The sequence below is a fragment of the Mesorhizobium sp. LjNodule214 genome (assembly GCF_964252735.1).
Classification (GTDB): Bacteria; Pseudomonadota; Alphaproteobacteria; order Rhizobiales; family Rhizobiaceae; genus Mesorhizobium.
Map to the genome: position 1 here is coordinate 1 of NZ_CAXUPE020000005.1, position 57,671 is coordinate 57,671.

The 57,671-nt window shown below is 61.0% G+C and carries 45 protein-coding genes and 4 pseudogenes; 32 read left to right on the plus strand and 17 right to left on the minus strand.

Annotated features, from left to right (window positions below; all coding sequences use genetic code 11):
• The first annotated feature begins 204 nt into the window (after positions 1–204).
• The 5 genes and pseudogenes from ACSQ3Z_RS33690 to ACSQ3Z_RS33710 all read left to right on the plus strand — a co-directional run bounded on the left by ACSQ3Z_RS33690 (position 205) and on the right by ACSQ3Z_RS33710 (position 12,422).
• Positions 205–1,464, plus strand: a complete 1,260-nt coding sequence (locus ACSQ3Z_RS33690; protein ID WP_436175459.1) for a metallophosphoesterase family protein — start codon at positions 205–207, stop codon at positions 1,462–1,464.
• A complete protein-coding gene (locus ACSQ3Z_RS33695) occupies positions 1,461–4,931 on the plus strand; it encodes an AAA family ATPase (RefSeq protein ID WP_436175460.1) in 3,471 nt (1,156 codons plus the stop codon). The genes ACSQ3Z_RS33690 and ACSQ3Z_RS33695 overlap by 4 nt, the downstream gene beginning before the upstream one ends.
• Before the next feature lie 225 nt (positions 4,932–5,156).
• Positions 5,157–6,062, plus strand: coding sequence for a tyrosine-type recombinase/integrase (locus tag ACSQ3Z_RS33700; RefSeq protein ID WP_436175461.1), 906 nt, complete (start codon positions 5,157–5,159; stop codon positions 6,060–6,062).
• Positions 6,063–6,065: 3 nt separating this feature from the next.
• A pseudogene (locus tag ACSQ3Z_RS33705) lies at positions 6,066–7,261 on the plus strand (IS91 family transposase).
• A 538-nt stretch (positions 7,262–7,799) separates the two neighbouring features.
• The gene (locus ACSQ3Z_RS33710) at positions 7,800–12,422 is read left to right on the plus strand and encodes an nSTAND1 domain-containing NTPase (RefSeq protein ID WP_436175462.1); all 4,623 of its coding nucleotides are present in this window, start codon (positions 7,800–7,802) and stop codon (positions 12,420–12,422) included.
• A 535-nt stretch (positions 12,423–12,957) separates the two neighbouring features.
• On the opposite strand, the gene ACSQ3Z_RS33715 is transcribed toward ACSQ3Z_RS33710, so the two are convergent.
• Positions 12,958–14,112 (minus strand): sulfite oxidase, encoded by a 1,155-nt coding sequence (locus tag ACSQ3Z_RS33715; RefSeq protein ID WP_436175668.1) that lies wholly within the window; start codon positions 14,110–14,112, stop codon positions 12,958–12,960.
• A 394-nt stretch (positions 14,113–14,506) separates the two neighbouring features.
• On the opposite strand from ACSQ3Z_RS33715, the gene ACSQ3Z_RS33720 reads away from it, so the two are divergent.
• Positions 14,507–15,067, plus strand: a complete 561-nt coding sequence (locus tag ACSQ3Z_RS33720; protein WP_436175463.1) for an EF-hand domain-containing protein — start codon at positions 14,507–14,509, stop codon at positions 15,065–15,067.
• A 203-nt stretch (positions 15,068–15,270) separates the two neighbouring features.
• On the opposite strand, the gene ACSQ3Z_RS33725 is transcribed toward ACSQ3Z_RS33720, so the two are convergent.
• The 3 genes and pseudogenes from ACSQ3Z_RS33725 to add form a co-directional block, all read right to left on the minus strand.
• Entirely contained in the window at positions 15,271–15,420 is a 150-nt protein-coding gene (locus ACSQ3Z_RS33725; protein WP_436175464.1) for a hypothetical protein, read from the minus strand.
• A gap of 834 nt (positions 15,421–16,254) precedes the next feature.
• Positions 16,255–16,499 (minus strand): annotated as a pseudogene (locus ACSQ3Z_RS33730) (IS5/IS1182 family transposase); the annotation flags it as partial.
• 52 nt (positions 16,500–16,551) lie between these two features.
• Positions 16,552–17,574, minus strand: coding sequence for an adenosine deaminase (gene add / locus ACSQ3Z_RS33735; protein ID WP_436175465.1), 1,023 nt, complete (start codon positions 17,572–17,574; stop codon positions 16,552–16,554).
• 191 nt (positions 17,575–17,765) lie between these two features.
• On the opposite strand from add, the gene ACSQ3Z_RS33740 reads away from it, so the two are divergent.
• Positions 17,766–18,686, plus strand: coding sequence for a LysR family transcriptional regulator (locus ACSQ3Z_RS33740; RefSeq protein WP_436175466.1), 921 nt, complete (start codon positions 17,766–17,768; stop codon positions 18,684–18,686).
• Positions 18,687–18,846: 160 nt separating this feature from the next.
• Here the strand turns inward: ACSQ3Z_RS33740 and ACSQ3Z_RS33745 are convergent, their stop codons facing one another.
• A complete protein-coding gene (locus ACSQ3Z_RS33745; protein WP_436175467.1) occupies positions 18,847–20,730 on the minus strand; it encodes an adenylate/guanylate cyclase domain-containing protein in 1,884 nt (627 codons plus the stop codon).
• A 163-nt stretch (positions 20,731–20,893) separates the two neighbouring features.
• Between ACSQ3Z_RS33745 and ACSQ3Z_RS33750 the strand changes: the two genes are divergently transcribed.
• Positions 20,894–22,690, plus strand: a complete 1,797-nt coding sequence (locus ACSQ3Z_RS33750) for a ParB/RepB/Spo0J family partition protein (RefSeq protein ID WP_436175468.1) — start codon at positions 20,894–20,896, stop codon at positions 22,688–22,690.
• A 1,429-nt stretch (positions 22,691–24,119) separates the two neighbouring features.
• Complete coding sequence (gene repC / locus ACSQ3Z_RS33755; protein WP_436175469.1) at positions 24,120–25,391, plus strand: plasmid replication protein RepC; 1,272 nt, start codon at positions 24,120–24,122, stop codon at positions 25,389–25,391.
• 114 nt (positions 25,392–25,505) lie between these two features.
• Here the strand turns inward: repC (ACSQ3Z_RS33755) and ACSQ3Z_RS33760 are convergent, their stop codons facing one another.
• Both ACSQ3Z_RS33760 and ACSQ3Z_RS33765 read right to left on the minus strand, forming a co-directional pair.
• On the minus strand, positions 25,506–26,012 hold the full coding sequence (locus ACSQ3Z_RS33760) for a hypothetical protein (protein ID WP_436175470.1): 507 nt from the start codon (positions 26,010–26,012) through the stop codon (positions 25,506–25,508).
• Positions 26,013–26,064: 52 nt separating this feature from the next.
• Complete coding sequence (locus tag ACSQ3Z_RS33765; protein WP_436175471.1) at positions 26,065–26,781, minus strand: pentapeptide repeat-containing protein; 717 nt, start codon at positions 26,779–26,781, stop codon at positions 26,065–26,067.
• 593 nt (positions 26,782–27,374) lie between these two features.
• On the opposite strand from ACSQ3Z_RS33765, the gene ACSQ3Z_RS33770 reads away from it, so the two are divergent.
• The 5 genes from ACSQ3Z_RS33770 to ACSQ3Z_RS33790 all read left to right on the plus strand — a co-directional run bounded on the left by ACSQ3Z_RS33770 (position 27,375) and on the right by ACSQ3Z_RS33790 (position 30,254).
• Entirely contained in the window at positions 27,375–27,707 is a 333-nt protein-coding gene (locus ACSQ3Z_RS33770) for a DUF736 family protein (RefSeq protein WP_436175472.1), read from the plus strand.
• Positions 27,708–27,826: 119 nt separating this feature from the next.
• Positions 27,827–28,033 (plus strand): antitoxin VbhA family protein, encoded by a 207-nt coding sequence (locus tag ACSQ3Z_RS33775; protein ID WP_107652809.1) that lies wholly within the window; start codon positions 27,827–27,829, stop codon positions 28,031–28,033.
• 67 nt (positions 28,034–28,100) lie between these two features.
• The gene (locus ACSQ3Z_RS33780) at positions 28,101–28,301 is read left to right on the plus strand and encodes a hypothetical protein (RefSeq protein ID WP_436175473.1); all 201 of its coding nucleotides are present in this window, start codon (positions 28,101–28,103) and stop codon (positions 28,299–28,301) included.
• Entirely contained in the window at positions 28,298–29,155 is an 858-nt protein-coding gene (locus ACSQ3Z_RS33785) for a Fic/DOC family protein (protein WP_436175474.1), read from the plus strand. The genes ACSQ3Z_RS33780 and ACSQ3Z_RS33785 overlap by 4 nt, the downstream gene beginning before the upstream one ends.
• 229 nt (positions 29,156–29,384) lie before the next feature.
• Complete coding sequence (locus ACSQ3Z_RS33790) at positions 29,385–30,254, plus strand: ArdC family protein (RefSeq protein ID WP_436175475.1); 870 nt, start codon at positions 29,385–29,387, stop codon at positions 30,252–30,254.
• Between the two features lie 16 nt (positions 30,255–30,270).
• Here the strand turns inward: ACSQ3Z_RS33790 and ACSQ3Z_RS33795 are convergent, their stop codons facing one another.
• Positions 30,271–31,113 carry a sulfite exporter TauE/SafE family protein gene (locus ACSQ3Z_RS33795; protein ID WP_436175476.1) on the minus strand — a complete coding sequence of 281 codons (843 nt, stop codon included), beginning with the start codon at positions 31,111–31,113 and terminating at the stop codon, positions 30,271–30,273.
• A gap of 54 nt (positions 31,114–31,167) precedes the next feature.
• Between ACSQ3Z_RS33795 and ACSQ3Z_RS33800 the strand changes: the two genes are divergently transcribed.
• The 7 genes and pseudogenes from ACSQ3Z_RS33800 (at position 31,168) to ACSQ3Z_RS33830 (ending at position 37,446) form a co-directional block, all read left to right on the plus strand.
• A complete protein-coding gene (locus tag ACSQ3Z_RS33800; protein ID WP_436175669.1) occupies positions 31,168–31,764 on the plus strand; it encodes a cation transporter in 597 nt (198 codons plus the stop codon).
• A gap of 127 nt (positions 31,765–31,891) precedes the next feature.
• A pseudogene (locus ACSQ3Z_RS33805) lies at positions 31,892–32,023 on the plus strand (zincin-like metallopeptidase domain-containing protein); the annotation flags it as partial.
• Positions 32,024–32,814: 791 nt separating this feature from the next.
• Positions 32,815–34,023 carry a plasmid partitioning protein RepA gene (repA, locus tag ACSQ3Z_RS33810; RefSeq protein WP_436175477.1) on the plus strand — a complete coding sequence of 403 codons (1,209 nt, stop codon included), beginning with the start codon at positions 32,815–32,817 and terminating at the stop codon, positions 34,021–34,023.
• A gap of 75 nt (positions 34,024–34,098) precedes the next feature.
• Entirely contained in the window at positions 34,099–35,085 is a 987-nt protein-coding gene (gene repB / locus ACSQ3Z_RS33815; protein WP_436175478.1) for a plasmid partitioning protein RepB, read from the plus strand.
• A gap of 156 nt (positions 35,086–35,241) precedes the next feature.
• Positions 35,242–36,447: a plasmid replication protein RepC gene (gene repC, locus ACSQ3Z_RS33820; protein WP_436175479.1), complete on the plus strand. Its 1,206-nt coding sequence runs from the start codon at positions 35,242–35,244 to the stop codon at positions 36,445–36,447.
• Between the two features lie 88 nt (positions 36,448–36,535).
• Entirely contained in the window at positions 36,536–36,967 is a 432-nt protein-coding gene (locus tag ACSQ3Z_RS33825; RefSeq protein WP_436175480.1) for an antitoxin Xre-like helix-turn-helix domain-containing protein, read from the plus strand.
• On the plus strand, positions 36,964–37,446 hold the full coding sequence (locus ACSQ3Z_RS33830; RefSeq protein WP_436175481.1) for an RES family NAD+ phosphorylase: 483 nt from the start codon (positions 36,964–36,966) through the stop codon (positions 37,444–37,446). The genes ACSQ3Z_RS33825 and ACSQ3Z_RS33830 overlap by 4 nt, the downstream gene beginning before the upstream one ends.
• A gap of 464 nt (positions 37,447–37,910) precedes the next feature.
• Here the strand turns inward: ACSQ3Z_RS33830 and ACSQ3Z_RS33835 are convergent, their stop codons facing one another.
• On the minus strand, positions 37,911–38,033 hold the full coding sequence (locus tag ACSQ3Z_RS33835; RefSeq protein WP_436175482.1) for a hypothetical protein: 123 nt from the start codon (positions 38,031–38,033) through the stop codon (positions 37,911–37,913).
• Positions 38,034–38,237: 204 nt separating this feature from the next.
• Positions 38,238–39,890 carry a putative bifunctional diguanylate cyclase/phosphodiesterase gene (locus ACSQ3Z_RS33840; protein ID WP_436175483.1) on the minus strand — a complete coding sequence of 551 codons (1,653 nt, stop codon included), beginning with the start codon at positions 39,888–39,890 and terminating at the stop codon, positions 38,238–38,240.
• Between the two features lie 682 nt (positions 39,891–40,572).
• Between ACSQ3Z_RS33840 and ACSQ3Z_RS33845 the strand changes: the two genes are divergently transcribed.
• Together ACSQ3Z_RS33845 and ACSQ3Z_RS33850 are read left to right on the plus strand one after the other, a co-directional pair.
• Positions 40,573–40,806: an AbrB/MazE/SpoVT family DNA-binding domain-containing protein gene (locus ACSQ3Z_RS33845; RefSeq protein ID WP_436175484.1), complete on the plus strand. Its 234-nt coding sequence runs from the start codon at positions 40,573–40,575 to the stop codon at positions 40,804–40,806.
• Positions 40,803–41,207: a type II toxin-antitoxin system VapC family toxin gene (locus ACSQ3Z_RS33850; RefSeq protein WP_436175485.1), complete on the plus strand. Its 405-nt coding sequence runs from the start codon at positions 40,803–40,805 to the stop codon at positions 41,205–41,207. Before ACSQ3Z_RS33845 ends, ACSQ3Z_RS33850 begins: the two co-directional genes overlap by 4 nt.
• Positions 41,208–41,294: 87 nt before the next feature.
• On the opposite strand, the gene ACSQ3Z_RS33855 is transcribed toward ACSQ3Z_RS33850, so the two are convergent.
• Complete coding sequence (locus ACSQ3Z_RS33855; protein ID WP_436175486.1) at positions 41,295–42,464, minus strand: site-specific integrase; 1,170 nt, start codon at positions 42,462–42,464, stop codon at positions 41,295–41,297.
• On the opposite strand from ACSQ3Z_RS33855, the gene ACSQ3Z_RS33860 reads away from it, so the two are divergent.
• The 4 genes from ACSQ3Z_RS33860 to ACSQ3Z_RS33875 all read left to right on the plus strand — a co-directional run bounded on the left by ACSQ3Z_RS33860 (position 42,463) and on the right by ACSQ3Z_RS33875 (position 45,600).
• The gene (locus tag ACSQ3Z_RS33860; RefSeq protein WP_436175487.1) at positions 42,463–42,930 is read left to right on the plus strand and encodes a type II toxin-antitoxin system prevent-host-death family antitoxin; all 468 of its coding nucleotides are present in this window, start codon (positions 42,463–42,465) and stop codon (positions 42,928–42,930) included. The genes ACSQ3Z_RS33855 and ACSQ3Z_RS33860 overlap by 2 nt on opposite strands.
• Entirely contained in the window at positions 42,927–43,361 is a 435-nt protein-coding gene (locus ACSQ3Z_RS33865; RefSeq protein ID WP_436175488.1) for a hypothetical protein, read from the plus strand. The genes ACSQ3Z_RS33860 and ACSQ3Z_RS33865 overlap by 4 nt, the downstream gene beginning before the upstream one ends.
• A 289-nt stretch (positions 43,362–43,650) precedes the next feature.
• Positions 43,651–44,796, plus strand: a complete 1,146-nt coding sequence (locus tag ACSQ3Z_RS33870) for an RHE_PE00001 family protein (RefSeq protein ID WP_436175489.1) — start codon at positions 43,651–43,653, stop codon at positions 44,794–44,796.
• Between the two features lie 117 nt (positions 44,797–44,913).
• The gene (locus tag ACSQ3Z_RS33875) at positions 44,914–45,600 is read left to right on the plus strand and encodes an XRE family transcriptional regulator (RefSeq protein ID WP_436175490.1); all 687 of its coding nucleotides are present in this window, start codon (positions 44,914–44,916) and stop codon (positions 45,598–45,600) included.
• A 250-nt stretch (positions 45,601–45,850) separates the two neighbouring features.
• Here the strand turns inward: ACSQ3Z_RS33875 and ACSQ3Z_RS33880 are convergent.
• Positions 45,851–46,003: pseudogene (locus ACSQ3Z_RS33880) on the minus strand (transposase); the annotation flags it as partial.
• A 225-nt stretch (positions 46,004–46,228) separates the two neighbouring features.
• On the opposite strand from ACSQ3Z_RS33880, the gene ACSQ3Z_RS33885 reads away from it, so the two are divergent.
• Entirely contained in the window at positions 46,229–47,041 is an 813-nt protein-coding gene (locus ACSQ3Z_RS33885) for a class I SAM-dependent methyltransferase (RefSeq protein ID WP_436175491.1), read from the plus strand.
• A 757-nt stretch (positions 47,042–47,798) separates the two neighbouring features.
• Here the strand turns inward: ACSQ3Z_RS33885 and ACSQ3Z_RS33890 are convergent.
• The gene (locus tag ACSQ3Z_RS33890) at positions 47,799–49,505 is read right to left on the minus strand and encodes a hypothetical protein (RefSeq protein WP_436175492.1); all 1,707 of its coding nucleotides are present in this window, start codon (positions 49,503–49,505) and stop codon (positions 47,799–47,801) included.
• Positions 49,506–49,660: 155 nt separating this feature from the next.
• Between ACSQ3Z_RS33890 and ACSQ3Z_RS33895 the strand changes: the two genes are divergently transcribed.
• Both ACSQ3Z_RS33895 and ACSQ3Z_RS33900 read left to right on the plus strand, forming a co-directional pair.
• Positions 49,661–49,939, plus strand: coding sequence for a DUF4242 domain-containing protein (locus ACSQ3Z_RS33895; RefSeq protein ID WP_436175493.1), 279 nt, complete (start codon positions 49,661–49,663; stop codon positions 49,937–49,939).
• Between the two features lie 41 nt (positions 49,940–49,980).
• Positions 49,981–50,505, plus strand: a complete 525-nt coding sequence (locus ACSQ3Z_RS33900; protein WP_436175494.1) for a hypothetical protein — start codon at positions 49,981–49,983, stop codon at positions 50,503–50,505.
• 617 nt (positions 50,506–51,122) lie between these two features.
• Here ACSQ3Z_RS33900 and ACSQ3Z_RS33905 read toward each other — a convergent pair.
• Both ACSQ3Z_RS33905 and ACSQ3Z_RS33910 read right to left on the minus strand, forming a co-directional pair.
• The gene (locus ACSQ3Z_RS33905) at positions 51,123–51,509 is read right to left on the minus strand and encodes a GYD domain-containing protein (protein ID WP_436175495.1); all 387 of its coding nucleotides are present in this window, start codon (positions 51,507–51,509) and stop codon (positions 51,123–51,125) included.
• A 96-nt stretch (positions 51,510–51,605) separates the two neighbouring features.
• The gene (locus ACSQ3Z_RS33910) at positions 51,606–51,956 is read right to left on the minus strand and encodes a cupin domain-containing protein (RefSeq protein ID WP_436175496.1); all 351 of its coding nucleotides are present in this window, start codon (positions 51,954–51,956) and stop codon (positions 51,606–51,608) included.
• A gap of 227 nt (positions 51,957–52,183) precedes the next feature.
• Between ACSQ3Z_RS33910 and ACSQ3Z_RS33915 the strand changes: the two genes are divergently transcribed.
• Positions 52,184–52,465 carry a hypothetical protein gene (locus ACSQ3Z_RS33915; protein ID WP_436175497.1) on the plus strand — a complete coding sequence of 94 codons (282 nt, stop codon included), beginning with the start codon at positions 52,184–52,186 and terminating at the stop codon, positions 52,463–52,465.
• A gap of 568 nt (positions 52,466–53,033) precedes the next feature.
• Here ACSQ3Z_RS33915 and ACSQ3Z_RS33920 read toward each other — a convergent pair.
• Positions 53,034–53,849: a class I SAM-dependent methyltransferase gene (locus tag ACSQ3Z_RS33920; protein WP_436175498.1), complete on the minus strand. Its 816-nt coding sequence runs from the start codon at positions 53,847–53,849 to the stop codon at positions 53,034–53,036.
• A 223-nt stretch (positions 53,850–54,072) separates the two neighbouring features.
• On the opposite strand from ACSQ3Z_RS33920, the gene ACSQ3Z_RS33925 reads away from it, so the two are divergent.
• Positions 54,073–54,327 carry a transposase gene (locus tag ACSQ3Z_RS33925; RefSeq protein ID WP_436175499.1) on the plus strand — a complete coding sequence of 85 codons (255 nt, stop codon included), beginning with the start codon at positions 54,073–54,075 and terminating at the stop codon, positions 54,325–54,327.
• A gap of 402 nt (positions 54,328–54,729) precedes the next feature.
• Here the strand turns inward: ACSQ3Z_RS33925 and ACSQ3Z_RS33930 are convergent, their stop codons facing one another.
• Complete coding sequence (locus tag ACSQ3Z_RS33930; protein ID WP_436175500.1) at positions 54,730–57,642, minus strand: Ig-like domain-containing protein; 2,913 nt, start codon at positions 57,640–57,642, stop codon at positions 54,730–54,732.
• Positions 57,643–57,671: the final 29 nt, after the last annotated feature.

The following is a 57,671-nucleotide window of genomic DNA, read 5'->3' on the forward strand; positions in this document are numbered from 1 at the left end:
GCCCATTTCGGCCATTCAGTCATATGCGTAACAGAGGCGGGTCTAGAAAGGTGTTGGGTTTCTCAACGCGATATGGAACGCCCCGACACATCGCACTCAGTTTGCTCAATTGCAACCACCTCGGGCGTCAGCATCGGCTATCATGATATTGTTCCTACCGAGCCGCAGTCAAACCCCGGTATGTTTGTGGCCGGAGACCGCTCAATGGCATTTCGATTCGTCCACACCGCTGACATCCACCTCGACTCGCCATTGCGTTCGCTGGCGATGCGAAACCCCGACCTTGCTGAACTCGTAGGAGACGCCAGCCGTCAGGCGTTTGTCTCGATCGTGGATCTCTGCCTTGCGGAAGGCGTCGATGCGCTGGTCATTGCCGGCGATCTCTACGATGGCGATCAGACGTCGATGAAAACGGCGAGATTCCTGGCATCGCAAATGACACGACTTCACCAGGCCGGCATCAGGGTCTTCAAGATCCGTGGCAATCATGACGCCCTATCGCGGATATCGAAACAGCTCGTGTTCCCGGACACGGTCACGATCTTCGGCGGCCGTCCCCAGTCAGTGCTGCAGACAGCCGGCGGGCTCGACGTCATGTTCCATGGCTTGAGCTTCGCGAGCCCTAAGGCGCCAGACAGTCTGCTTCCCAAGTATTCAGCTCCGCGTGAAGGCGCAGTCAATGTCGGCATCATGCATACGAGCCTGGCCGGATCACCCGGCCACGACGTCTATGCTCCCTGCAGCGTCGCTGACCTGCACCTCCACGGTTTTGACTATTGGGCGCTCGGTCACATCCATGTCCGCCAAGTCCATCCCGGGGCGAGTACCGTGGTGATGCCAGGAATTCCGCAGGGCAGGGACATCAACGAGGCCGGAGAGAAATCCGTCACCCTGGTGACGATACGAGACGACCGCACCGTCGAGATCGAGGAAAGGCTGACCAGTATCGCGCAATTCGAGCGGGTGAACGTCGACCTGACCGAAACGGTGGAGTGGTCCGAAGTCGTCGGGCGAGTCCGCTCCGCACTCGAAGCTGTGCGTGCCTCCGTCAGATCCCGTCATGTTGTGGTCCGTCTCGGCCTGACCGGGGCCTCACCTTTAACCTGGGCGCTGATCCGTGACCGCGACCTGCTGCTCGCAGAAGCCGAGCAAGTCGCGGAACAAACGGGAGACACCTGGGTGGAGAAGCTCGAGCTCAACGTCTCTCCATCCGCGGCCGAAACATTCGAGGGCGTCGCTGATCCGGTTTTCGAACTCGCTCAATCCATGCGCGCCGATGCCAGCTCGGAAGCTTTCCGTGCCGAGGCGAGGGCGTTGGTCCAGAAGATGGTCGCGGATCTTCCGCCTGACGGGCGCGATTTCGCCGGCAAGGATGAGGCTGAGCTGGAGTTGTTCCTCGACAGAGTGCTTACCAACGGCACTGACTTGGTCACCGCCCGCCTCAAGGCCGGTGGGTCACAATGAGGCTCCGGCGACTTGATCTCATCCGTTATGGCAAGTTCACCGACAGGACGATCGACTTCGGGCCAAAACCGGAATCCGGACCGGACCTGCATATTGTTTTCGGCTTGAACGAAGCCGGCAAGTCGACGGCGCTTTCCGGCTATCTCGACCTGCTGTTCGGTATCGAGGAACGCAGCCGCTACAATTTCCTGCACGAGTACAGCGCGATGCGCATCGGCGGTGTGCTGGAACTCGGCGGCGCGGAGCACACGTTCACGCGCACGAAGCAGCGCACCAACTCATTGCTGAATGCGACTGGCCAACCGGTCAGCGAGATGGCGATATCAGCGCATCTCGCCGGGCTGTCTCGCGACGCATACGAGACCATGTTCTCGTTAGACGACGAAACGCTGGAAGCAGGTGGAAAATCAATCCTGGAATCGCGCGGCGACCTGGGCAAGCTGCTGTTCACGGCCAGCGCCGGACTCGGGCACGCAAGTGACACATTGAGCGTGCTGGAGGCCGAAGCGGACAGGCTCTATCGCAAGCAGGCACACGGAACCGAGATCGCGCTGCTCAAGAAGCGGCTTGCGGAACTGAAGTCCGGGAGGGAGGCGATCGACACCTTGGCGTCGACGTTCGAAACTCTCGAGACAGAGCGCCTGGACGCGACAGAAAAATACGACCGCAGCATCGCCGAACGGTCGGTGCTTTCGGCTCGGCTCGATACCATCGCGAAGTATCTTCGCGCTATCCCAATCCTTGCCGATATCCGACGCAAGGATGCCCAACTAGCCGTGTTGCCTGAGATCGCTTCACCGTCACGGACCTGGACCGGCAGCGTCGCCGACATGATTGAGACCGACGCCAGTCTGAGAACGCGGCTATCCGCGAGTGTGGACGAGCTCGAGCGGGTGACGACGAAATTCGCCTCGGTCGATGTGGACGCAGTGATCCTTGCGATCTCCGAACGGGTTCGCGGCCTGGCCGACCGCAAGGTGCGCCACGTCTCGGCCGGCCTCGACCTGCCAAGTCGCAGGACGGAGCTGCAAATCCTCGACAATGCCGTGGCGACCTGCCTTGCCGCTCTTGGAAGGTCGTCCGAACCACACCCTGCCAATCTGCTCTTGCCCGCTGCGACCATTGGCGCTGTGCGCACCATGGTCGAGCAGCGATCCGGGATCGTTACCAGCGTGCGCGTTGCGCGCGAGGAGGCCGCGGCGGCGGCTGATGCGCTTCAGGCGGCACGCGAGCGGGTCGGCGAAGAACGGGCCGTACCCGAGCCTGCCAGGGCAAGGCTGCTTTCGGCTTTGTCGACGGCAAGGGCCGGCGGACACATAGGGGAAATCAAGGCGGCACGCGAGGTCACGGATGCTGGTGCAATCCGGTGGGAGGCCGCGATCGCGCGTTTGCATCCCTGGTCGGGAGATGCTCAGGCCCTGGCCAGGGTCGCCATTCCGAATGCTGGACAGCTTGGCGCATGGAAGGCGCTGGCCGCAGTGCTAGGGAAGAGCAGGGGCGTCCTTTCCGAACGTCTTGCCGAGCACCAGGGCAATCACGATTTGCTTTCAGCGCGGCTGGATGCCCTTCGTGCCTCGGTGGATGTCACCGACGACGATGCGGCGCACGCCATTCGGCGCGCCCGGGACGAGGCCTGGGCAAGGCATCGCGATGACCTGACTGGCGAAACGGCGGATGATTTCGCGGCAGCACTGGGTCGAGACGACAGTGTCGGAGCAGGCCGACTGGCTAACGCCCGGGAGCTCGTTGAGATTCGCAGCACGAACCGCAACCTCGCAGAAACCGTGGCCACCATCGCGTATGCGCGCGATCAACTTGAACGCAACAGCTCAGATCGGGAGGCTATGCTCTCGGAAATTCTTGCAGTCGCCAGAGACCTGCTTGGAAAAGTCCCGGAAACATCCCCCCAACAGCTGATCGAACTGATCGAGGATCGCATTGCTGCCCGAATCGATGCGCTCGCGGCCTGGGAGGAGATCGAGCTTTCCCGCAAGAAGGCCGAGCAGGCGGTTGATGAGGAAGGCCGAATACGCCTGAAGCTAAGCGATGCGCTGGCGAGCGTCGGCGTCGGTTCGGATCCTGGTGACAGCCTGGAGACGGTCATGGCCGTGGCAGAGCTGTTCCTTGACAGGCAATTCAAGGTGGACGCTGAGCGCACCGAGGCGCTCAAGACCGTTAGCACAAGGCAAGAGGATCTGGCCGCCAGGCGCCGAGCCATCGAAGTCGCAGAGCAGCGTGAGGATGAATGGCTGGCCGGCGTTGCCGAAGCGCTCAAGGGCACCTGGCTCGAGAGCGGCATCTCGGCGCCCGGCGTCGGCGGTGTCCTCGATCAATTGGCTGAACTGTCCAAATGTCTTCAAGACCGGGACGCCATGCGACTCCGTATCGAGAAGATGGAGGCCGACAGGGACAATTTCCTGGTCGAGGTTACCGCTGTTGCAGCCGAAGCGGGCGAGGCGGCCGATGACGACGAACCGGAACAGCTTGCGATTCGGCTTGCCGAGCGCCTGGAGCGCGCCGAGCGTACGCGCGAGGCCAAGGCAAGCCTCTTCAATGACCTGCAGCGACTGCAGAATGGGCGTGAGATCCTCGATGCTGAGATTTCGGCACATGAGCGCCGCAAGAACGAGGTCCTGAGCGTCTTTGGTGTGGCCACGCTGTCCGAAGTCGTGCAACGCGACGAACTGCTGCGCGACAGGGATCGCCTGCGCACAGCCGTGGCCGAACTTGAGGAGCAGGTGTCGTCCGAGCTCGCGGTAGAAGGGTTCGAGCAGGCGCGTTCGATATTGGATGCCGTCGATCTCGACAGTCTCGCAATTGAGAAGGCCGAAGCCGAGCAAAGGCTTCGCGCTTCTGACGAGGCGATACAGCATCAGCTCATTCGGCAGACGCGCGCGACCGATAAGCTGGACGCCATTGGCGGCGACAGCGCTGTTGCCCGCATAGATGCCGAACGGCGCACCGTACTTCTCGAAATCGAAGAAAAGGCCGTCCGTTATATCGAGCTGAAATTGGGAATAATGTCGGCTGGAAATGCTCTTCGCGTCTACCGCGAGCGTCATCGCTCCGGAATGATGGAGCGGGCATCAGACGCATTCGCACTCATGACGCGTGGCCAGTACTCCGGCCTGACAACTCAGCCGGTGAAGGGTGGGGAAGTGCTCATCGCGTTGCAACGCGACGGGCAATCCAAGGTCGCCGACGCGCTGTCAAAGGGGGCGCGTTTTCAGCTCTACCTGGCGCTCAGGCTTGCGGGATACTACGAGTTCGCCCAGCTTCGACCCTCGGTGCCCTTCATCGCCGATGATATCATGGAAACCTTCGACCATGTCCGGTCAGAGGAGGTTTTCCGGTTGTTTGGAGAGATGGCGAGTGCCGGTCAGGTCATCTACCTCACGCATCATCAGCACCTGTGCGAGATCGCCAAGACTGTTGTGCCGGGCGTAGCGATCCATGAGCTCGGATGAGATTGGACTTTACTTGATGCGTTGCTGACATACCGTGCTGTTCGATGTTTGCCCCTTAGTCTAATCGACATTCCAAGCGCCGGCTTTGGCGTCCGCTTTGCGCCGCATGCACGAACCCGCTTCGCGGGAGGGTCGCCTCGACCTGAGATGGCGCGACAGGCATTTGACTTGAGCGGGTAGAGGCGTCGATCTGACCATGGAGTTCCCTTCAACGAGGAACTCGCCATGGCTACCCTGTCGACCGATGCACCAATCTCTCCGCTTCGCCAGCGCATGCAGCACGACATGCTCATGCGCGGCCTGGGCTCCCATACCCAGCAGGACTACGTTCGTCACGTCCGGCGCTTCGCTGTGTTCCTTGGCCGCTCGCCCGACACTGCGACGGCTGAGGACATCCGCAGATTCCAGCTGCATCAGCATGAGAGCGGCGTCGGCCCTGCGACGATCAATGGCGCGGTCTCGGCATTGCGGTTCCTGTTCCTCGTGACGCTGAAGCGTCGGGATCTGGCGCGCGCGCTGGTGATCATGAGGTATCAGCGGAAGCTGCCCGACGTGCTGAGCGTGGAGGAAGCGGCGCGGCTGCTCGAAGCCGCACCAGGCATCAAGTACAAGGCCGCACTCGGCGTCGCCTGTGGCGCTGGCCTGCGCGTGTCCGAGGTCGCGCACCTCAAGGTCGACGACATCGACTCCACACGCATGCTGATCCGCGTCGAACAGGGCAAGGGACGCAGGGACCGCAACGCCATGCTCTCGCCGCAACTGCTGGAACTGCTGCGGCTGTGGTGGCGCGAAGGCAGGCGGCGCGGGGTGATGCTCCCGCATGGCTGGCTGTTCCCGGGGCGCAGCTGCACGGCGCCGATCTCGTCGCGGCAATTGCACCGCGCGGTCCAGGAGGCAGCCGAAGTCGCCGGCATCCGCAAACGCGTCAGCCCGCACACGCTGCGCCACAGCTTCGCCACCCACCTGCTCGAACAGGATGTCGACATCCGCGTCATCCAGGTGCTGCTCGGGCACAGCAAGCTCGATACCACCGCGCTCTACACCAAGGTCTCGACCCGGACGATCCACGCGGTCGCAGGGCCGCTCGACCGGCTGATGGCGCTGATGGAAGGCAAGACGCCGCCCGGCTGAGCCGTGCGCACCTCTGTCGAGGTCGCCGACATCTTCCGTGCTTCCGGCCCCGCCTATCGGGCCGCCCATGCACGTCACCTTAGCCTCATCCAGCTCAAGGTGATGTCGGCGATCGAGCATTGCCGCACCGCGGCGCTCGGCGGTCACGTCGAGGCCTGCGAGGACTGCGGCCAATGGCGGATCGCCTATAACTCCTGCCGCAACCGGCACTGTCCCAGGTGCCAGGGCGCGGCCGCGCGCACCTGGCTCGCCGAGCGCGTAGCCGACCTGCTGCCAGTCGGCTACTTCCACGTCGTGTTCACGCTGCCCGCCGAGGTCGCCGACACCGCGTTCCAGAACAAGGCGGCGGTCTATGACCTGCTGTTCAAGGCGGCATCGGAGACGATGCTGACAATCGCGGCGGATCCCAAGCACCTCGGCGCGCGCATCGGCATCACCGCCGTGCTCCACACATGGGGCTCGGCAATGACGCACCATCCCCATGTCCACATGATCGTGCCGGGCGGCGGCATCGCGCCGGACGCGTCACGCTGGATATCGTCGCGGCCGGCCTTCCTTCTCCCAGTCAGAGTACTGGGCAAGCTGTTCCGCCGCCTGTTCCTGACCCGACTGGTCGCGCTGCACGACGCCGGCCGGCTCGCCTTCTTCGGATCGGCGGCGCACCTCGCCGACCGTCGGGCCTTCCTACGCCACCTGGCTCCCGTCAAGAAGAAGCGCTGGGTGGTCTACGCCAAGCCGCCCTTCCTGGTCCCGAGGCGGTGCTCGCCTATCTGTCGCGCTACACGCACCGGGTTGCGATCTCGAACCGCCGCCTGATCGCCTTCGAAGAGGCTGGGGTCACCTTCCGCTACAAGGATTATCGCCGCGACGGCACCGACCGGCTGCAGGTCATGACGCTCGCCACAGATGAGTTCATCCGCCGCTTCCTGCTCCACGTCCTGCCGCGCGGCTTCCATCGCATCCGACATTATGGCCTGCTCGCCGGCTCCGCCCACAAGGCCAGCCTCGCACGCGCCCGCGAACTGCTGGGCGTCGCTGCCCCGTCCGATGACCACACACCAGACGAACCAGAGGACTTCCGGCCGCCATGCTCCTGCTGTGGCGGACGCATGATCGTCATCGAGGTGTTCGAACGGTGGAGGAGGCAGCCGCGCGGACCTCCGAACGCATCGGCACCGATCCGGGAGACCGCTCCATGACCCGGCATGGTCTGATTCAGCCTCCAGCCACAGGCGCTCAACCTGCGGCGACGGACCCACGCGCGCCCATGGTGCTCAGCGAGGCCCGCAGGGCCCCGTCCGCCTGCGCGCAGAGGCTACAAGGCTGTGCGGGGGCTTCACTGAGCGGTCCGTCCGTGTCCACCGCGTCGCCTAACGGGGGCGGCCACGCCGTCGCCGACATCAGCCGCAAACTAAAATCCCCATAGCCATCAACTGTGGCCCGCGGGTTCCTGCATGAGAGGCTTTCGTACGCCTCACGGCACCCGAAACCCTTCAGCATAGCGGTCGCGAAGACCTGCGTTGCCATTTCCTGCAAGCGGACGTCCGGCTTGGGCGGCATGACAGGGGTCGTCCACGAGCTTTCAGCGCGCTCGCCATTCAGGCTCTTGCACCGGCGAGCGCTGCGGGTCCCAAATACGACGGTAAATTTGATGTGTTCAAACGGCATGCTTCAGATAGATCCGGCATCTCCTCCCCCTCTGGCGTTATTTCCTCTAAGATGTGCCTGGAGCTGGCAATGGCCCTGGATCGTGTTCAACGCAAGATGGCCGCCATCCTTGCTGCAGATGTAGCCGGTTATAGTCGGCTGATCAGCGAGGACGAGGAAGCAACGCTCACTGTCCTGAGGGCGTATAGACAAATCATCGACCGGCTGATCACGAAGCATGACGGGCGGGTGTTCGGGAGCGCAGGCGACAGCATCGTCGCGGAGTTCTCCAGTCCTGTCGAGGCGGTGCGGTGCGCAACCGGAATCCAGTTCGAGCTAGGCAGACAGAACGCCGAGCTCTCCGAGCCAAGCCGCTTGCGCTTTCGCATCGGGATCAATCTCGGGGATGTGGTCGTAGAAGGTGAGAATCTCATGGGAGACGGCGTGAATGTCGCAGCTCGCCTGGAAGCGCTCTCACGGCCGGGCGGGATATGTATCTCGGAAGCGGTCTACGCCCAGGCCCGTGACCGACTCTCGCTCGAGTTTATCGATCTTGGCGAGCTCAAGCTTAAAAACATCGCCAGACCCATCCGCGCCTACCGTGTGCCGCTCTCTTCGGAGGAACAGGTCAGATCGCCCTTCCGCGGTCTCGATGTCTTCGAATATGAGAACGCTGACCTATTCTTCGGCAGGGCACGCGCGATTGCCGCCTGCATCGAAAGGCTGCAGCAGCTTGCGGCCGGCGGCAAAGCTTTCCTTCTCATCTATGGCATGAGCGGATCCGGAAAGTCTTCGCTTCTTCGCGCAGGGTTGCTCCCTTCGATCACTCGAGCGGGCGCGGTGGCGGGCATTGGAGTGTGGCGCCACTGTCTGATCCGTCCATCGGAGGGACCTGATGCTATCGCTGCGCTGACTACTGCACTGTTTCGCGACGGTGCTCTGCCAGAGCTGGCTCTCGAAGTGAATGTGGTGGACTTCACTCGACTCTGTCGGAGCGCCCCTGATCGCGCGCTGGCGCTCATCCGCCACGCCCTTGGGAAGGCTGCCAACGCCGCCGGGGCGGTCCGCTCGCAAGTCAGGCTGTTAGTTGCAGTCGATCAGATGGAGGACCTGTTCACCACGGAAAAGCAGGCATCGGCCCGCGACGCGCTTGTGCGGCTCATGGCGACGTTGGCAGCCAGCGGATTGGTCTGGTTGATTGCGACGATCCGCTCGGATTTCTTTCACCGCTGCGGCGACGTACCGGGATTCTCGGCGCTCAAGGACGGTTTGGCCAGCTATGAACTGCTGCCACCGACCGGCCCCGAGCTTGCGCAGATCATCCGCGAGCCAGCCCGTGCAGCCGGCCTCCGTTTCGAGGAGAGTGCCGACCAGGGCAGGCTCGATGATGTTCTACAGGAGGCAGCGGCTGCCGATCCCGGATCGCTACCGCTTCTTGAGTTCGTGCTCGATGCTTTGTACGAGGCGGGGCGCGATCACAGCGTTCTCACCTTTGCTCAATATCGTGCGCTTGGTGGCCTGGAAGGTGCGATCGCGCGTCGCGCTGACGAAGTTATCGAGGCGCTCCCGCCTGAGATCCAGGAGGCGTTGCCAGCGGTGTTGCGTGCCCTCTCGACGGTTCGTCCGGGCGATGAGAAGGTTACTGCAGGTCCCGTGTTGCTCGACGAGGTCGCGGCAACATCGGCAGGACTCGTGCTCGTCGAGGCGCTGATCGCGTCGCGGCTGCTCGTCAGCGACGAGGATGTCACCGGCCGCGTCTTCGTGCGGCTCGCCCATGAAGCGCTCTTGTCACGTTGGCCCCGCGCCGCAGAAATTGTCAACGCAAACAGGATTTTCCTCGGGACGCGGGCTCGCCTCAGGGCCGATGCCCAACGATGGCATGCTGACAACAGGAGCCGCGAGCTTCTATTGCCGCCCGGCAAACGTCTGGCCGAAGGCGAAGAGCTGATGCTGTCGAGACGGGAGGAGGTCGACGATCAGATCGTCGAATACGTCGAGGCGTCCTTCCGGGCCCAAAAAGAGAGGGAGGAGAAAGACCGGCAGGCTGAGCGGTTATTGATCGAGGCTGCCGAAGCAGCAAAGCGCGAGCGCCTGGAGCGCGAGGCCGATCGGCTCGCCGGCGAAGCCGAGCGTCGGGATCTCGCGGCAGCCGCTGCGATAAAGCTGGCGCGCCGCACGCGTTACGCGGCCGTCGTCGCCGCAGTCCTGGCGTTGGTAGCCGGCGCAGGTGCGTTCGCCGGCTTCCGAGGACAGCAGGAAGCGAAGCGGCATGCGCAACTGGCGCAAGTTAGCGCTGACAAGGCCAGATCGGCCGAACGGGAAGCGCTCGAGGCACGCGACGAGGCACTCCGCACCCAGTCCCTTTCGCTTTCGTTCCTTTCGCAGCAGGCCGCGGCGAGAGGCGATACGGAGGCGGCAATCTTGCTGGCGCTCGAGGCACTGCCGGCGAATACATCTTCGGTCGCGCGACCGTATGTTCCTGAAGCGGAGGGCGCCCTCTACCAGGCCTTGCTGGCACATCATCAAGTGAGGATCTTCAAACATGAGGCCGCGGTGACAGATGCAGCTTTCAATCGGACCGGCGATCGCATCGTCACTTCTTCCTATGACAAGACCGCACGCATTTGGGACGCCTCCAATGCTACCCAGATAGCGGTGTTGAAAGGTCACGAGGGTGTCGTTGAGAGGGCCGAATTCAGCCCTGACGGAAGCCGTGTCCTTACGGCGGCGAGGGACGACACTGCCCGCATCTGGGACGCCAATTCCGGAAAGCAGCTCTTTGTTTTCCAGCCGGTCGGCAATTTTCCAACAGCTATTTTTAGCCCGAGCGGCAACCAGGTGCTGACGGCCGGCGATAATAGTGTTGCCTCGCTCTGGGACGCTCGCACGGGAGTGAAAGTGCTCAGCGTGGGCAACCGCGGAAGCTCCGCGACGTTCAGTCCGGGCGGCGGGAGCTTCGCAACCGTCACAGGCATTCAAAACGGAGACAGTGATCTTGTCGCTTCGATTTGGAATACCGCAGATGGCAGGCTGAAGCAGACCCTATCGATTGGCACCTGGCCATACAGCGTTGAGTTCAGCCCGGACGGAAGGCGGATGCTGGTAAGTGCGTGGGGGCCGATTTCATTCGGGAGTCTGTCGCGCCTTTTTGACGTCGCGAGAGGCACCCAAATTGCCACTCTGGCAGGTCAAAAGAGCGACACACAATTGCAAGGTGTCATGTTCAGTCACGACGGCAGCCGAATTGCGACGGTATCGGTCGACGGCAGCGCAAGACTCTGGGACGGGATCTCGGGAAGGTTACTCGATGCCTTCGGCCAAGAGTCCGCAGGGCTGAAACTGGATGACATTGCCGCCGATGAGCAGGATCGGGAAATTAACAGCGTCTTCAGTCACGACGATCGCTATTTGGCGACTACTTCCCTCGACGGCACGATCCGTATCTGGGACGTCGATCGCAGGTCCCTTCTGACAGTCATCCGGGGTCATACAGCCCTAGTCGAGCATATCGAGTACAACCCGGTCGACAACAAGGTCCTTCTCACCGCGTCGCACGACGGCACCGCTCGGCTCTGGGACATCGACGGGGCCCTGGCGACCGAGCTGGCCCACGACAATCTGCCAAGCTTCGCGATCTTCAGCCCGGACAATGTACATCTTCTGACAGGCGGCGGAGACGAGGCAGCGCACGTGTGGGATATCGTAGCCGATCGCGAGATAGCCAGGCTCGAAACGCAGCAAGCCGTCCATCACGCGACGTTCAGTCCCGACGGACGTCGCGTTGCAACTGCATCGAAGTTTGGCAACGTTGTTGTTTGGGACGTCGCAAGCAGACGCGAGATCACGCACTTCAAGTCCAACGTCGGGCTGCGTCAAATCCAGTTCAGTTCCGAGGGCGATTTGCTGAGTTTGGGAGCGATCGATGGTACCGCTGAATTGTGGGACGCAGCAAGCGGCGCCAAGCTGGCCGTCCTCAAGACGAGCTCTACACTGGCGCAGTCCGTCTTCAGCCCGGACGGGCAACTCATCCTCACCGTGACGAGCGACAACGTCGCACACTTGCTGAAGCCGGACAGGACTGAGTTCAAAACCCTTCCCGCTCATCAGAGCCGGATCACCGCAGCGGATTTCAGCCCGGATGGCCAGCTAGTCGCCACAGCTTCACTCGACCGCACCGTACGGATTTGGTCGGTCAAGGATGGAACGAATGTCGCCACTGTACGAGGTTCTGGTGGCGAGGTAACGATCGTCTCGTTCAGTCATGACGGCCAGTCCCTGCTCACTGCCTCGCGTGACGGAACCGTGAGGATCTGGGGCGTGTCTGACCGGAAGCAAGGGACCGTTTTCAGGGCGCACAGGGGAGAAGTCAGCAGCGCCAAGTTCAGTGGCAACGGTTCGTATGTTGTTACGGCATCATCCAGGGATCGTACGGTTCGGCTCTGGGCAACGCAGTCGGGGCGCGAGATTGCGTTGCTTTCCAGCCCCAATGAGGAGTTGGTTCGACCCGTGCTGACACGCGCGGCTTTCAGCTCGGACGGAACGAAGATCGTCATCGTCTCCGGCGAGGAAGGCGTGCGCGTCATTCGCGTCTTCCCGACACCGCAGGATCTCATCGACTATGCGCGGAGTGTCGTTCCTCGCGAACTTACACCGTGCGAGAGACAACGCTATTTCCTTCCAGTTCAAGCCAACATTAGCGATTGTCCAAGCTGATGCCGAAGGCCACTGCCGGTGACATTGTTTCAAATGGCATGCCGCTTGGCATCAGAAGTGTGTTTTGCTCGGCGTTCTGCGCGACCGTCTGGGTATCGCGCGGCGTTGATGGCGGCCAACTGACGTGCTCATCTCGCAGGTGGTAGGTCAGTAGCTCAGGTTGGCTATAACGGAGTATCGGCGCCCTTCGAAGACGCGTTTGGACCCTATGCAGTCATAGCGCAGAGCTATCCCAGTGGCTGCATTTGGCGAAAGCGGTCCGCGTTGCGCTGGACGCAATGGTCAGCTTACTAGCCACTTGTCCCGAAAGCTGCCAGTCCGCTTCCGGCCGATGTCGGTCATCTCTGAAGCCGGCAACATGACCGCCACTGCCGCATTGCTGTCCAAAACTCACCACCAACGTAAGCGCTGCCTTTGTGGGCAACGCTCAGCTGTCCGGCTACTTGCCGGATACGGGAGCGCCGAAGAGCAAGCCGTCAATCCCTGCCCCCGAGGCGCCAAGCAGGCGTCCCGACTCGCTTGCTTCCGTGTTTTCTCAAACGATATTGACGCGCCGCGTCACCTGGCCATTGCTCTCCCAGTAGGTGTGCTTCTTGGCGATCAAGGGGTCGTCCATTGCTGGTTGAATCTGTCCCGTGGTGCTGACCGCGCGCGAGGTCACTGTGTGTTCTCCCGGCGAGGGGTTTGCCCATGGCAGGGACCAGATTTTCCAGGCGTGTTCGGCCTCCTCGCTGTGGTCGATGGTCGCTGACGCCCAAGGCGCTTGATCGATTTGCACTTCGACGCGGTCGATCGGTGCCCCCCAGGCTGCCCCGACGATGGCGTAGTCTGAGTCTTTCCGGGTGACCTTCGCAGGTGCCGACTTTAGCAGCGCCCGGCCGACCGACGTCTCGGCCCATACGGTCTCGCCATTGTGGTCTTCCTCCCGGATGGTGACGTAGTCACGGGCCATCAGAAGGCTCATGAACCGGGTGTCGCGAACCTCTATGCGCTTCAGCCACTTGACGTTGGCTATCCCGTACCAGCCCGGAGCAATGAGCCGCAGCGGGAAACCATTGGGCGCCGGCAAGGCAGCGCCGTTCATTTCATAGCAGAGTAGGTTGTCGGGATTCATCGCGTCGGCGAGCGACATGCTGCGAGCGAAGTTCTGCTTCATCTTGACGTCACGTATCGGGATCTCGCTTTCGTCAGTCCCGAAAAAGACGACCTCGATGCCCTTCTCCAGCACGCCGGCTTCCTCGAGGATCGGCGCGAGCGGCGTCCCTGCCCAACGGGCATTGCCGATGCCGCCGGTGAAAAAGGGAAAACCGTGGTTGCCCGAGCATTCCACCGTGAAAACGACTTCCTGGCGCGACCGCGCCCTGATGTCGGCGAGCGTCAGCTTTAGGGGCTTCTTGACCAGGCCCCCGATCTCCATGGACCATGTCTTCTCATCGATCGTCGGTCGATTGAAATGCGAGATGCTGAAGAACTTGTCGTTTGGCGTTATCCAGCTATCCAGATCCTCCCAGACAAGCTGACTCTGGATGCCTACCGGATCGGGATTTTCGGTCGGTTGATCCAGCCACGGAATGACTTCCTCGCCCGCCTGTGTTGGAAAAGCGTAAGCCCGACGCGAGGTATAAAGAGCAGCTGCGGCAAGAGCCGCGCTTCCTTGAACAAGAAGTTCTCTGCGTTGAAGACTATGCATGTTGTTTACCTCCCAGTTGATCCGGAACAGGCTGCAACGTGCGATAGGCCGTAGCCTGATCACGGATAGGCGACACAAATGAGAGTTCTGCCCAGCCGGAAGTATCCGGATAGGTCAGACAATCACCGACGCACCTCAAGCATGTGAAGTGTTGGGCGAAACTCTAGCTGCGTTTCGCAATCTAAGAGTGCGCCTCCGAAAAGGAAGTGTCCACAACCTGGACGGGACATGATAACTTTGTGGCATTCCAGACCGATTTCCAGTCCTGCCGTTTGCTGCTCGGGGCGCTGTCGAAGTCCGCGTCTGGCGCTAATTGCTCATTCCCGTCAGCGAGGATCATCAGCGAAACCGGCAGGAACCAGGAGGTAAGCTGCGGGTTTGCTTGGATGCCGACATGATCGGCGTAGCCATTCACCCACAGGAGAACACCATGACCCTTCCGAGCAAAACCGCGGCAGTTGCCGCTGTGTTGATCATGTTGGGCTCGCCCGCGCTGGCCGAGTCGAGCGGAACACCTGTGCCCGCAGTAAAGGCACAGGATCATGGTCCCGAACAGTCGCCCGAAGGGACCGGACAAACCCAAGAGTCTATGCGTGAAATGATGCGCCAGATGATGGGAGAGATGATGATGGAAAGAATGCAGGAGGATCGGGGTCCCCGTGCAGAGCGGCACGGTCGCGACAGGTGGCATCGGGACTACAGAATGGGCCCGCCTGAAGGGCGGCGGATGACTGGAGGCCAGGGCGGTATGGGAGCCAAGATGATGCATGGCGCAAAGATGCGAATAATGTTTGCCATAGTCGACGCCGACGGCGATGGCGCGCTTTCGCAGACCGAGGTTCAGGATTTCATCGGGCGCATCTTCAACGCCGTCGACGAGAACGGAGATGGCAGCGTCGACATGGAGGAAATCCAATCCTTCTTCCATGGAGCCGGCAACGAGGATGCGGAGTAGACTCGGGAGGGCTCACGCCAGCCGGCACGATCGTCATTCAACACTGTTCCTCGTATCCTTGGTCGGGCATCGTCATCGTTGCGGCGCAGAAGCCCGTCCCTCCTTTATAGCCCGCGGCATCGACGCGCGGCTGTCCCACTGTCCCACTGTCTAGCGAGCGGGACAGTGGGACACCTGCAATTCAAGGCTTGCTGGTCGACGGCTCAATTACTTTCAACCGTGTTTGAATGCGGTTGACCTTCGATTTGCTCAGTCCGATTGCCGTCGCGATGTTCGCGTACGCTTACACCATCGCGCGTCATCGTCATGACGAGATCGGCTTCGGCATCCTGAAGATCCTTCACCGACCACAATGCCTCTCCGTTGCTTTGCCTTGAAGGGCTTTGCGGCCTCACCGAACACGCCGCGCGCCTTGCCCAAGTGAACCTCGAAGCGGCAGCCATCCTCGATCGTATAGTCGTCCGGGTGTTTAATCTGATGAGCGTGTCCAGGACGTCTTCCCGCTTGCTTTGTGCCACGCGGATTTCCACCGGCCTTCGTGCTCGATCAAAAGAACGCTGATGCCTCGGCGACGGAGCCTTAGTTGCCAGGATTGCATCGTGTCCCAGCTTTCGGCCTCATTCTCGCGGCCGCCGCTCGTCAGTGTGGAGCGGTTGTCTAGGATGAGTAGCTCTGTAGGGCCGAGAATGGCTTCCAGCCGCTCCTGCGCTCCGTCTGCGAGAGATTGAGGCTGACGCAGATCTCCTGCTCGTCCGTTGGCAAGATAGCAGGCGCCCAGCTAACCTGGCTGAACATGCGAAGCCGTTCCTGCCGATCCGCACCCGGCATTTGGCCATCGATGAATTGGAGTGCGCTGATCACGAAGATCGAAACGGGCGTTATTCTTCCCATGTTGGAGCCGGCTGAGCGCGCGATTCTGAACGAGGCTCGGATCATGGGTATCCAGCTAGTTCGCGCGTCACCAATCGTGGCGAACGATCAACGTGCCTAAGCCTGCTTCCGCCTGCATTTCACGAAGCTGGCAAGAGCCAGTGGCAAATGCACTATAGCTCAGTAGCGATCGTAGCGCGTCAAGCCGGGCGAGTTGAGCCGATGAGCTCCATACGATCAGCGCGGCAAAGTTCATGTCTCCTGTGGAGAGCGCGGAGTTCGGCCCAGCTCGGGTGTCAGTCGCGGCGAAGCGTCACGGCATCATCCAAGGTGGCGAGGTATTCGGCCACGGCCCGCTTGGCCTCGGGCTTGAGCTCCTCAGCTGTTTCAATCCCGCGCTGACGCTGCGCGTCGGCGACTGATCATGCTGGCATCGACCGCAAAGCCTTCGCCGCCTCATGAAACGGTCGATCGCTCGGAGAAGGTGGTCCGCCGGCACATGCCGCTGCAGGCTGAAGCCATAGAACAGCTCCTCCTGCATCACACTTTGCTCGCCCATCATCGACTCAATCTCCTATTACAACGAAGATCGAATCAGTGCTCCGAAAACAACTTCAATCCGACGACCACAGCGAAAGCTGAGACTTCAGTTGTGACCGTATGTCGTCATTGGCGAAGCTCGCCTCGATTGACGTTCGGGCCACGTCGCGCACAATGGCGTCTGTCCAGCCAAAGGTGGAGCGGGCCAATTCATACTCCGACGGCAGGTCGGTTGCGAGAAGGCCCGGATCGTCGGTGTTCACCGAGACGCGCACGCCGGCGCTGCGCAGCCTCTCGATCGGATGGGTATCCATCGACGGGTAGACCTTGACCGTCAGATTGGAGGTCGGGCAGATACCCAGCGGTATGCCGCGCTCTGCAAGCAGTGCCACCACTCTCTCATCTTCGATCGCCCGCACACCGTGATCGATGCGGTCTGCGCCAAGAAGTTCTATGGCATCGCGTACGCCTTCTGGTCCGCTTGATTCGCCTGCGTGAACGGTTCGCCGCAACCCGGCGGCACCGGCCCTTCGGAAGGCATCGGCAAAGCGGGGGCCAGTGCGGCCGGCAGCTGCCTCGTTTCCGTCGATCGAAAGCGCCACCACGCGTGGGTGGCGCCATTCCACGAGTTGGTCAACGAGTTCGGCCGCTTCGTCCGCTGTCTGGTTGCGCAGCAGGCTGATGCACAGGCTCGCAGGCGGCAAGCCATCCTGTTCCGCCGCGGTGAAACCCGCATCGAGGGCATCGATCATCGCCTTGGTCCGCCCCTGCCAGGCACTCCAGTGGGTCGGATTGACAATGACATCGGCATAGCCGGTGCCATCGGCGGCGAGGCGCTGGCAGAATGCGTAGGCCATCTCAAACACATGGTCTGCGGTGTTTGCTAGCCCGCAAGCCCAGTCGAGAAAATGTAGGAAGTCGGCAAGTCCCTTGAATTCCAGCAAACGTTCACGCGGCCTCGGCATCGCGACGCCCGCGTCCGCTGCCCATTGCTCCAGCTTAGCGGGCTCGAAAGTGCCTTCGAGATGAACATGGACCTCGGCCTTGGGCAGGGCGCACAGCGAGGTACGTTGCTTTACATTTACGGGGCTGTTCATTTGGGTGCATCGCGCGCCTATCAAACGCGCCTCCACATTCGTCGGAAGGTCAGGTGGAGGCATGGGTCTCACAGTGAACCTTGCCTCAATCGGGTGGCGTCAAAGCTACATGCGTGACGGGTGACGACAAGCGCATAGACTCGTGCATAATGTTCGCAAAAATAGGACACTCAACGGATAGATGGTGGCCGATGCCCCTGATCACGCAAGCAGCCAGAGTGATGGAGATGGTGGCGCGCTACGGTTCAATCCGCCGCGCCGCGGAGCGCGTCAACTCGGCACCATCGGCTATCAACCGTCAGATCCTCAATCTCGAAGCCGAGCTTGGCACGCAGCTCTTCGAGCGATTACCCCGCGGAATGCGTTTGACCGAGGCGGGAAAGATCATCGTCGAGCGGGTCAGGGAATGGCAGCGCGACAACCAAAGGACCTTGGCATCCGTCGACCATTTGAAGGGGAGTGGCGGGCGCCAGGTGAGGATCGGCCTGATGGAGTGCCTGGCCGCGGAGTTTCTGCCGCGAGCCTTTAGGGAATTGCAGGTGCGTCATTCCGGTGCATCGCTTCATGCGATCGTCGGCGGCACGGCCGAGATCACCGGTCGGCTCATGGCCAACGAGATTGACCTCGCCGTCACCTTTAATGCGCCGCACGACATCGGCCTTAAGATCATGCATGAGGTGCGCACGGAACGGGGTGCAGTCATGCGGCCGGACCATCCACTGGCGAGCCGCCGAGAGGTGCATCTCGAAGATGTGTTTGAGTATCCCCTGATCCTTTTCGACAACACGCTGACCTCGGGACCGATCGTGGAGGACATGCTGCAGCGCTCGCCCAGGCCGCCAATCAGGGCGGTAGTTACCAACTCCGTGACTATTCTGAAGGCGATGGTCACCGAAGGTGCTGGCATCAGTATTCTCGCCCCCATCGACGTCTTCAGTGAGGTTCGCGCGAGAAGCCTCTGTTTCAGGCCGCTCAGGGGCGCGCGCATGTTCGATTTGCTGTCAGTGGCGGCGCGTGACGCCAAGGCGCTCAACCCGACGACTCGGGACTTCGCAAGTATCATTGCGTCGACACTGGATGGTCTCAGACCCCAGACAGCTGATCCATCCTGATGACAGCTTTCAGGCGCATTCAGAACATCCGAGTTCGTCACCAGCAATGACCGTCTTGGGTCAGATCTTCCCATTTCCCGGATGACATAGTCGTGCCAGCAGTTGACATTTTGGGTACCGCGGGGGCGCGTCGATCCAAATGGCGATTGAAGAAAAGATCCTACGCGAGCTCTGCGGCCCGCGCCGCCGCCAGCTTTGCTTCCCCCCATGCAACCAGAGCTTGGAAGCGCGGATGTTGGTGCAGCAGCGTCAGGTCGCCGTCTTGTTTGGCCCAGAGGACGAATTCGACGGACATTTTGCCGAGACAAGTCTCCAGTTGTTCGATAGCTTGATCGAATTCGTTCATCTGCACGAAAGCACAAGCCAGATTATATTGGTCAATCGGGTCGTCGTTCGGTTCGATGGTGAGGGCGCGCGACGCCCATTCCTTGGCGCGTTCTGTCTCTCCCAAATAACCCAACGCGACAGCACCTCTCATCATCGCATTGGCATTGTCGGGTCGAAGCGAGATTTCCCTTTCGATACGCTCCAGTTCCCACCGAGCCGAAGACTTGGCCTCTTCATTTCGGCCGAGAGATTTATAACTCTGGGATAAAAAGCCCGGAGAAGCATAGTCCGTATCGAGAAGCTGTGCCGCGCGCTCGAAATGCGTGACTGCATCTTCATGACGGCCAAGCCATGAGCAGGTTCGCCCAAAACTGTGCCGCACGTCGTTGGAATCGGGCTCTAGGCGAAGGGATTCTTCATGCGCTGCGAGAGCTTCGTTCAAGCGCCCGAGCTCCGCTAACGCCCGTCCCTTGGCCGCGTGAGCCTCAGCCAAAGTGGAATCTAAGGCGAGTGCCTTTTCGGCCGCTGATAGGCCAGTCTCCTCCGACTTTCCACTTGTATGCAGAATAGCTTGGCATAGGGCGATCAATGCCCAGGCGCGGGCATAACTTGGGTCGCTATTCAATGCGCGTTGGCAGAATCTAACGGCTATCATCAGGTTCCTGGCGCCGCGCTGCCTCTGGTAAAGCCGGGCCAAAAGATAGAGCTGGTAGGCTTCCGGATTATGGGTCGAGCGCGTTTCGATCGCCTTCTTTTCCTCGGGTAGCAGCTTGCCCTTCAGCGCCGCGACGATTGCGTTAGAGATTTCATCCTGCAGTGCGAAGATGTCTTTCAGATTGCGGTCGTAGCGCTCGGCCCAGATGTGGTCGCCTACTCTCCCGTCGATCAACTGAGCGCTGATCCGCACGCGCCCGCCGGCCTTGCGTACGCTGCCTTCTAGGACGTGACTGACCTTCAGCTGATCGGCGATCTTGGATACGTCCACCATTTTGCCCTTGAATGCGAAGGTGGTGTTCCGGGCGGTGACGGAGAGGGCAGAAGCCTTCGAAAGATCCGTGATGATGTCCTCGGTAATGCCGTCGCTGAAGTATTCCTGCTCCGCATCGCCGCTAAGGTTGGCGAAGGGCAGCACGGCGATGGAAATTCTCGAAGGTCGGTCGGTCTTTCTTGGTGCAGCGGGGTCGGCAGCGGCTCTCGAGACTTTAAATATCCGCACCGGCTCTGCCATGTTCTTCAGGCTGTGCTCGCCAAGGTCTTCGAATCCGAACTGGAGCTTGCCACGAACATGATTGAACACCGTCTGGGACAAATAAACGCTACCGGGTTCCGCTAACGCCTGGAGCCGAGCGGCAATATTAACGCCTTCTCCGTAGAGATCGCCTGCCTCAACCAAGACGTCCCCGAGGTTGACACCGGCGCGCAGTACGATTCGATGATTTTCCGGTGAACCGGCGTTGGCACTATCCATCGCCTGCTGCAGTTCAACGGCGCATGTAACGGCGTTGACGGCGCTGGCGAACTCCACCAGCACCCCGTCTCCCATCACTTTGGCAATTCGGCCCCGATGCTGGCTAACCAGCGGACCGAGTATCTCGCGTCGCCGCTGTTTCAGCCTCACCAGCGTTGCCGCCTCGTCCACTTCCATGAGGCGGCTAAAGCCGACTACGTCGGCAGCTAGGATGGCGGCAAGGCGCCGTTGTACGCGTTCTTCGGCCATTTGGCGCCATTGCTTTTGGAGGATGCATGCGCAAATCGAGATACTATGCCAGACACCAAGCGGCGTCCATAAACCGGACTTCCCGTGGGATCATGAGTTGCCCTTCGGTGTAGGCTGAACGAACGTGTTGGGACCACTAGCTGCCCCGCGGGGAAGCGCCGGGATGGATGCGGACGGACCGCTTCGCCTTCCGGCCACGCGGCGTTATCTGCTCGTCGCACAGCCGGATGCGGCGGTGTTGTTCAGCTTGGCGTGCCCGAGCAGGACCTGGATGATCCGGATGTCGGTGCGCGCGGGCGAGGACGCGAAGGCGACCAGTCTTGCCGAAAACGTCTTGCGCGAGGACATGCATCCGGTCGACCAGTACGAGGCGTTCCGCGATCTGGCGGACGAAGGCAAGTCGGTCCCCGATATTGCCGCACGGTTCGGCACGACCGAAACGATTGTGCGCCGCCGCCTAGCCCTTGGTCGCGTGTCGCCGCGCCTCTTGGAGGCTTACCGCAACGAGGACATGACCTTTGAGCAGCTTTCGGCCTTCACGATCAGCGACGATCACGAGGCGCAGGAACGGGTATGGAATGAACTGCCAACGTGGAACCGCTACGCATCAAACATTCGTTCCGCACTTGTTGGCGAGGGCGTTCGGGCAAGCGACAAGCGGGTCAAATTCGTTGGCGGGCTGGACGCCTACGAGGTGGCAGGCGGAACCGTCAAGCGCGACCTGTTCGATGACAAGGAAGGCGGTTTCGCTGTCGATGTCGTGAAGCTGGACGCCCTTGTCGCAGCCAAGCTTGAAAGCGCGGCCAAGGCGGTGAAGGCGGAAGGCTGGAAGTGGGTCGAGATCATGCCGGATGTATCCTATGACACCTTCCAAGCCTATGGGCGGAGCTATCCCGAACAGGTGCCGTTGTCCAAGGCCGAACAAGCCGAGCTCGACCAACTCACCGCAGAATATGACGAGCTGGCCGAGTTGATCGAGGCCGAGGCCGTCGACGAAGAGTCTCATGCGAAGATCGAGGAAATCGACAAGCGGATCACCGCGTTGCAGGACCGCACGGAAATTTATACGCCGGAAGCTTTCGAGATCGGCGGTGCGATCGTCACGCTGACCAACTACGGCGATGTGCGGATCGAGCGTGGTCTTGTGCGGCCCGAGGATGACCGGGATGACGAGGCCGATGGCGACGACGAAGGTGGCAACGGCGTTGAAAAACCACAGCAGGCCGGACAGCCGAAGGTGACGCATTCGGCGGCGCTCGTCGAGGACCTGACCGCTCAAAAGACGGCGGCGCTGCGCGTCGAACTCGCGAACAATCACGGAATAGCCTTGGCAGCCGTAGTTCACGCGATGCTGTTGAGTGTGATCTATGATTACTGCCCAAACGTAGATAGCGCGCTGCAAATCAAGCTGACACATGAGCGCATCGAAAGCAGCATGAAGCGCAGCGATGATTGCCGAGCCGTCGCGGAACTTGAAAGGCTTCGCGAGACATGGGGCGATCATATCCCCGGCAACCCTGCCGATCTGTGGGAATGGTGCTTGCACCAGAGCCGCGATGAACTGTTGTCGCTTCTGGCTTTTGCGGCGGCTCATTCCGTCAACGCTGTGCGGAAGCTTCATTGCTATGACCGGAAAGGCGCTTTCGAGCACGCAGACCGGCTTGGACAGGCTCTTGAGGTGAACATGGCGAAATGGTTCGAGCCGACCGGCGACAGCTACTTCTCGCATATCAACCGCCAGAGCATCGAGGCCGTCATTCGTGAGGCGAAGGGTGATCAGGCCGCGCTTGCCGTCAAGGCAGCGGGCAAGAAGTTGGAAGCCGTCGGCATTGCAGAGCGGATGGTCGTCGACAGCGGTTGGCTTCCTGAGCCTGTGAGGATTTCCGTTCCTGCCATCGAAACGACGCGCGACGAGGCCGATTTCGATGAAGAAGCGCCGCAAGCCGTAGCGGCTGAATAACCATCAGCCGTTGCCGGTCGCGCTTTCTCGGGCGCGACCGGTTTGCCGCGCCTGCCTGCTGCAAGCTCATTAATGCTTATGTCGAGAACCCTGCACGTGACGATTGGGCCGACATTCAGGACGGGCTTGCCGTGCGCTTGAAGCCTTCAGCCTTCATCGAGCTCGCCAGAATGTGGCGTGAACGGCATATGCAGCAGCCGCACAATCCCCCGCACATCGTGCCGATGCGGAGGTGTGCATGAGTGTGGCCCTGCTGATGCCGCGCGAGCCGATCCAAGGTGCGGTTGCTTCGGACAACCTAGCCAGCGCTTGCTCGACTTTTTGAGCCGAGGCGTCAGTGCGCTTGATGTGTCGGATGATTTGCTGCCTCAGCAGCGCGAGCCTTGCGGCGCGATATTCGTCGCCGTATTTCGCAGTTTCAAGGTGGAGGGTCGCGAGCCTCATGGGCGACGATTCCAATTATCTAGCAGTAGAATTCGCGAATCCGCCTTTCGTTCCGATGTCCGACCTTCTGCCAAAAGAGAGATCGTCCGCTGATGCTGCTCAGTCGACCTGCTCAATCTCTGGACCTGGTTCAGTCGGCGGAGCTGGCATGCAATCTTGCCCGGTGCATTCCTGCACAGGTTTATCCGCCGGCGGGAGACAGTTTTGCCCCTCGCAATGAACTGGCGGCTGCTCTGTTGCTGCTTCGTTGTTCGGCGGAACGGGCTGATCCTCAGCGCGACCGGCCGGCATTCCAAGGCCGATCATGGCTGTGCACAAGAGCGCAATCCGAAGCAAATTCATTTTCGCCTCCGCGGCTGACAGCGAGATGCAGACTACACTTTCGAACTGCGGCCGACATCCTGTCACCCGCGAACGGCGTTAACAGTGCGTTTCGTTGCTGGCCGGCGCGGACCGATGGCCGCTGATGCGATCGGGCCTGATCGACCGGCCCCGATCCGGCAGTGAGTGGAGGCTCCCTCCCTCCCCTCCCCTTCCCGAACCGCAAGACATCGGCTTGGATGCCCAGGCCGACGCTACTCTGTCGGTCATATATCCGAAATGGTATCACGCGCGGTGGCGCTTTAGCCAGCTTAGAGCCCACAAAAGTGCCGAGAAACCGGCATTCTGGCCATTTGGTGCGGTTTAAAGTTAGGTTTGCCCACTTGCTCTGCAGCACGATTGTTGCGCCAAAATGGCTATTCAGGCTATGGTTGTACAAATCACCCGGAATCAGTTTTCCGAGCGATGCAATCTAGCGCTTACGAGGAGAGACCGACCGACCAGAAAAAGAAAAACCGCCCCGAAACGAATCCCGGAAGCGGTTTGCGAATAAATCAATCTAGCCAAGACTTTGTCGCAAACCTCCCTTCCTCTGTCAACCTGAAAAACACCGTTTCGGTGAACGGGATTGCTTTGCCTGGTCTCCGCCAAAAAGGAGACGAGAATGGGAGAAGCTGTGCCACTGAAGCGGCCGATTGGCCGCAGAGTGACGCCACAACGCACCGAATACCGGCGACTGTCAGAGTCAGCCGAGATGGGATCGGTGGCACGCGGGCAGCTTGCCGTGCTCGCGCACAACCTGCCTTGCACGGGCTTGATTAACGCGAGCGAAAGCCATCTTCTGGTCACGTTGGTCAACACGGCGTCGCCTGAGGCCTTTGACAAAGGCGGGCGGCCGATCGTCTTCAAGTCCAACCAGCAGCTCGCCTTCGAGATCAATCGCTCGGTCGGACGGGTCAGTCGCATGCTGTCGAACCTCTTCGACGCCGGGCTCGTCACCATGCAGGACAGCGGCAATTACAAGCGCTATCCGCACCGCAACGCCGACGGTCTGATTGTCGACGGTTGCGGCATCGATATGCGCATTCTGATTGTTCGTTACCGCGAGCTCGATGGGCTGGTGCGGCAGGCGAAAGCCGAGAAAGCAGCCGCGAGCGCTGCGCTGCGCCGTTATCGTGGGGCGCTGCGCAATCTCCGGTACGCTTTGGCAACCGCCACCGGGCTCTCAGAGCGCGCCCAATCACGGCTTGAGGCGCGACTTGAGCGGGTTGTTGCGGTTGTCGGTATTGCCGCAAAGGCGTCGAGCGCAGCTTTACGCCGCGCTACGGCGTTGTTCGAGTGGCTCATCGAACGAGCCCTGCAGCTCTGCAGTCGTTCGGAATCGACAGAAAATTCGGTATGCGCGAATGCCGAAAACGACATGCACAAACAGACTACAAGCCCTGATCCCCTTGTGAATAGTAGTGAGAATCGGCGTTCGGCTCACGCCGAACAACTCAGGTTGCTAGAGGCTGGCTCTGCCAGCCAACGGGCTTATGAAGCAAGCCTGGGGGGCGGCTCGCGCCAAGTCAACCAACCGAAGCACCCACCACAGGCACTTGTGGCCTTGCAGGACTTGGTGCGGGCGATACCGGCGCTAGACACCTACGGCTTTGCCCTGCCCCGTACGTGGGCCGAACTGGCGCGAATCGTGCCCCAAATGTGTCGAATTGCTGGAATTTCCGACGATGCGCGCCGCCGCGCGGTCGACCAAATGGGCGAGCAGCAGGCGGCCGTGGCGGTCGCGGTGACGCTGCAGAAGTTCGACCGGCAAGAAGTTACCTCGCCGGGCGGCTATTTGCGGGCCATGACAAAGCGCGCGGCCGCCGGCGAGCTTCATCTTGCCCGGTCAGTGTTCGGGCTCGTGGCGCGCAACATGACGGAGGCGTTGAATTGAGGTTCCGAGCGGCATTGGCGGCTGCGGTCGCGATAGTTTGCATCGGCGTCGGCGCAGCCGCGGCCGATCCAACCACCTGGTCCGGCACTGTCCGGGTGATCGATGGAGACACGATCAGCGTGCGCCAGCAGCGCATCCGGATCGCGGCGATCGACGCTTGCGAGCGGCCAGACAGGCTTTCGCAATGGCAAGGTCTGGCAATGTGGCATTGAAGGCCGGGCCTTTCTTCGGCGAATGATCGATGGGAAGCACGTCTATCAGCAGGGCGATGAGGCCGATGACCGCGCCGCGCCTGCCCTGGTTGACTTTCTCGATGACGATCGTCGCCGCACTTGCTGTTTCCGATCCCACCCGATGAGCAGCGGCGAAGATCGATGCGAAACGGTCGCGTGTGAGCGCCTCCCATCGGGAGATCTGCTCGAGGGTCGTGGGACCGGCATCAGCCGCGGCGGGTTCGGACTTCGTCTGCAGCCAGGCGCGAATCTCCGGGTCGTCAAGAATCTTGATCAGTTCCTGGACCTTGGCGGGTGGGGGCGCAGCCGGAAGTGTCTGTTGCGCCTGCGCATTGGCCGCCGCGGCAAAGGAGGCAAGTCCCGCAGACCGCCGAACCACTTCGCCCAATCAGATACATGCTCGTTGACCAGCATCGTCGCAACCCGCTTCGCAGTTACAGCTATTCCTGCTGAAATCGACAGGGCCAATTCTCAGGCCTCTTGAGTTCGGTCGGCAGTCCGGTCCGGGCATCGCCGCAAGCCATATCAACCTGCCACTGGGACAGACCCGTCGAATTGGAAAGGTCGACGCCCTCGATACGAGTCAGAAAGAAGAAGGCGCGGTCGAAGTCTATCGGCGCGGTGAAGGTCGCTCCTCGGAAGTCCGCCCGGGCTAGATTGGCGGACGAGAAGCGAGTTCCGCTGATGTCTGCGTCATGAAACTGCGCTCGCCCCAGTTCCGCCTTTGTGAAATCGACATTGGCCAGATTGGCGTCCTGGAAATTCGAACGTTGCATCTCGGCACTCGCAAACACAGCCCCCTGCGCGTCCATCCCGCTGAAATCGGTTCGATAGGCCTCTATCCTGTCGAAGCGGGCACCTTTGGCAGTCGAACCGGCCAGCGACGCACGTACAAGTGTTGCCTTCTCAAGATTCGCCGCAAGGAGGTTGCTGTTTCTGAGATCGGTCGACGTGAAATCAACGCCGAACAAATTAGCGCCGCTCAAATCCTTTCCTTCGAGAATGACTAGCTTCTTGTCACATTCGTGCCAATTTACGCCGGGCCGCGCGGCGGCATGGCAGTCAGGAGCCGCGATGGCGACTTGGCTAGCGAGCCCGGCGCAGGCAGCAATTGCCACGGCCAACCCGGCAGGGATCTTGGTTTTCTTCCTAGGCATGATCGCTGCACCCCGCTGCAACACAGTTCGGGCAATTGAATCCCAATCATATTATCCACGGCGCGGTTCGTGAGTCTACGGAAAGGCCTCTGGGTTTCGTCTGACCCTCGCGGTTAGATTTAGAGGGCGATGGCGAAAACGTAGTTCTCATCATTACCTGCGACGGTGCGCTAAAAAGCCTCCAGCGCATTGACGTGTCGTATATCCAAATCGGCACTATAAATTGGGCAGAAGCGGTGAAGCAATTTGCTTCTCGAATCTTGCGTGAAATGGCAGAAATCCATTGTAACGGCGCGGAATGTGAATAGAATAAGGTCACTTCTTGCCGCTTCAGGCCGTCACCGATCCGGAGGTAGATAGCCAATGTTGTTCATCCCTCACCCCTCCATGTCGGTTGCTTTTGACGCTCGTTCGCACGTCGACGCGGTTTGCGCAAATCCGGCGTCCGCAAAAATGTCCCCGCCTGCGGCTTCCTCGCGCAGCAAATTTTTCCGGCCTCCGGCTTCCTCCGCTCTCGCTTCGGCCTCCGGTGCGCACCGCTTTCCGCCGTGCCCGTGAACGATCATTGCAACCACCAAAGAGGAGTGACTGACATGACCACCACCAACTTCATCCAGTTCGACACGGACGACCTGGACGCCGCCAAGGGCAACGGCCTTATCTCCACAATCGATCGCGACCTGGACATCCACGTTGTCCCATTCGACTCGAGCAACGACAAAGCCCCGACGCACCGCGTCTACGCCAAGTCCCCGCGCGGCTATGACATCGAGGTCGGCGGCATCTGGAAGAAGACCAGCGAGGCGAAAAAGCCCTACTACACGCTTTCGATCAAGCGCCTCGGCTTCAACGCCAATCTCGGTCGCTACCCCGGCCAGGACGATCCCACCCTGCAGGCGATCATCGAATGGGATCCCCGCGATTGATTGACGTGGAGCGCCCGGCCTCGAGCCGGGCGCATCCCTCACAAGGCCGATAAATGCCGCAAACCGCTCGATTTTCGGCGGTTTTTCTGCTAGTGTTTGTCGCTATTGGAGATCTGCGGATGAATATCCATTCGACCCGTCCGGACCGCTCGCCGGAAGCCGTCGCCCGGCGTCGCAAGGCGACGGATCAGGCCCGTGCGGCCAATATCCGGCAGGGCTACACCCACGATCCGGTGCTCGAGGAAGCGACGGCGGCCTACGTCGCCGGCGACATCACCCGCGAAGAGTATCGCCTGCGGGTAGTGCGGCCGGCGAAACGGGCGTAATCGAAACACCAGCTATCAAGGCGAAAGGCCGCCTGCCCCACGCAGGCGGTTTTTTGTTGACCCGCCGATGTCCGAGAGCCCCATCAAAGGTTCCTATTTCTACCCGAACACGTCGGACGATCCCGATCGTACCGATGTGCTGCGTAATAAGTTCGGCATCGAGACTCATTCCGAACTCCGCATCGAAGAATACCGCGCCACGGCTTTCCGCATGGCGGAAATTGCCGAAGGCGACGGCCCGACGGGCCTGTTCGACAGGTGCATTTGAAAGCCATCCACAGCCATATCTTTCAGGACGTCTATGAGTGGGCCGGGCACGCGCGCAATGAAAGCCCGATCGTGGACGGGCAGCGCGTGGAGCCGATCGGTGGCCTCTCCAAAGGCGGCACCGCATTCCTGCACGGCTCCCGCATCGAGATGGGACTCGACGAGGCGTTGAAGGCTATCCGTGATCCCAACGTTTTGCGCAATTCAACGCCAGAGCAGTTTGCCGAGCGTGCGGGCCAGGTCATGGCCGAGCTCAATTTTGTACATCCCTTTCGCGAGGGCAACGGACGCACCCAGGAGGCGTTCATCGCCGAGCTTGGCCGTCACTACGGCCATGAGGTCGATTTCACCGTCATCACCAAGCCGCGCATGATCGAGGCGTCGATCGAAACCACGAACGACCCGTCAAGCGCTGCCATGAAACATGTGCTCGAGGACGCGGTAGACCCGAATCGCCGCGAAGCCCTTCGCGCCGCGTTGTCCGACCTCGAGGTGCGCGGCGAGGTACCGTTTGAACACAACGTTCGCACAGCCCGCCCAGGCGAAGAAGTGACCGGCCAGGTGCTCGGGCATGACGACCGTGTCGCCAGCATCGTCTCGGACGAACGGATCATCGCCGTCGATCGCGCAGACCTCCCGGAGCGACTACCCGAGGATGAAGCGGAAATCACCTTCACCGCCCGATCCGACTTTTCTCGCCTTGGCCGTGAGCCACAGGCCATCCAGGCGCCCGTGCAGGCCGAACGCGCCGAAGCGACCCGGCAAGACACGCCTCCTGCCGAGCTGAAGGCCATCGAGACGGATATCGCGGCGCAGCGGGCTCGCGAGCGAGATAGCGATGGCCATGAGCGATAACGTCGCTCGCCGGCTTCAAGCTGCTCGGCAACCGTAGTTGACCGGCCGGGCGGGTTCGATGCGGCCAGGCCGCCTCCATCCGTTGGCTGATTTGACGGACAAGCTACGATAGCCCCTCCCCCATGCAACCGCTGTCGCAGTCCTCCTCTCCGTTGCGGCCCCTACGGGGTGCATGGGCTCGTTTCGGCTATCTCCGGTCTTTGCCGTCAACCAACGGATGGAGACGGCCATGCAGAGCATCAAGGACACCTACCAGCGCATCACGGACACCATTGTCGAGCAGCTTGTAGCCGGCACCAAGCCGTGGATCCGCCCCTGGCGCGGCAATGCCCGCCGCAGCGCGATCATTCCCCGGCGCGCTACCGGCGAAGCCTACCGCGGCATCAACGTCATCATGCTGTGGGTCGCGGGCCAGACGTTCGGCTACGAAGAAAACACCTGGATGACCTACCGGCAGGCCCAGGACTTCGGCGGTCAGGTCCGCAAGGGCGAAAAAGGCACCCTTGTCGTCAAGTACGGCACGTTCACTCCGAAGGATCACGAAGACGACGAACACCGCGCGATTCCATATCTGAAGGGCTACACCGTCTTCAATATTGAGCAGATCGAGAACATGCCGGACAGGTTCTTCAGCCCGGCCGAGGAGTTGCCGACCAATGCTGTTCCACACATCGAAGCAGTCGAAACCTTCGTAAAAAATACCGGCGCAAAGGTCAGCTACGGCGGGACAAAAGCCTGTTATCAGCCGGTCTGCGATGACATCCTTATGCCGGACCGCGAGCGCTTCGACAGCGAGGTTCACCTTTATTCGACCTTGCTACATGAGATCTCGCACTGGTCAGGTGCGAACACTCGCTTGGACCGCGATCTGAGCGGGCGATTCGGAACCGAAAGCTACGCCGCAGAAGAGCTTATTGCGGAGCTCGCAGCGTCTTTCCTCTGCGCCGATCTCGGCGTGCCGCACGACCCTCGCGACAATACTGCCTCGTACCTTGCGAGTTGGCTCACAGTGCTGAAAGACGACAAGCGCGCCATCTTCACCGCCGCGGCCAAGGCGCAAGAGATCGCCGACTGGATGCACGCGCGGCAGCCGGCTTGAGCCGGCTGCCCAGGTCTCAACGATGCCGCCACACCTTGATCGCGCTGACAAGCAGGATGATCGTCAGCAGCGGCAACAGCACCGCGCTCGGCACGATGCCGAGAAGCCGCGCGCCGACAAAGCTGCCGACAACCGAGCCGGCCGCCATCATCAGCACGAACGCCTTGTTGCGGCCAAGCACGGCAAAGCTACTGTCGCGGCTGTATCGCGTAAATCCCACCAGCATCGTCGGCAGGCTGACGGCGAGCGAGAGGCTGCCGGCCAGTTTGATGTCGCAGCCGAACAGCAGGACAAGCGTCGGGATCAGCAACTCGCCTCCAGCCACGCCGAGCAGCGACGCCACCACGCCGATCACCACACCGGCAGCGACACCGGCGACGAGTTGGCCCGGACCTTGGAACAGCGGCTGACCACCGCCATGTGGGTCATGGCCGATCATGAGCACCACTGCGATCATTACCAGCAGCGCCGCAATGACCCGATAGAGCGTTCCGGACTTGAGCCGCGTCGCCCATCCCGCCCCGAACCATGCCCCCACTAGGCTACCAGCCAGCAGGTTTGCGATGACCGTCCAATGCGCCGCGACAGCGCCCCAGGGCACTATGGTGGCCCGGAACGGTAAAGCCGAGGCGACCACCACCAGGCTCATCGCCTTGTTGAGGATCACCGCTTCCAGCGCAGCGAAGTGGAAGGCGCCGATCAGCAGAGGAAGACGGAACTCCGCTCCGCCGAGTCCGATCAGGCCGCCGAGGGCGCCGATGGCAGCCCCGCCGCCGAAAGCTCCCAGGTTGTTCGGCTGCTCTCTGGCAGACTGTGTTCCGATGTCATCTGCGTTCGTGGCGACGTCCCTGGGCTTCATTTGCCATCCATTTTCGGTGTAACCAGAGAGAACCATCAATTGAACGCCAAGACCATGGATGACTCCTCGCACGATCAAGGCCTGCGCCGGGCAGTTCGTCTGGTCGCGCTTCTCAATCTCGCCTATTTCGGGGTCGAGTTCGCCGTCGCCCTCGCCATCGGCTCCGTGTCGCTGTTCGCCGACAGCGTCGACTTCCTCGAAGACGCGTCCGTCAATTTCCTGATCCTGGTGGCGCTTGCATGGTCTATTCGCAGCCGCGCTAAAGTCGGAATGGCGCTCGCCGGCATCCTGCTCGTTCCTGGCCTGGCGACGCTCTGGACGGCATGGGACAAGTTCGTCGCGCCGACCCCGCCTGAACCGCTCGCTCTGTCGTTGACCGGCGCCGGCGCTCTCGCGGTCAATCTCTTCTGCGCGCTGACGCTGGTCCGTTTCCGACATCACAGCGGCAGCCTGACGAAGGCTGCCTTCCTCTCAGCGCGCAATGACGCGCTCGCCAATGTGGCGATCATCGCCGCAGGCCTTTTTACAGCCTATACTCTTTCCGCCTGGCCGGACCTGATCGTCGGTCTTGCCATCGCCGCCATGAACGCCGACGCAGCGCGAGAGATCTGGCAGGCGGCGCGCCAGGAGCACCGCAGGGCAGAGGCTTGAACAGCCAACCGTTGACCCCTCGACCTGTTGAATCTGTCTCACGCTGATCCGCTGATCAAAGATCCGGTGAATTCTCGGGGATTCAGCGCCAAGAAGCACCGCTGAGACAAGTTGACTGGTCAGATAACTGGGCGTGGCGCATGTTCCGCGCGACAACACAGACGCCTATCTGGCGGGCTGGCTCGCCGTCCTGAAGAATGACAAGAGGGCCATCGTCACGGCCGCTGCTGACCGGATGCACGTCAGCAGTTGCATTTAAGCCAGCCTGAGGTGCAGGGCGGGTCGCAATAGGCGCTCTGTGCCGACTCATCTGGCTTGACCATAGAGACGATGATGACCGCTCATTGTCGTTTGGCACGTATCAGTTGGAACCGGGCGCTATTGGCGCCCTCGGCTCCGATAGTTGTTCCCCTCTGTTGAACATACCGCGCAATTCATTGCCGACTCCGGAGAAGTTGCCGATCCTGACAGTCTAATATTAGCGTGTACTAATAATTCTCTGTAAGCAGCGGGCCCACCCCCGCTTGCCCGCCTCAGATCGGGCCCCAACCCGATCGGGCCCGAGCTCTTCGCACGAGGCGCGGGCTTGTTTTCGAACGAAAGCAAACGGACATGCCGCAATCGTCATTGCAGGACAACATTCCCGGATGGGGGGTGATTGCCAACGCGCCGTCGTCCCCCCTGCCCTGCCCAGTATCCGAAAGCTTCGGCGGGGTCTCTTGGCAAACATAAAGTTTCACGTGAACTCGTTTCACGCTAAATGGAAAGGGTGCCAGGCCACTTGTGACGGTTTCCAGCACGGTCTGATGATCGGCGATATACTTACGAAGATTGACTGACGGCTGCAGTAAGCAGGAAATTTGTCCGCTGACAAAATCGGCAAATTGTGTAGCCTATTCAATTGCATGAATCGGATCACGTGATTCCGCTGCCGCGAGGCCGTTAACCTTTTGTTAACTTAAAATTTCTTGCCGGATCGAACGAATCGGACATAATGACGGTTGCTTAGCGTCTTTACGCCAAAAATCGTTTTTAGAGAGTCTCGATCGAATGAACGTGAGTTCGCCCGTTCCCACGAAGATCCCGTTGCTGTTCGAGAAAAGCATTCTCGAGCAGGGCGACCAGATATCGAAGAAGCTGCACCTACTCTCGATGCAGCGCTTCCCTCCCCATGCGAAGAAGGATCTTCGATCGTTCTCGCTGGCCGAGGTTGCCACGTATCTTGGGGTCTCCCAAAGCCATCTGAAGAAACTGCATCTAGAAGGCAAAGGCCCGGTGCCTGAAACCTCAACGTCGGGCAGGCGGTCGTATACTGCTGAACAGATGCTTGAGCTGCGCCGGTATCTCGACCAGTACGGACGATCCGACGCCCGAATGTATGTTCCCCATCGGCGGCCGGGCGAGAGGCTCCAGATCCTAGCTGTGGTCAATTTCAAAGGGGGCAGCGGCAAGACCACCACCGCTGCCCACCTCGCCCAATACCTTGCGCTGACCGGGCACCGCGTCCTAGCTATCGATCTCGACCCGCAGGCGTCGCTTTCCTCATTGCATGGGTTCCAGCCTGAACTCGACCAGACCAAATCGCTTTACGACGCGATTCGATATGATGACGAGAAGGTGCCTCTCTCGGAAATCATCAAGCCAACGAATTTCCCGGACCTCGATATCGTCCCTGCGAACCTAGAGCTACAGGAGTTCGAATACGACACGCCTCTGGCAATGACGGACAGGTCTTCGAATGTGGGTAGGGCGTTCTTCACGCGCATCTCGGCGGCATTGACGGAGGTCGACGATCGCTACGATGTCGTAGTTATCGATTGTCCGCCTCAACTGGGGTACCTGACGATCACCGCACTGACCGCGGCGACGTCAGTGTTGATCACGATCCATCCGCAGATGCTCGATGTGATGAGCATGGGCCAGTTTCTGCTGATGCTAGGGAACATCCTCGAGCCGATCAGGGCGGCGGGTGCCGAAGTGAATCTGGAGTGGTATCGCTATCTTGTTACTCGATTCGAACCCACAGATCAGCCGCAAGCGCAGATGGTGGCGTTCCTGCATACGCTGTTTGGCGAATTCATTCTCAAGAACCAGATGTTGAAATCAACGGCGATTTCCGATGCGGGGATTACCAAGCAGACCCTCTACGAAGTCGAGAAGAATGCGATGACCCGTTCCACATACGAGCGGGCAATGGATGCGCTGGATGTCGTAAACGGCGAAATCGCCGACCTAATTCATGAAGCATGGGGGCGCTGACTTTTGTCCGCTGACAAAATCGGATCTTTTCCGAATGCATTCAATGGTCTAGGCGCTATCTGGAGGTAGACAAATATGGCGCGTAAGAATCTTCTTGCAGGCCTCGCAGAAAAGGAGGCGGACGACCATGTGTCGTCCGCCTCCAAGGCGGCATATCCGATCCGAGGCGCTTCGAAATCCATGATCCGCTCGGTCAACGAGTTGGCCAAGCAAGCGGATGCGTATCTTGAAGGCGAGCATGTGGTCGAACTTGATCCAAACTTTATCGACGGGTCGTTCGTTTCCGACCGCATGGGCGACGACAAGGAGCAGTATAAAGAGCTGCTGGAAGCGATCCAGGAGAGGGGGCAGGATTCTCCCATACTTGTTCGTCCGCATCCCCGTATCGACGGCCGCTACATGATCGTTTTCGGCCATCGCCGCGTCCGCGTTGCCAGCGAACTGGGGCGGAAGGTGAGGGCGGTCGTCAAGGAGATCGACGACAAGACTCATGTCATTGCCCAGGGTCAGGAGAATTCCGCCCGGGCAAATCTCAGTTTCATCGAGAAGGCGATGTTCGCAAAGCGCCTTGAGGACCTGGGATATGACAGGGATGTTATTTCCTCGGCATTGGCCTCGAATGCCGCTGCTGTCTCGAAGATGGTGTCAGTTGTCACAAGGATTCCGGCATCCGTCATCGGCAAGATTGGATCAGCTGCGTCTGTCGGCCGCGAGCGGTGGGTTGAGCTGTCCCTTCTTGTTGGCAAGAAATCCGACATTGTTGATGAAATCCTGTCCGAACTCGAATTCGATGATCTGGAAAGCAACGGACGCTTCGAAAGGTTGTTTGCGGGCCTGAATGCGAAGGGGAAGCCCGTTCGCAAGGCCAGTGTGAAGCAAGAGGCGCATTCCTGGGCTGCCGAGGACAAATCAGTTAGCGTCAGTGTCAAGAAGGCAGGCAAGGCCGTTACGATCGCCGTGAAGGAGACGGATGGCAGCCGCTTTGGAACGTGGATTTCTGACAATCTGGGCGACCTTTATGAGGCGTTCCGGAAGTCGGAGAGGACAGCAACAGGAGACTGAACCGCAAAAGAAAAAGGCCCCCGACGGCGAACCGTGGAAGCCCTTCTCGATCTTTAGCAAGCCGAGAATCTCATTTCCACGAATCAGTGTCAAGAGTTTTAAGCGTCGATTCGGCGGACGGATTTCTTTTGCCTAATTGAAGGCGAAGGAAAAGAAATGGAGACGGGTATTGCAACGACGCCCTTTGGGCGGCGGCCGATGTCGCTTGCCATGCTGGCAGCGCAAAACGAGTCACGTGAGATCCCCAAGGGCAGGGTCGTCGACAAGTGGCAGATCTATCGCAACCTCTGCGAGGGCAAGAGCCTCGTCGGCATCGGCGATCGCGCCCTGGCCGTCCTGAATGCGTTGCTGTCATTCTATCCTGACTGTGAGCTGAGTGAGGAAAACGGCCTCATCGTCTTTCCCTCGAACGTGCAGCTGTCCCTCAGGGCGCACGGCATGCCCGATTCCACATTGCGGAGGAACCTGGCGGAACTGGTGAATTGCGGTCTAGTCATCCGTCGGGACAGCCCGAACGGCAAGCGTTATGCGCGGAAGGGCAGAGGAGGCGAGATCGAGGAAGCATTTGGCTTCTCCCTGGCGCCGCTGCTGGCCCGTGCTCACGAGTTCGAGGCGGCGGCCGAGCGTGTTCGCGCCGACAACCGGGCGCTCCGGCTTATGAGGGAACGCATTACGCTGCACCGGCGGGATATCCAGAAGCTGGTCGAGGCGGCCGTTGAGGAAGACGTACCGGGCGACTGGGGAGGCCTATGGAGGCGTTTCCGTGCCGTTGTGGAGACAATTCCGCGCCGAGCATGCATTGCCGACCTCGAACCTATCGTGGCCGATCTGGCCGCGTTGCGTGATGAGGTGGATAAGCTGCTGGAAATCCATATGGAATCCATGAATCCGAACGGCAATGAGTCCCAAAGCGGGCGGCAGCAATCTGATTCAAACACCGACTCTACTTTTGAATTTGAACCTGCTTTGGAAAAAAGCGGGGCGGCGGTCGAGCCACTAACGAGGACTGCAGAGCCCCCAAAAACCTATCCGCTGGGGATGGTGCTGAAGGCCTGCCCCGAAATTGCGGACTACGCCGTCGACGGGATCGGCAACTGGCGCGATCTCATGATCACCGCCGCCCAGGTGCGGGGATATCTGGGCGTTTCGCCGTCAGCGTATGAGGATGCCTGCCATGTCATGGGTCAGGAAATCGCCGCGGTGGTGATTGCCTGCATTCTGCAGCGGGCACAGCACATCGATTCAGCTGGCGGCTATTTGCGGGTGCTAACGGAGAAGGCGAGGGCAGGGGAGTTTTCGGTCGGGCCGATGCTGATGGCGGCATTGCGAGCGAACGGCGCGACTGCAAAGATGACAGGGTAATTGTTGGCGGATCGGTTCGCGCTGATGCAGAGGCTTGTATGTCGCATCATGTGAGGCTATATTTCGTCTCAGATGGATGGAGAGTGAGATGCTAGCGTTCGAAAATGTGGCCGACGTGTTGGGGTTGCCCGTTAAAGAGGTGGCGTCACGGTCGCCTTTCGGGCTGATCTCCCGGATCGAGGATGGACTTCCCATCGGGGCGCTCGAGCGCGTTGCGCATCTTCTAGCGCCTGGCGATGCTCAGTTCAAATACCGGCTGATCCCCAAGGCGACCTATGAGCGGCGCAAGACGGTACATCGTCTCTCGTCGGACGAGGGCACACGATTGGCCCGCGTGGCGCGCGTCTGGGGCCTTGCTGTCGATGTCTGGCAAAACGAAGAGGAGGCGCGCGATTTCTTGTTTCGGCCGCACCCGATGATTGAGGACAAGCGACCGATCGACGTCGTTATCCTGAGCGAGTTCGGCGCCGAAATGGTGGTCGATATTCTCGGAGGTCTGAAGTACGGCAGTGCTGCGTGACGGCGCAGACTCTCGATCGCACGCTATCGTCCTTTCGCATCGGCGATCCGGCCGGCACCTACCCGATCTTCGATGCAACCGGCTCGACAATCGCGCCAGGGCGATGGAACACGCCCGGAAGTCCTATCATCTACACCAGCGAGCACTATTCGACGGCCCTGTTGGAAAAGCTGGTGCATGGCAGCGGCCGACTGCCGGCCAACCAGCACTACATCGAAATCACAATCCCGACCGGACTGAGCTACGAGGTCTTTTCCCAGCCGTCACTGCCCGGCTGGGACACGATGCCGGCGACGGTGAGCAAGGGATTTGGCGCTACCTGGTGTTTAGAACGGCGCAGCGTCATCCTGCTGGTGCCGAGTGTCGTGGCGCGTCTCGATTGCAATGTGCTGATCAATCCGGCGCATCCGGAGTTTTCAAGGATCCAGACAAGTCTGCACCAGCCCGTCTACTGGGACCGGCGGCTGTTTGGCGCGTAACGGGGAGGGGCTCTCTGTCGCCTACAGCCCCGAGGCCTTGGTGAGATTCGACGCGGAACCGGTGGGCCGAGATGCTTTAGCACGTAGCGCACATCAAGCTCGGGCCGACGAGGCAAGCCCGGCGCGCAGCGAATGGCCGGAGAACTTTTGCCCCGTTCGCCGCGCACGCCGGCAGGGCCGCTGCCTCGGAATCAATTTTCTGGAGCTGACGCCGCAAGCTGTGTCGATATCGATCTGCGACTCGGACGATTACCCGCGCCGCCCGCCCGACCGTGCGTTCGGCATCGTTGTGGTAGTTCGATGCTTATTGCGGGAGCGATGCTGCGACTGCTGCATGGCTTCCGGCAGCGGAATGCAGCTGCGGTTGCGGGAAGGTAGCCGGAGCGCAGGCTATGGGCGGAAAACGCCGCCGGGTCGAAACCGGCGGACGCGGCGCTTCAGGATCAGATAGACGGCCTGCGGCGTCAGGGCAGCGTTTTTTCGAGATCGCCCCAGCGATCGATGCCGCGAAAGGCGGCGCCCTCGGTGATCCTGGCGCGTTCGAGCCAGGATTGCAGCACCATCACCGGCCGGCCGATGAGCAGCACGAAGGCGTCGCTTGGCCTTTGCCGTCTTTGTCCGGCAGGGCCGGATCGACAGGCAGGGCAGCTTTTCGCCGTCGGGAGGGATCGGCCAGGACAGGCTTTCAGGAGGGCGGAAAATCTGCGCTCACGTGCTTTCTTGCACTTGCGGCCGCGCGGGCGGACGCTGGCGCACACCGCCAGTTTCACCGCGCTCTGCAAGCCCGCTACCTATTGGATCGCAAGCGACGATATTAGAAGGAAATTTTGAATCGATTCGGCACTCATAGGGGTACTCAACAAATTGCCCTGTAAGCGATCACACCCTCTCTTTCGAAGCCAGGCAGCCTGGTGCGCGTTCTCGACACCCTCCGCCGTAACCCGCATTCCCAAGCCGTGAGCGAGGGCAATGATGGAGTGGACGATTGTTTGGCTTTTGACGTCGGTTTCGACGTCTTTAATGAAGTATCTGTCGATCTTGATCGTATCGAAGGGGAAGTTTTTGAGATACGCCAATGAAGAATAGCGCGTGCCGAAGTCATCGAGTGAGATGCGGACGCCCAGTACCTCTAGCGTATGAAGGGTGTCGAGATTGTTGGTGGTGCGTTCGAGCAGGACCGACTCGGTAATTTCCAATTCCAGATGCTCAGGTGGGAGGCCGGCGGAATCAAGGATTTGGGCCACCCGATCGATCAAACCCTTACGCAGGAATTCAGCCGGCGACAAATTCACCGCGACTGTGAAATGCGCTGGCCATGTGACTGCTTGCCGGCAGGCTTGCTCAAGCACCCATTCACCGATCTCTCCCATAAGCCCATCTGCTTCCGCCATGGGTATGAACATGCTTGGCGGGATGATCCCGGCGAAAGGGTGCTGCCACCGGAGAAGCGCCTCGAAGCCAACTATGGATCCGGATTCTGCCATCGGCTGGTATTCGATGAAGAATTGCTGTTCCTGCAACGCCACTCGCAGACTGCGTCTCAGCATCTCGCGCTGTTCCAACATAATGAGCATGGAGCGATTGAACGTTCTGGCGCGCCCACGCCCCTCGTTCTTCGCAGCATAGAGGGCGATATCCGCAGCCTTCATCAACTGCTCGCCGTCATTCCCGTCTTCGGGCGCAATTGCGATGCCTATGCTCGTACCGACAAACACATCAATGCCGTCGACGGTGAGCGGCTCTTTGAAGGCATTTACAATCAAGTCAGCCAAGCCCTCGGCCTCGGCGGGCTGTACTCCGCCCCGCTGAATGACGGCGAACTCATCGCCGGCCAGCCGATAGGCAAGCTCTCCATCACCGAGCAAAGTTTGAAGTCGCTTTGCTGTTCCCTGCAGCACCAGATCACCCGCAGCGTGTCCAAGCGTGTCATTGACGGGCTTGAAGTCATCAAGGTCAATTTGCATTAGGGCCAGTCTGTTCGCGCCTTGTAGCACCGGCAGGTCGCCACATAAGTCCTCACTAAATTGCCGCCGGTTCGGCAATCCCGTCAGAACATCATGCGTTGCCTGGTGGAGAAGCAGAACGCGCTCTTCGCTCTCGGAGTTTGGCGCATGCGGCCGGGCCATGGCCTCGCTCGTCTCGAATATCCCGAGGCCACGTTCCGCGCGAAAGATGAAGAGTTTCCGACTAGTCCCCGACGAGCCAGGGATATCGATGCTTCGGGGCAAACCGGTGGCAAGCACCGATTCTACCGCCAACTTATGGCGAGAACCCAAGAGCTCTGGATAAACGTCCCATATTGTCGCCTGCAATGATGCGGCGATCTGATATTTTCGCCCGAGTGCTGCGGAACAGCCGATAAGTCTGGCATCCTCGTAGAGCGAAATGATCTCGTCGGCTTCGCTCCAAGGTAAAGTAGACGACGGCGCATCGAAATCAGTCATTCCGGTGCTCTTTCGATTGAAGTGTTTCAGAGACCAGGGCCTTCCGGTACCCTATCGTCCCATTCCGTTTAGACCGCTCATCGCCCCTTCCAATCAGCTCGCGGCGGCTCTGCCTTACTGAAATTATCGAGCCGCGTGTGGCGGTCAATGTTGCACGACCAGGGTGATAGCAATTTCTGAAATTCCTGTCTCTTCCTGCGCGAGGGTCCTTTGCTCTGAGGCATTTCCATTTTGCACTAGTAAAACACATGCAAAATTAAGGGTTGTTCAACGGGCGCGCGGTCGGCAGTCAGGTCTGCGCCGAGGTGGTGAGGTCGCCGAGGTAAGCGCGCTAGCGCGCCGCCGCCATTGCCCGGACAGCATCGGGACGCCGCTCGCGCAGTCCCAGATTGCCGACCCAGCCGGCCACGCGCCTTGGCGGCCTTCATCCTGCCGGCGGCCTTTAGCGCGTCGATCTGGGCGTCGTTGAGTTGATTCTTGAGGAAACGCGCATAGCCGATGAGGCGCCGCGACCGGGCGGGAGAGAGCAGGGGCCGATTCTGGTTTCCAAAAATGCAATGCGTGACCAAGGAAGGGATGCCGGCGTCTCACGCGTGATTTGGTGAAATTCGACCACCCGGGGATTGAAATTTGACCTGTCGAGTAATACCTTCTGGAAAACTGGTATTACCGAGGTAGGAACATGACCACTACAGTCACAGCCAAGGGACAGGTGACCATCCCAAAGCCGGTCCGCGATCTTCTCGGAATCGTTCCGGGCAGCAGGGTCGATTTCCGCCGCGCCGCCGATGGTAGCGTGGTGCTTGCACGCACTGACAACAAGCAGCCCGTGAGCCGATTTGCGAAGTTGCGTGGCCATGCCGGCAAGGGGCTCGATACCGACGCGATCATGGCACTGACGCGCGGCGAAGCGTGACGCTCGTCGACACCAACGTTCTGCTCGACCTCGTAACTGACGATCCGAAGTGGGCGGATTGGTCGATCGCTCAGCTTGAGGCGGCAAGCCTCAATGGGCCGTTATCGATCAACGACGCAGTCTATGCCGAGCTTGCCGTACGATATGACCGCATCGAGGATCTCGACGCGTTTCTTGACGAAGCCGGTCTCGAAATCGCTCCGATGCCACGAGCCGCCCTGTTTCTCGCTGGAAAGGTATTTACGCAGTACCGCAAGGCGGGCGGATCGCGCACCGGCGTGCTGCCCGACTTCTTCATTGGAGCCCATGCCGCCGTCAACGGACTGCCGCTGCTCACCCGCGATGTTGGCCGCTACCGTACCTATTTTCCAACATTGAAACTGATCACACCGAATACCTGAGCGAAACGGCATCTCGGTCAATCCCTCGTGCGATCGACGTGTCGGACAGGCGTCGACATCGACACGTCATCAAATCATGCTCCGCATCTACATGATCACCCTCGCCGCCCGCCCGAGCGTCCGCTCGGCATCGTTGTAGTAGTTGGAGGCCTGTTGGACCGAGCGATGCTGCGACTGCTGCATGGCTTCTGGCAACGGAATGCCGCGACGGGCGGTTTCGGTGAGATATCCGGAGCGCAGGCCATGGGCGGAAAACGCCGCCGGATCGAACCCAGCCTCGGCGACGCGGCGTTTCAGGATCAGGTTGACCGCCTGCGGCGTCAGCGCGCGTTTCTCGAGATTGCCCCAGCGGTCGATGCCGCGGAAGACGGCGCCTTCCGTAATCGCGGCCCGCTCGAGCCAGTCCTTCAAGGCCAGCACCGGCCGGCCGACCAGCAATACGAAGGCGTCGCTGTCGGCCTGCGTCGTCTTGGTCCGGCCGAGCCGGATCGACAGGCATGGCAGTTTGTCGCCGTCGGGAGCTTTGGGATCGGCCGGCACCGGGTCTTCTTCGATGATCTGCTCGATCCTGAGCGAAGCAATCTCGCAGCGGCGGCGGCCGCCGGAGGCGAAGGCGGTGATGAGAAGGGCGCGGTCGCGCACGTCGACGAGACGGTCGCCGGCGCAGGCTTTTAGGAGCGCGGTCAAAATGTCGGCGGTCACGGCCTTCTTGCTCTTGCGGCCGCGCGGGCGGGCGCTGGCGCGCACCGCCAGTTTCATGGCGCTCTGCAGCCCCGGCGCGTTGAATTTTCCCCTAAGACCGCGCCATTTGGTCAAGGTCGACCAGCTCGACAGGCGCCGGCGCACGGTGGACGGCGCATGGGGTCCGTCGCTGCGCAAAAGCCCTTGGGATTTCAGCGTCGCCGCGACGTCGGCCGGCATGCCGTGCGTCAGATCGGTTTCGCGTTTCGCAAAATCCCACAGGTGGTGCGCGACGAATTTGATCAGCAGTGCTTCCGGCGCAGGCCAGGGCAGCGGCTGTCCGGTCGCGGCAAGGCACCAGGCCTCGAGATAGCCGAGGTCTGAGGCAAGCGCGCGCAAGGAATTCTCCCCCATGCCCTCCCTGGCGAGGTGGCGCAGCGTCTCGACGTCATCGTCGGTGAGGATGTCGGCCAAAAAATCGCGGCGGCCGAACGGCAGCACGGAGTCCAGGGCGTCGAGCGCTTCGGCGCGGCGGAGCTTCTGGTCAGTGGCGGGCTTGGGCAGACGAACGTCCATGGACCGTCACCTTTCAGAACTGACAACGTCTGTTGGACGACTCGAGCAGCACGTCCGGGTCCCGATCGGGCAGGCGGTCGCGCCCAGCGTGCCGGCCCTGCACGGGCGCTTTGCCGGCATGCACAACGTGCAGCGATTGGCCGACAGAACCTTGCACAATGTCCCGATTTTCGCTATTTTGGCGGAAATGGAGGTTATCATGGCCATTGTCACGTTGAGCGCTAGCGAATTCCAGGACCGGATCGGCGAGGCCCTCGACCGGTCGCTCAGCCAACCGGTGCTGATTACCAAGCACGGTCGGCCACGCAACGTCGTCCTTTCATATGACGAGTATGAGCGACTGCGCGCCCGGGACCGGCGTGTGGTGCGGGCTGAAGACCTGACGGACGAGGACATCGCCGCGATCGAGGCGAGCGAGATGGCGCCCGGGTATGAGCATCTCAACGCCGAGCTTAAGGAGCAATGAGTCTTGAGCCGAAGGTCGGCTGGCTGCTCAGCTATAGCTATCTTTGGGCCGACGATCATCGGCGCGGCGACGAAGAGGGGATCAAGAACCGGCCGTGTGCCTTGGTGGCGGCCACGCGGCGCGACGGCGATCGCATCGTCGCGGTCGTGGTGCCGGTAACCCATGGCCCGCCGGCCGACCCGCGGACGGCGATCGAGATTCCAGCGCTCACCAAGGCGCGCCTCGGCCTCGACGCCCAGCGTTCCTGGATCATCTGCAACGAGGCCAACGTGTTCGCCTGGCCGGGCCCGGACCTGCGGGCGGCCACTGGCCGGGCGGCGCCAAGCATCTGGTACGGACCGTTGCCACCGAAGCTCGCCGCCGCAGCCCGCGACAAGCTGCTCGGGTTCGCGCGCGCCGGGCGCCTGCGCCGGGTGCCACGCACCGAGTGAGGCGGCGTCGGGCAGGCGGATCGCCGTTGCAGTCATCCGGTACCCCTTTCGCATATCGTCCATTCAGCCGGTGCGAGCGAATCCACTGAACCAGGAACAGCAGAAGCACCGACGATCCGGCATTCCCAAGCCTTTCCAACGACACAGGATGACGATCCTGGCTGATTTGGGCGGCGAGAGCAATCGCTATCGATAAGCGGTGATTATCGATAGTTATTTTTCCCCGACAGAAAATCGGCGGCGGGTCCACCTAACATCGAGATAGCTTGACTTACGCGAATCAGCCATCATGAAAACAATGGCTTACGACATCGGTCTTTTGTCCCTCGACACTCTCATCGCGCCTGTCGCGAAGGCGACCGAGGCTTTGGCGCGGCTCGACGAGCGCCTGACGCGCTCGCCCGTCCGCGACGGATTTCTCGAGCGCCAGCATTTTGCCGATGCGGCCGCCGCGCTCTGGCTCGAGGGCGAACTCGTCCATCTCGAGGATCTGGTCCTGCACGACGCCCACATGGACATCCGCACCCCGACCCACGAACTCACCCGGGCCTATGCGGTGCTGCGAACCCGCCGGCGAATTTTTGCGCAAAAGCCGGACTGGGCGCTCAGCCGCGACGGTTTTTTGGCCCTGACCGGCCGGGGTGGCGCGACGCCGGCGTCGGGACCAAAAAGCCGGGAAGGGGAGGGGGCTGGAACTGCCTCTGTTGAACCCGACGGTCGGGATGACGCTGAGGATGATCTTCTGGCTGAAGAATTTGCCGAGATCGATGCTGTCTTGGCGCGATCGTCAAAGATTCTCAGCGGCTCAGACGTGCCTGGTCGAAAGGAGGACACGTCACGACGTGAGCGGCCGGAGCCGCAAAACGGCCTGATCTACGATCTCGACTGGAATGAAGAAGAACGGTTGGCCGAATGGCGGGATGTGATTGCCAGGACGCGAGATCTGCCGGTCGTTCTGCGCGCCGCGATCCTGCTCGAGGCCTGGTCGGACATCGAGGTGCTGCAGCATGCCGTCTGGCACGGGCCATTGCTGGTGTCCGCACTGCTGCGGCAGGAGGGCCTCGCCGCCAACCATCTCGCCAGCCTGCATCTCGGCGCCAAAAACATTCCGCGGGAGCGGCGGCGGGCACGCAATCGCTCTGATCGGCGGCTGGCTTTCGTCGACGCTATGCATGACGCAGCGCTGGCCGGGCTGAAAGAGCTCGATCGGCTGACAATGGCGAAAAGCCAGATCGAGCGGCGACTGCGTGAACGACGCGCCAGCTCAAAATTGCCAGACCTGGTCGAGCTAGTGCTGTCGCGGCCGCTCGTCTCGACCGGCATGATCCAGCAGACACTGAAGATGTCGAAGCAGGGCGCGCTCAATCTTGTCGGGCAGCTCGGCCTGCGCGAGATGACGGGGAGGGGAAGGTTTCGGGCGTGGGGCATCGTGTGATCGGCAGTCCGTCGCCGTAAGGGCTTCACTTTACGAAATTATCGAACTTGACGAACTTGACGAACTTGACGAACTTGCATTCTGTCTCCACATTGGTGGAAACAGGAGGTTGCCGTCATGGCCGTTTCAAAGCGCAGCAATCACAGCGTGACCCCGTCCCATGCGGGAGTCACGACAATGGCGTTCAGCACGAAGCTGCCTTCGCAGTCGGACTTCAAGAAGGTGCTACTCGAACGCTATCAGGAAGCAATCGCACGCAGCCGCAAGATCGGCCATCGAGTCTCGTTCCGGGTGGAAGTCGACCCGGCGGCCGGTGCCCAGACAATTACCCCGGTCGAGGAACAGACTGTTGCTTCGGATGAAGCGTTTCCCGTCGACGACATGGGCAAGCCTGACGACGAGCTTGAGGCGGCTCTTACCGCGGCGCGTGAGCGCGGCCGCAAACGTGTCGCCGAAATTGTCGCCGGCGATGACATGCTGAGCGCGGATGCCTTTGCCAAGCTGATCGGCACGTCGCGGGTGACGGTCAACGCCAAGCGGCAGAGCGGGCAGGTGCTCGGGATCGATGGTGCCAAGCGCGGTTTCCGCTTTCCCGTCTGGCAGCTCGACAAGCATGGCCGGCCGTTCGGTGCATTGCCGGCGCTCCATACGACGTTGGGCAGTAGTGCCTGGGCGGTCTACCGGTTTCTGGTGTCGCGTCACGGCGCGCTCGATGGGCGGACCGGCCTTCGAGCTCTCCAGCAGGGTGACAATGCCGCGGTGTTGGCACTGGCGGAAGGCATGGCCAGGGGCGATTTCGACTGAATGCCCGGCGTTCCACCTCCACCCGATTTCGGGCGTGCAAAGCTCGAAATCGAGACCATATCGCCAGGACGGACATTCGGCCGGATCTACTGGGGCACCTATCCCGATCCCCTCGGATACGGGAAGTCACCAAGCCGGTTCAGCGATCCGCGGCGCCGCGTTGATTGAGCACAGCCGATTGTCGTGTGCCTGGCCGCCGGTGAGGCCAAGGCGAACTGGCAAGCCGTTGGCATCGACTACGACATGGATCCTGAGGCAGGTCGCGCCATGGGGCCCCGGATCGCAAGACCCAGAAGATGCCATTGAGGACACGGCGGTCATTCACCCGTGGAACACCACGCGGCTTATTCGGCAGGAACGGCTTGATGGCCGACCACTCAAGATTGGCGAGTTCGTAGCGCATGATTCGAGGCTCCAGTTTGGGAACTTGAATCACGCGCCGGGCGCTATCATCAACCCGCCACGTCATCATGATAGACACCAATAGCCTGATCTTACTCCCGCTTTCGCGGAGCTACGGCCCGACAGAGCTGCATATGCTGTTGGACGCCTCGCGGTCGAAAGCGACCCAAAACAAACAATTGTATGCTAGGCTCGCGAGCCATCAAACGGACGGCGGGGGATAGCAATGTTGGAAACGGACAAGGTGTTTGCTGGCTCGATTCCGGAAAACTACGACCGCTATATGGTGCCGTTGATTTTCGAGCCGTTCGCCGCAGATCTTGCACAACGAGCAGCGTCCTTGTCGCCCAGGGCCGTTTTGGAAACCGCCGCAGGCACCGGGGTTGTCACCCGCGCATTGGCGCCAAAACTGTCCCCCGGCGCAAGCTATATCGTAACCGACCTCAACCAGCCGATGCTCGACTACGCCGCTTCGCGACAAGCTCCAGACAGCCGCATCAGATGGCGCCAGGCGGATGCCCTGGCGCTGCCGTTTGAAGATGCGGCCTTCGATCTCGTTTGCTGTCAGTTCGGCGCGATGTTCTTTCCCGACCGCTCGTCCGGCTACCGCGAAGCAAAGCGCGTCCTGAAGCCCGGAGGACGTTTTTTGTTCAACGTATGGGATCGCCTCGAGGAGAATGTATTTGCGGATGATGTAACGAATGCTCTCGCAAGGATTTTTCCCAACGACCCGCCGCGCTTTCTGGCACGAACGCCGCACGGTTACCACGATAAGGACCTGATCCGTCGCGAGCTGGAGGACGCAGGTTTCTCCGATGTGGTGATCGAGACGAGAGCCGAACAGAGCCGTGCCTCCTCGCCGCGCATTCCAGCCGTTGCTTATTGCCAGGGAACTGTGCTTCGCACCGAAATCGAGGCCAGAGGCGCGGGAGAACTGGAAGCTGCAACCGACTATGCCGCATCCGCGATTGCAGACAGACATGGCAGCGGCGAGGTTGCTGCCAAAATTCAGGCACACGTAATTGTGGCTGTGGTCTAGGTGTTGGAATATCCCGTTCCGGCACTTCGCGACATTCCGCTGCTACACAGCAATTGCGTTGCTTTCGGACTGAAACGGACATGAACCGAATTTATGAGTACGCGCCCTAGTTTTCGTCCACAAACACCAAACTATTGACGTCATTGCTTAAATAACGATTCTTAGCGAACGGCCTTGCGGCTTCAGGTGACTTTAGTCTCATACCATCGGCTCCAAGGTGCTGCCACGGCGGAGCCGACAACGTGACAGCCCTGAAGCTCTAAAACTCCTCCAGCGAGGTGTCAGGGTTGAGTATGCCTCTGCTAAGCTCCGGTCCTAAAACCGCGCTTCCGCAATCCAGTCCAGTGCTGCGGGGGTTCTAGACGAATCACGGTTGCGCAGAAGTTTCCGATGCTTAGAGGACAAATCCCTAGAATACCAAACAGGGAATTATCTCGACGACATCAGGGAATGATTGGGCTCGAACAGGGTTGCGGAGTTGCGGAGTTAGCGGAGTTTCGGATGAGCGGATGAGCGGATGATAAGCTAGCATTTTTGGTTGGGTGCCCTCCGGCGACCCAACTCCGTGGAAAATGGAAAGCTCATCGCACCATCCAAACCCCGGAGGCCACCTCAGCGCCGACTACCCTTGAAGCCTGCCCAGAGTTCACTGCTGCCGTTCTCGGCCTGGGCGGCCTTAACGCCGGGCGTGCCGGCAATCTCCAGAAATCGATAAGGCATGACAGACCTTTCGCGAGAAATCCGTCCGGCTATGCGCCTAGTGACGGCCGATGAAGCCGGCGGCGCGCGCGACATGAGCGTTCATATGGGTGCGCGCGGCCATCGACACCCATTCGCGGGCGATGGCGTCGGCAAGTTCCGGCTTGCCCTGCCTGACGCTGATATCGACCTGGCTGGCCAGGATCTCGACCTGGAGTGCGGTATAGGCGTCGGTGTCGCGGGCGCAGCGCCGGCGCGCTTCGGTCAGCCAGTCCATGGCAGGCGAGAGTTCGTCCGCTGCGGCATAAGTCAGCGCCATCGCACGGGCGACCGCGGCTTCCCAGCAGGGATCGCCAAGCTGGCAAGCCGTGGCGAAGGCATCCTCCAGCCCGGCGCGGAGCGCGGCCGGGTCCCGCTTCTGACGCAGCCTGGATTCGCCAAGCAGCGCCACCGGCCACGGACGGAAGGCAATCCAGCGCTGCTCCTCACTGAGGACAAGGCAGGCTTCGAGCCACGCATCGGCCTCGTCCAGCCGGTCTGCCGCCAGCAGCCCCCGGGCGCCAACGCCGAGCGACCAGATTTCACGGCGGCGGTTACCGGCCTTGCGGGCATGGTCCAGCGAGACCGCGAAATGCTCAAGGCCTTCGCCGACTTGGCCCCAGTCGACGAGGTTGAAGCCGATGACCCCGTGGACGCCGGCCAGGCTGTCATCGTCGACGGCGAGGCCAATCGCCTCCGACAGATAGGCAGCCGCAGCCGGGCGGCGCCCGGCCAGCGCCTCGACATAGCCGAGCTCGCGAAAGCCTGCCGCGGAGATGCTGGCGCTGCCCGACTGCCGCGCGAGTTCGGTGGATTGGCGCAGCAGAATCGCGCCTTCGTCGTCATAGCCCCTGACCGAGTGGACAAGAGCCGTGCCGAGTTCAAGCGTGGCCCTCGCCTGCAGGTGCCTATCCTTCAGCCTTTCCGCGTCGTTGACAGCGCGGCGCAGGCAATCGATACCGGCATCAACAGCACCGGCCGACAGTGCGGCAAGGCCGGACTGCATCAGCGAGTTCACGAAAACTTCCGGAGATATGCCTACTGGCGGTGAGGAAATGGTGCGGCGCGCTGCACTTCTGAGCGCCAGCGACGGCTTCTCGCCGAGCTCGACGAGGAAGACGTTCTCGGTCGCCTCGACATGGGCGAGCGCGGCATCATATCGTCCGGCCAGCGCAAGGCTCTTCACCAAGAGCACATGGGCGCCCTCGTTGAAGGCGTCGCCGCGGACGCCCAGTTCGGCGAGGCGGATGGCACGGTCGTAATCCTCAACGGAAATGGCGCGCATCGTTTCCTGCCGGATCCTCGCCTCAACGAGGCCCGAGATACGCTCGCGCTCGACCAGCAGCCAAGTCAAGAATTCGGAGCTGCACCGGGGTTCGATGCCGCCGAGCAGCCGGCCGGCCTGCTCGATTTCGAAGTCGTCGCGGTCGAGCTGCAAGACGTCGACCTCGACGTCATCAGGAAAATTGGCTTCGATCGGATCGCCCGACAGACAGTCCGAACAATTGAGCGCCTTGCGCAGCGACGCCAGGCACCAGCGGAGCGAGCCCAGCGGGTCGACTGTCTCGGGAAACAGTTCGGCGGCAATGATGCGCCGGTCAAGCGGCGTCTGCGCCAGCACCACGCGCACGAGCAGCGCCCAGGCCTGAAAGCCGCGCACAGACTGGCTAACCCCGTCGCCATCGAGAATGGCGGGGTCGCCGAGAAGTTTGATCCTGATGCCCATCGATTGCTCTTTCCGGCGTCCGTTGGCGCCGCCTTGCGCAATGAGCGTTTGACGAAGCGTGTGACTGGAATTCGTCACGGCCGTGGCGCCTTCCACATCCGGTACAACGCCTGACAGCAATGGTGAAGCGTCGTTTAACAAAAAGGAGCATGACGATGCCCACCTACATGATCGAACGGGACATACCGGGAGCCGACAAGCTAAGCGCCACCGAGCTCAGAGAAATCTCGACAAAGTCCAATGAAGCCGTGGCCGGCCTCGGCGAGCCCTATACCTGGATCACCAGCTACGTAGCCGGCGACAAGTTCTACTGCGTGCACGAGGCGGAAAGCGCCGACACTATCCGCCGGCATGCACGCGATGGCGGCTTTCCGGTCAATTCGGTGACCGAGGTGGCGGCGGTGATCGGCCCGTCGACGGCGCGCGGCGCCTGAGGCTGCGCCCGTCCGCAAGCATCAAATCAATGGAGATAGACATGAAAAGCAACATCCGCACCATCGGCACCGCCGCGATCCTGGCGTTCTCAGCCGGCGTCGTCGGTGCGCTTGCGCATGGCGACTTGGTCGCTGGCAACAACCCGCTGGCCGACAAAGTGCGCGCCGCAAACAACCGCTTCCGGGACGTTGCCGTGGCGAGGGCCGAGGGCTACGCGCCGGTCCCCTGCGCCAGCAACGCCAATGGCAGCGGCGCCATGGGCATCCACTTCGTCAACGCTGCCTATGTCGGCGACGACACGATCGACCTCGCCCGACCGGAGGCTGTGATGTACGAGCCGATGCCTGACGGGTCGCTGGCGCTGGTGGCTGTGGAATACATTACGTCGAACGGCCCGGCCTCGCTCGAAGGGCAGCTGCTCAGCTTCACCAGCGCGCCCAACCGCTATGGGCTCGGGCCGTTCTACGAGTTGCATGTCTGGGCCTGGAAGGTGAACCCGAGCGGCACATTCTCCGACATGAATCCCGACGTCTCCTGCGCCCTTGCCACCCAAGCGGCGCAGTAGCCAGGGAAGCGGCGCCCCTCGGGCGCCGCTTTTCGGCCGTGCAAACCTGGACTGGATTTACCATGACCGATACGAGTTTTGAGCGCCCAAAAGCCGAGAGCGAGGCATCACTGCCCAGGCTGAGGAGCGTTGCTGCATCGATGCTGGCCGGCGTGCGGCATGTGTTGGCCGTTCGCCGCGACCGCCGCCTGTTGCAGGCGTTGCCGGATTCCGTGCTCAAGGATACCGTCGCAAAGTGTTGCCCTACAAGAACCCCGAGGATTTCGAGTTGGTGACCAGCGGGAACACCCCTTCGATGACCGTGCGAGCCAACAGGGAGCGGGGTTCGCTGTGCTTGCTCGACTTTGGGTTGCCGTACTCGAATGGGCCAAGGCTCTTGGTCATGCCGGGACGACAATGCCAGCAGGTTAAGGAACCCTTCGCGCCGTCATCAGCGCTCGGCGTCCAGCGTCGGCTTGAGGCGCGGATAGGGCAAACGATCGGGCCTTCCCAACAGGGAGACGCGGACAGATCTCAATCTTTCGGTCGCGACCGAAAGTCCAAGGTCAGCAGCGACGACGGGACCGACTTCCGCCCCGCAGAGCTTTTCAACTGCGGGGCGAGCCGACTGTCAGCCGTCAGGCAGCAGGTTTGAAGCTAGATGCTATTTGGCCCGCCTTCTTCTGGGCAGCCATGAATTCGGCGCTTGTATAGGCCTGCACAGTTTTGAGGTTAGACACCGTTCCAGATGCGCCGGCAACCATAAGGGGCGCGATCATGTCGAGACCGTTGGCGCCTTCCACAATCATCAGGAAGTCATTGTCACCCGTTGTCAGGTAATAGGAAATCAATTTTCCACCCGACGCGTCCACAATGGACTTGGTCGCGGCTTCTCTATCAGATGGATTTGCGATCATCCCCTTCATGGCGGCAGCTGTGTAGCTTCCAGTTACAATAAATAGTGGCATATCGATTCCTCCCGAGTCCGGTTGAGCGCGTGCGATCATCCGATTTTTTGAGTTCACGCAAAATTTCGGAACGGGAAAAGGATAGCATCAAAAACCTGCCGCTCAAACGCCGGCCGCACGGCCGACAAACCGGCCAGCACCCATGCTCGCCATTCACTGCGAAGCCGACTTGAGAACGTGCAGCGACACATACGGCACATCTCCGACCACCCAGCTGTCATGAGGGGTGGTCGTAATGTGAAAGACTGTGCCCGGCAGCAGGTCGAGGTAGCCACCATCTTCGTATAGGACGGCGCCATGACCTGAAAGCACAGTTCCAGTGTGGGGCGCGTGACAAAGCTTCGTGCCGGCCAACGGGGCATTGTGGACAGACCATTTCCATCCCGGCTGGTATGTCGCACGCCCGAGCGTGACGCCGGCAATGTGGATTATTTCAAATCGTCCAAAGGGAAATTCCCGGACCTCATCCGGCCGATCGAATCCCTTCAACGCGCCCTCTGACATATTTGCCCGTCCTCCTAGTCAGCAAGATCGGATCTAGCCTCAGGACCTTCTGGTCCTCATGAGCATCGCCGAGGGCGCCCGAGCATCACTGCAACTTTACACCCCGGCTTTGAGGGCGCAATCTCCCAGGCTGAGACAACTGGCTCAGCCTACGGGGCTCTGCTCCGACGCCGCCAGTTCTTCGCGTTCTTGACGCCCCGGATGCAGCCGGCGGAGGGGGAACAGTGATGACCTTCTCTTACATCCACGTCATAGGCGGGCTTGTCTTAGCTATCGCGATCATCATGTCAGTCCTCTTCACCGCACCGAACCTGACTGCGGGCACACAGCGCTTGAGGCTGGGGGTGAAAGTTCTGTGTCATACAATTGTCGGCGCCGGCTTTGTCCTCTGTGCGGTCATGCTGGTCTGGGGTGTCATCACGCGCAGTGAAACCTTGATGTACACTTCCATGTTACCGCTCGCCATCGCGCTTCTCACGTCAAAGTTTATGCAGCGCAATGGCATGTAAGCTCGCTTGCGACCCCAGTTCTTGGCGCTCTTGACCGCTTCCACCACCTTGGCGACCAGTGCCGCGTCGGCAGCATTCCGGCCCTTGGTCGCGATGATGCGTCGGGCGCCTCAACGGCTCGGGTTCGCGCCTGCCATAGCATTGTCGGCCGGGCGCGGAGTCATTTCGGCTTGGCGTGGCGCATCCGTCCGGCGTCTCGCAAATGGTTCCGGCGGGGGCCTCTCGGTCTGTAGCGGTGGTCCGCTTGCCTCCAGTACTACCGTCGTCGCTGTTTCGATAATGCTGGCGGCCAACTCGTCCTCAAGTTTCGTCTCGGCCGTCGCCTGATCCCAGAGTGTTCGTGTACAGATTATATCTGCGGGCCGTAGTTGGAATCCATAGGCGAAGAAGGGAGCGTTTCGGCGAGCATCAGGCAGTGTCAGCGATGCAGTGAAGACCGAAAGCGCAGCGTCAGCGCGCGACGGTCCAGTTGACGGTACTCGGCAAATCGTCGCAGACTAAGTTACTGGAATCGAGGGCAAATTCCGAGCAAGAAATGATGGAGTGGGAGTAGGGGCGAATCCGGATGCTACACCGGCTCGGCGACGAACAGTCCACGCCGGAGCAAGCGACGTTCGATCGCCGGCAGCTTTTGCCGTGCGCGCGCAAGGGAGTCCGTGGCGGCTTGCGCGCCGACAAGCTCTTCAAGCTCGTTGGCGCTCGCTTCGTTCGCCTCGATCCATCGGCGCATGGACTCGGCGAACGCGGATGTCAGATCGGTATGCGAAATCAGCCGCCATCCGGTTCGCGACAGCATTGCCTCGTAGGGCGCTTCCGACTCAACGAACGGGGGACCTGCCGCGACAGCTTCCGCGTGATCGGTATCGGACAACTCGGCTGCGAGGTAGATCACCGTGAAGGCCATGCGCCCCGGGTCGCGTACGGCGCGGCGGCATTCTTTCAGCACACCCGCCTTGTCTGCGAGGCAGCAAAGAACGTCGGAGTGCGAGACGGCATCGAATTCCGCGTTGCCCACCGGCAATGCGGCACCGTCGGCTTGCATCACGATGCAACGATCGGCGAGGCCATCCCTTTCCGCGCGCTCTGACGCGACGCGAAGACCTTCGAGCGGAAGGTCTGTCAGCACGGCGCTGCAGCCGCTGAGTTTTGCGAGATAGAGGCTGGGCCAGCCTGCGCCTGCGCCGATTTCCAGCAGCCTCTTTCCCGGCGCGAGCGCCAGCAGTCGGCCCATGGTCTCAGCCTCATCCCGCGTCGTCCAGCTCGTGCCGCCGTAGTCGCAGCCGCAGACGCGCCGTTCGATCGACTGCATCACGCAAGACGTGACGTTCCGGTACGACGCCTCGAACTCATTGATCGTGGCCAGCTCGGCTTGCGTCTGCGCCATGGCGATCAGCGCGCCATCGGCGGCGCGCCCGCAAGCCCGCGTATCGCGTGAAAGATGACCATATCGGTGGCGGACTAGCCCTGGCCAGTTATCAGCTCGACATTGTTCTCCCCAGCATACTTCTTCGCAGCGTCTTCGATCGTCGCGAAGAAAGGAACCGGGAACTTCGTAATCGGGCCGACCTTCAACTTATCGGCAGCGAATGAGGGCGATGCGAGCGCGAATGCGAGCGCGCCGCTTCCGGGTGCCTCTGCTGTGGACGTTTCTGCCGCATCAGGGCAACTCCGACACGGGCCACCGCATCGCCCTGATGCGCCGCTATCTGGCATTGTTCGATTCCGCGTCGATCACGATGCTTTTGGCCGACCGGGAGTTCATCGGCGCAGAGTGGATGGATTTCCTCTGTGAAAACAAGATCAACTTCGTCATCCGCGTCAAGATCGACATGACCGTTACCTTGGACGACGGACGGACATGATCGTTTGCATCGCTTCTACGCAGAAAGCGCGCCAGAACCGCTCCGGCGATCGGCCAGGGGCGTCTCAACGGCACGCCGGCCCAGCAAAGCATGCGGTGCATTTCGCCGCAAAGCGGCTCAAGAGCGATGAATGGCTGATCGTCGTCACCAACCGGATGTCAGGCAGGCACTCAATGACTATCGCAAAAGATGGGCCATCGAATGCCTCTTCGGGGACGCCAAGACACGCGGCCTCAATCTCGAAGACACTGCGCATGTTTTTACCCCTAAATCGGCTCCGATTTAAGGGAAAATGCTAGCCGACAAAGACCGCCCAATCGGTGTTGCAATCACCCCCTAGCCTTTTCGATCCGGTTGGCCAATCGACCGGCTCACGCGGCCGGGCATTGCGTTTGAGTCTGATCAGGCGAGCAGCCACTTGTCGAACATGAATTCGTACACCTTGCCGTCGTTCTCGTTCGGATTCGAGTCGTTGTCGACGGCGCGATCGACGATGTAAAGGCTCATCTGGCTCGGATCCTCGCTGCTCGGCGCCAGCGCCAATCCCGCCGGTTTGCGCGCATCTGCCGCCGAGATATCCAGCGTCCCCAACAATTCCCCTGTCGGTGTCACCATGGACACCGCGGTGCGCGACGTAATGATGTAGAGCAGATCGCGGACCGAATCGTATTCGACGCAGGGATCCCCGTTTGTCAGCGAACCCATTGAAAAACTGGTCACTACGTCATCGCCGCCTACGGACGGCACGCCGTCGAATTTCCCGTTCACTCCCGGGTCGATGGTGTGAAGCTTCGCTGCGCCATCCGCGATGTACAGAACTCCGCGGTTGGTGTCATAGGCAATCCCTTCCGGGTCCGAACTACCGAACGCCGACGTCTTGAACGAGGTTACGATGTCATCGGACGTGTCGTAGAGTCCGTCCGACCCGGGGTTGAGTTCGTAGACGGCCTTCGTGCCCGTGTCGTCCGTGAAAAAGAGATGCCGATTGGCTGGATTGTAGGCAAGCCCACATGGCTCGTCGGAAAAGCCGATGGTGGTGAGCGGCCTTACCAGTTCGCCGCTCAGACTCATCTCAAAGAGATTCTTGCCCGTAAATATCGACATCTCATCGACTTCGCCATCGGAAACCAGCAGCGTGCCGAGATGCGAGATATAGGCGATCCCCGAAGGATCGGGGCTCGACGGTGACCACTGCGAGGTCAGGATCGTATGCACCAAGGTCACCGACGTCGGCAGCTGATTGTTCGTGCTGGTCGTGACGCTCACATTGAAACTCTCAGTGTCACTGCTTCCGTCGGAGGACGTTGCCGTCACGGTAAAGGTGATCGATGACTCGTTCTGGGCGTCGAGCGTGCCGGTGCCCGAGCGCGTGATGACGCCGTTGGTAGAGATGGAGAAGCGATTGTCGTTGAGGCTGTAGCTGACCGTCGAGCCGGCGTCGGGGTCCGTAGCCGATGCGGTGACGCCGACATTGGTGCCTTCCGCCGCGTCCTGGTTGATGCGATTGGTGTCAGGGTCGGCGTCGGCCGGGATGTTGAAGGCGACCGATTCCGGGCTGTCAAGAATGTTAAGGGTATAGCTCTGGGTTGCGCTGCTTCGGTCGGACGAGGTTGCCTTCACCGTGAGGGTGATCGAGGTCTCGGTCTCGAAATCGATGATGCCGGTGCCCGAGCGTGTGATGACGCCGGTGTTTGGGTCGATGGCAAAGCGCGGATCGTTGAGGCTGTAGGTGACCGTATAGCCGGCATCGGGATCGCTGGCCGAAGCCGCGATGCCGACTTGCGTCCCCGCGGCCGCAAGCTCGGCGATCTGATTGGCTGCGGCATCGGTGTCGGCCGGGGTGTTGAAGACGACCGGATCGCTGGACAGCGGCACGTAGTATTCGATGTGCAGCAGCGGCGCGCCTGCGGCGCTGCCCTCAAAGGATTCCGCCGTGCGTGTCCCGGTACCGGTGACCAGGAACACCATATCGTTGAATGCAGCCCAGCCCAACCGGTCGATGATCTCCTGGATAATCGTTGCAAGGTCCGGCGTGCGCTGGGCCGGGCCGGCCTCGCCGCCTATCGTCCAGTCCGCCGGTTCCCAAGCCACGGCTGCATCGGTCGTCAAGCGTGAGGAGACATTGAACTTGGCGGTGGTGAAGGCAGCCGCGTCGTCCGCATCCTCACCGCGGATCGACAGCGATACCGTCCCGGTCTTCACCTCGTCGGCCTGGAACTGGATATAGGCGCCGGTGATGATCGCGCCCGGCGGGATGTCGATGCCGGTGAAGCGGAGCCCGACCGTCTGGGCGCGACTGCCGTCGTAGCCCAGCTCCAGATCAGAAACATTGCTGGAAATCGACCCCGAAGCGCGTTCCTCGACGTCGTCCCCAGCGGCCGCCACTCTTGTCTCGAAGATTATCGGTGTGCTGCTGGTGGTGAGGGTGGTAGCGAGTGCGCTGTCGACGGCGATGCTGGTGACAGCGATGTTGGAAGAGGCCTCGCCGTCGTTCACCGCGACCTCGATCGTCCGGGTCTCGGCGCTGGGATCCTCGCTGGCGTTGTTGAACAGGGCCTGCCGCAGGGCGGCCTCATAGTCGGCGAGTGACGCCGATCCGGTGAGGATGATCGTGGTCGACGTGGAGGCCGGATCGATAGCGATGCCGGCGGGCAGATCAGCGCTGTTCACGATGAGCTCGTCCCCCGCTTGCGGGTTGGTGAGCGTGACAGTTGCGCCGCTTATATGTGTGTCGTCGCCGTCGCTGATGACGGCATCCGTGTCAGCAATCGCGACCGGCGCGCCACCTGCGGTGAATGTGACGTTATAGCCGGTGCCGTCTGCCGAGCCGTCCAAATCCAGCACCGGCGCCTCGTTTGGCGGCGAGTAGGCATAGTCAGCCGCCGTCTCCGCCGTGTTCCCCGCCGCGTCGGTGGCCGTGGCGCTGTAGGCGACGCTACCGCCTCCATAGCTGGTGTCCAGATACTCCCACAGACCGGAGGCGGTCGCCGTCACGATCCCGAGCAAGGTGCCGTCGCGATAGATATCGATACTGGCTCCCGCCTCGGCGGTGCCGACAAGTTGCAAGCCGCTCTCGGCCGGATTGATCGAGGTGATTTCCGGTGCGGCAGTGACGCTGTCGATCGTGATCTCGAACGGATCTGAGCCCTGCAGGTCGCTGCCTTCGCCAGTTTCGGCGGTGAAGCTATAGCTGTCTTCGGCAAGCTCAAGGGTCGTGAAACTCCAGGCGCCGCTCTCGTCAGACGTTGTCGTCCCCAGGAGGACGCCATCGGCATAAAGGCGCACCGCCACATTCGGATCGGCGCTTCCGATCAACGTGATCGACCTGTCACTGGTCAGCCGGT

Excerpts from the sequence above, each read along its gene's own strand:
- ACSQ3Z_RS33690 (WP_436175459.1), top strand. The coding sequence starts at position 205 with ATGGCATTTCGATTCGTCCACACCGCTGACATCCACCTCGACTCGCCA.
- ACSQ3Z_RS33695 (WP_436175460.1), top strand. The coding sequence starts at position 1,461 with ATGAGGCTCCGGCGACTTGATCTCATCCGTTATGGCAAGTTCACCGAC.
- ACSQ3Z_RS33700 (WP_436175461.1), top strand. The coding sequence starts at position 5,157 with ATGGCTACCCTGTCGACCGATGCACCAATCTCTCCGCTTCGCCAGCGC.
- ACSQ3Z_RS33710 (WP_436175462.1), top strand. The coding sequence starts at position 7,800 with ATGGCCCTGGATCGTGTTCAACGCAAGATGGCCGCCATCCTTGCTGCA.
- ACSQ3Z_RS33715 (WP_436175668.1), bottom strand. The coding sequence starts at position 14,112 with ATGCATAGTCTTCAACGCAGAGAACTTCTTGTTCAAGGAAGCGCGGCT.
- ACSQ3Z_RS33720 (WP_436175463.1), top strand. The coding sequence starts at position 14,507 with ATGATCGGCGTAGCCATTCACCCACAGGAGAACACCATGACCCTTCCG.
- add (WP_436175465.1), bottom strand. The coding sequence starts at position 17,574 with ATGAACAGCCCCGTAAATGTAAAGCAACGTACCTCGCTGTGCGCCCTG.
- ACSQ3Z_RS33740 (WP_436175466.1), top strand. The coding sequence starts at position 17,766 with ATGCCCCTGATCACGCAAGCAGCCAGAGTGATGGAGATGGTGGCGCGC.
- ACSQ3Z_RS33745 (WP_436175467.1), bottom strand. The coding sequence starts at position 20,730 with ATGGCCGAAGAACGCGTACAACGGCGCCTTGCCGCCATCCTAGCTGCC.
- ACSQ3Z_RS33750 (WP_436175468.1), top strand. The coding sequence starts at position 20,894 with ATGGATGCGGACGGACCGCTTCGCCTTCCGGCCACGCGGCGTTATCTG.
- repC (WP_436175469.1), top strand. The coding sequence starts at position 24,120 with ATGGGAGAAGCTGTGCCACTGAAGCGGCCGATTGGCCGCAGAGTGACG.
- ACSQ3Z_RS33765 (WP_436175471.1), bottom strand. The coding sequence starts at position 26,781 with ATGCCTAGGAAGAAAACCAAGATCCCTGCCGGGTTGGCCGTGGCAATT.
- ACSQ3Z_RS33770 (WP_436175472.1), top strand. The coding sequence starts at position 27,375 with ATGACCACCACCAACTTCATCCAGTTCGACACGGACGACCTGGACGCC.
- ACSQ3Z_RS33775 (WP_107652809.1), top strand. The coding sequence starts at position 27,827 with ATGAATATCCATTCGACCCGTCCGGACCGCTCGCCGGAAGCCGTCGCC.
- ACSQ3Z_RS33780 (WP_436175473.1), top strand. The coding sequence starts at position 28,101 with ATGTCCGAGAGCCCCATCAAAGGTTCCTATTTCTACCCGAACACGTCG.
- ACSQ3Z_RS33790 (WP_436175475.1), top strand. The coding sequence starts at position 29,385 with ATGCAGAGCATCAAGGACACCTACCAGCGCATCACGGACACCATTGTC.
- ACSQ3Z_RS33795 (WP_436175476.1), bottom strand. The coding sequence starts at position 31,113 with ATGAAGCCCAGGGACGTCGCCACGAACGCAGATGACATCGGAACACAG.
- ACSQ3Z_RS33800 (WP_436175669.1), top strand. The coding sequence starts at position 31,168 with ATGGATGACTCCTCGCACGATCAAGGCCTGCGCCGGGCAGTTCGTCTG.
- repA (WP_436175477.1), top strand. The coding sequence starts at position 32,815 with ATGAACGTGAGTTCGCCCGTTCCCACGAAGATCCCGTTGCTGTTCGAG.
- repB (WP_436175478.1), top strand. The coding sequence starts at position 34,099 with ATGGCGCGTAAGAATCTTCTTGCAGGCCTCGCAGAAAAGGAGGCGGAC.
- repC (WP_436175479.1), top strand. The coding sequence starts at position 35,242 with ATGGAGACGGGTATTGCAACGACGCCCTTTGGGCGGCGGCCGATGTCG.
- ACSQ3Z_RS33825 (WP_436175480.1), top strand. The coding sequence starts at position 36,536 with ATGCTAGCGTTCGAAAATGTGGCCGACGTGTTGGGGTTGCCCGTTAAA.
- ACSQ3Z_RS33840 (WP_436175483.1), bottom strand. The coding sequence starts at position 39,890 with ATGACTGATTTCGATGCGCCGTCGTCTACTTTACCTTGGAGCGAAGCC.
- ACSQ3Z_RS33845 (WP_436175484.1), top strand. The coding sequence starts at position 40,573 with ATGACCACTACAGTCACAGCCAAGGGACAGGTGACCATCCCAAAGCCG.
- ACSQ3Z_RS33860 (WP_436175487.1), top strand. The coding sequence starts at position 42,463 with ATGGACCGTCACCTTTCAGAACTGACAACGTCTGTTGGACGACTCGAG.
- ACSQ3Z_RS33855 (WP_436175486.1), bottom strand. The coding sequence starts at position 42,464 with ATGGACGTTCGTCTGCCCAAGCCCGCCACTGACCAGAAGCTCCGCCGC.
- ACSQ3Z_RS33865 (WP_436175488.1), top strand. The coding sequence starts at position 42,927 with ATGAGTCTTGAGCCGAAGGTCGGCTGGCTGCTCAGCTATAGCTATCTT.
- ACSQ3Z_RS33870 (WP_436175489.1), top strand. The coding sequence starts at position 43,651 with ATGAAAACAATGGCTTACGACATCGGTCTTTTGTCCCTCGACACTCTC.
- ACSQ3Z_RS33875 (WP_436175490.1), top strand. The coding sequence starts at position 44,914 with ATGGCCGTTTCAAAGCGCAGCAATCACAGCGTGACCCCGTCCCATGCG.
- ACSQ3Z_RS33885 (WP_436175491.1), top strand. The coding sequence starts at position 46,229 with ATGTTGGAAACGGACAAGGTGTTTGCTGGCTCGATTCCGGAAAACTAC.
- ACSQ3Z_RS33890 (WP_436175492.1), bottom strand. The coding sequence starts at position 49,505 with ATGGGCATCAGGATCAAACTTCTCGGCGACCCCGCCATTCTCGATGGC.
- ACSQ3Z_RS33895 (WP_436175493.1), top strand. The coding sequence starts at position 49,661 with ATGCCCACCTACATGATCGAACGGGACATACCGGGAGCCGACAAGCTA.
- ACSQ3Z_RS33900 (WP_436175494.1), top strand. The coding sequence starts at position 49,981 with ATGAAAAGCAACATCCGCACCATCGGCACCGCCGCGATCCTGGCGTTC.
- ACSQ3Z_RS33910 (WP_436175496.1), bottom strand. The coding sequence starts at position 51,956 with ATGTCAGAGGGCGCGTTGAAGGGATTCGATCGGCCGGATGAGGTCCGG.
- ACSQ3Z_RS33915 (WP_436175497.1), top strand. The coding sequence starts at position 52,184 with ATGACCTTCTCTTACATCCACGTCATAGGCGGGCTTGTCTTAGCTATC.
- ACSQ3Z_RS33920 (WP_436175498.1), bottom strand. The coding sequence starts at position 53,849 with ATGGCGCAGACGCAAGCCGAGCTGGCCACGATCAATGAGTTCGAGGCG.
- ACSQ3Z_RS33925 (WP_436175499.1), top strand. The coding sequence starts at position 54,073 with ATGCGAGCGCGCCGCTTCCGGGTGCCTCTGCTGTGGACGTTTCTGCCG.